The 47626-nt window shown below is 64.6% G+C and carries 47 protein-coding genes and 2 pseudogenes; 17 read left to right on the plus strand and 32 right to left on the minus strand.

Annotation, left to right across the window (positions count from 1 at the left end; all coding sequences use genetic code 11):
- Positions 1–396, plus strand: a 396-nt coding sequence (locus tag G9C89_RS23440; RefSeq protein ID WP_172152844.1) for an acetyl-CoA carboxylase biotin carboxyl carrier protein subunit, incomplete at its 5' end; no start/stop codon positions are given.
- 99 nt (positions 397–495) lie between these two features.
- Positions 496–1404, plus strand: coding sequence for a hydroxymethylglutaryl-CoA lyase (locus G9C89_RS23445; protein WP_172152845.1), 909 nt, complete (start codon positions 496–498; stop codon positions 1402–1404).
- Between the two features lie 167 nt (positions 1405–1571).
- Here the strand turns inward: G9C89_RS23445 and G9C89_RS23450 are convergent, their stop codons facing one another.
- From G9C89_RS23450 to G9C89_RS23460, 3 genes are all read right to left on the minus strand, one after another.
- Entirely contained in the window at positions 1572–2756 is a 1185-nt protein-coding gene (locus G9C89_RS23450; RefSeq protein WP_172152846.1) for an acetyl-CoA C-acetyltransferase, read from the minus strand.
- A 155-nt stretch (positions 2757–2911) separates the two neighbouring features.
- Positions 2912–3568, minus strand: a complete 657-nt coding sequence (locus tag G9C89_RS23455) for a CoA transferase subunit B (protein WP_172152847.1) — start codon at positions 3566–3568, stop codon at positions 2912–2914.
- A 26-nt stretch (positions 3569–3594) separates the two neighbouring features.
- Positions 3595–4293 (minus strand): CoA transferase subunit A, encoded by a 699-nt coding sequence (locus G9C89_RS23460; RefSeq protein ID WP_172152848.1) that lies wholly within the window; start codon positions 4291–4293, stop codon positions 3595–3597.
- Positions 4294–4418: 125 nt separating this feature from the next.
- On the opposite strand from G9C89_RS23460, the gene G9C89_RS23465 reads away from it, so the two are divergent.
- Positions 4419–5348: a LysR family transcriptional regulator gene (locus G9C89_RS23465; protein WP_172152850.1), complete on the plus strand. Its 930-nt coding sequence runs from the start codon at positions 4419–4421 to the stop codon at positions 5346–5348.
- A gap of 271 nt (positions 5349–5619) precedes the next feature.
- Here the strand turns inward: G9C89_RS23465 and G9C89_RS23470 are convergent.
- The 7 genes and pseudogenes from G9C89_RS23470 to G9C89_RS23500 all read right to left on the minus strand — a co-directional run.
- Positions 5620–5883: pseudogene (locus G9C89_RS23470) on the minus strand (transposase); the annotation flags it as partial.
- A gap of 69 nt (positions 5884–5952) precedes the next feature.
- Positions 5953–6705, minus strand: a complete 753-nt coding sequence (locus tag G9C89_RS23475) for a hypothetical protein (protein WP_172152852.1) — start codon at positions 6703–6705, stop codon at positions 5953–5955.
- A gap of 148 nt (positions 6706–6853) precedes the next feature.
- Positions 6854–7411, minus strand: coding sequence for an NADPH-dependent FMN reductase (locus G9C89_RS23480; RefSeq protein ID WP_172152854.1), 558 nt, complete (start codon positions 7409–7411; stop codon positions 6854–6856).
- Positions 7412–7431: 20 nt separating this feature from the next.
- Positions 7432–8613 carry an acetyl-CoA C-acetyltransferase gene (locus G9C89_RS23485; protein WP_172152856.1) on the minus strand — a complete coding sequence of 394 codons (1182 nt, stop codon included), beginning with the start codon at positions 8611–8613 and terminating at the stop codon, positions 7432–7434.
- A gap of 89 nt (positions 8614–8702) precedes the next feature.
- Complete coding sequence (locus G9C89_RS23490) at positions 8703–9128, minus strand: cupin domain-containing protein (RefSeq protein WP_256674374.1); 426 nt, start codon at positions 9126–9128, stop codon at positions 8703–8705.
- 202 nt (positions 9129–9330) lie between these two features.
- Entirely contained in the window at positions 9331–10446 is a 1116-nt protein-coding gene (locus G9C89_RS23495; protein ID WP_172152860.1) for an alcohol dehydrogenase catalytic domain-containing protein, read from the minus strand.
- Between the two features lie 91 nt (positions 10447–10537).
- Positions 10538–11119 carry an amino acid synthesis family protein gene (locus G9C89_RS23500; RefSeq protein ID WP_172152862.1) on the minus strand — a complete coding sequence of 194 codons (582 nt, stop codon included), beginning with the start codon at positions 11117–11119 and terminating at the stop codon, positions 10538–10540.
- A gap of 121 nt (positions 11120–11240) precedes the next feature.
- On the opposite strand from G9C89_RS23500, the gene G9C89_RS23505 reads away from it, so the two are divergent.
- From G9C89_RS23505 to G9C89_RS23520, 4 genes are all read left to right on the plus strand, one after another.
- On the plus strand, positions 11241–12092 hold the full coding sequence (locus tag G9C89_RS23505) for a fumarylacetoacetate hydrolase family protein (protein WP_172152864.1): 852 nt from the start codon (positions 11241–11243) through the stop codon (positions 12090–12092).
- Positions 12093–12133: 41 nt separating this feature from the next.
- Positions 12134–12691 carry a VOC family protein gene (locus tag G9C89_RS23510; protein WP_172152866.1) on the plus strand — a complete coding sequence of 186 codons (558 nt, stop codon included), beginning with the start codon at positions 12134–12136 and terminating at the stop codon, positions 12689–12691.
- Positions 12692–12751: 60 nt separating this feature from the next.
- Complete coding sequence (locus G9C89_RS23515; protein WP_172152868.1) at positions 12752–14182, plus strand: aldehyde dehydrogenase family protein; 1431 nt, start codon at positions 12752–12754, stop codon at positions 14180–14182.
- Between the two features lie 68 nt (positions 14183–14250).
- The gene (locus G9C89_RS23520; protein WP_172152870.1) at positions 14251–15819 is read left to right on the plus strand and encodes a bifunctional 3-(3-hydroxy-phenyl)propionate/3-hydroxycinnamic acid hydroxylase; all 1569 of its coding nucleotides are present in this window, start codon (positions 14251–14253) and stop codon (positions 15817–15819) included.
- Between the two features lie 241 nt (positions 15820–16060).
- Here the strand turns inward: G9C89_RS23520 and G9C89_RS23525 are convergent, their stop codons facing one another.
- From G9C89_RS23525 to G9C89_RS23575, 11 genes are all read right to left on the minus strand, one after another.
- A complete protein-coding gene (locus G9C89_RS23525; RefSeq protein ID WP_172152872.1) occupies positions 16061–16747 on the minus strand; it encodes a GntR family transcriptional regulator in 687 nt (228 codons plus the stop codon).
- 91 nt (positions 16748–16838) lie between these two features.
- Positions 16839–18764, minus strand: coding sequence for a methyl-accepting chemotaxis protein (locus tag G9C89_RS23530; protein ID WP_172152874.1), 1926 nt, complete (start codon positions 18762–18764; stop codon positions 16839–16841).
- A gap of 214 nt (positions 18765–18978) precedes the next feature.
- Positions 18979–19497: a DUF1097 domain-containing protein gene (locus G9C89_RS23535; RefSeq protein ID WP_172152876.1), complete on the minus strand. Its 519-nt coding sequence runs from the start codon at positions 19495–19497 to the stop codon at positions 18979–18981.
- Positions 19498–19505: 8 nt separating this feature from the next.
- The gene (locus G9C89_RS23540; RefSeq protein ID WP_315852846.1) at positions 19506–21917 is read right to left on the minus strand and encodes an efflux RND transporter permease subunit; all 2412 of its coding nucleotides are present in this window, start codon (positions 21915–21917) and stop codon (positions 19506–19508) included.
- Positions 21907–23043 (minus strand): WD40/YVTN/BNR-like repeat-containing protein, encoded by a 1137-nt coding sequence (locus G9C89_RS23545; RefSeq protein WP_172152878.1) that lies wholly within the window; start codon positions 23041–23043, stop codon positions 21907–21909. Before G9C89_RS23545 ends, G9C89_RS23540 begins: the two co-directional genes overlap by 11 nt.
- A 69-nt stretch (positions 23044–23112) precedes the next feature.
- Complete coding sequence (locus G9C89_RS23550; protein WP_172152880.1) at positions 23113–24465, minus strand: DUF1329 domain-containing protein; 1353 nt, start codon at positions 24463–24465, stop codon at positions 23113–23115.
- 26 nt (positions 24466–24491) lie between these two features.
- Positions 24492–26147, minus strand: coding sequence for a DUF1302 domain-containing protein (locus tag G9C89_RS23555; protein WP_256674375.1), 1656 nt, complete (start codon positions 26145–26147; stop codon positions 24492–24494).
- A gap of 122 nt (positions 26148–26269) precedes the next feature.
- Positions 26270–26680: a GlcG/HbpS family heme-binding protein gene (locus G9C89_RS23560; protein ID WP_315852847.1), complete on the minus strand. Its 411-nt coding sequence runs from the start codon at positions 26678–26680 to the stop codon at positions 26270–26272.
- Positions 26681–27135: 455 nt separating this feature from the next.
- The gene (locus tag G9C89_RS23565; protein WP_218575966.1) at positions 27136–27549 is read right to left on the minus strand and encodes a DoxX family protein; all 414 of its coding nucleotides are present in this window, start codon (positions 27547–27549) and stop codon (positions 27136–27138) included.
- Positions 27550–27613: 64 nt separating this feature from the next.
- Complete coding sequence (locus G9C89_RS23570; RefSeq protein WP_172152888.1) at positions 27614–28303, minus strand: 4-carboxy-4-hydroxy-2-oxoadipate aldolase/oxaloacetate decarboxylase; 690 nt, start codon at positions 28301–28303, stop codon at positions 27614–27616.
- 235 nt (positions 28304–28538) lie between these two features.
- Positions 28539–28841 (minus strand): DUF3861 domain-containing protein, encoded by a 303-nt coding sequence (locus tag G9C89_RS23575; RefSeq protein WP_172152890.1) that lies wholly within the window; start codon positions 28839–28841, stop codon positions 28539–28541.
- A 251-nt stretch (positions 28842–29092) separates the two neighbouring features.
- Between G9C89_RS23575 and G9C89_RS23580 the strand changes: the two genes are divergently transcribed.
- Positions 29093–30115 (plus strand): amidohydrolase family protein, encoded by a 1023-nt coding sequence (locus tag G9C89_RS23580; RefSeq protein WP_172152892.1) that lies wholly within the window; start codon positions 29093–29095, stop codon positions 30113–30115.
- Between the two features lie 98 nt (positions 30116–30213).
- Here G9C89_RS23580 and G9C89_RS23585 read toward each other — a convergent pair whose 3' ends face one another.
- The 3 genes from G9C89_RS23585 to G9C89_RS23595 all read right to left on the minus strand — a co-directional run bounded on the left by G9C89_RS23585 (position 30214) and on the right by G9C89_RS23595 (position 32228).
- Positions 30214–30828, minus strand: a complete 615-nt coding sequence (locus G9C89_RS23585) for a TetR/AcrR family transcriptional regulator (protein ID WP_172152894.1) — start codon at positions 30826–30828, stop codon at positions 30214–30216.
- Positions 30829–30917: 89 nt separating this feature from the next.
- A complete protein-coding gene (locus G9C89_RS23590; RefSeq protein WP_172152896.1) occupies positions 30918–31097 on the minus strand; it encodes a hypothetical protein in 180 nt (59 codons plus the stop codon).
- Between the two features lie 15 nt (positions 31098–31112).
- Positions 31113–32228, minus strand: a complete 1116-nt coding sequence (locus G9C89_RS23595; protein ID WP_172152898.1) for an alcohol dehydrogenase catalytic domain-containing protein — start codon at positions 32226–32228, stop codon at positions 31113–31115.
- Between the two features lie 195 nt (positions 32229–32423).
- On the opposite strand from G9C89_RS23595, the gene G9C89_RS23600 reads away from it, so the two are divergent.
- From G9C89_RS23600 to G9C89_RS23635, 8 genes and pseudogenes are all read left to right on the plus strand, one after another.
- The gene (locus G9C89_RS23600; protein WP_172152900.1) at positions 32424–33458 is read left to right on the plus strand and encodes an aromatic ring-hydroxylating dioxygenase subunit alpha; all 1035 of its coding nucleotides are present in this window, start codon (positions 32424–32426) and stop codon (positions 33456–33458) included.
- Complete coding sequence (locus G9C89_RS23605; protein WP_172152902.1) at positions 33455–34408, plus strand: PDR/VanB family oxidoreductase; 954 nt, start codon at positions 33455–33457, stop codon at positions 34406–34408. Before G9C89_RS23600 ends, G9C89_RS23605 begins: the two co-directional genes overlap by 4 nt.
- A 44-nt stretch (positions 34409–34452) precedes the next feature.
- Positions 34453–35403 (plus strand): ABC transporter substrate-binding protein, encoded by a 951-nt coding sequence (locus tag G9C89_RS23610; RefSeq protein ID WP_172152904.1) that lies wholly within the window; start codon positions 34453–34455, stop codon positions 35401–35403.
- Entirely contained in the window at positions 35403–35762 is a 360-nt protein-coding gene (locus G9C89_RS23615; protein WP_172152906.1) for a DoxX family protein, read from the plus strand. The genes G9C89_RS23610 and G9C89_RS23615 overlap by 1 nt, the downstream gene beginning before the upstream one ends.
- Before the next feature lie 107 nt (positions 35763–35869).
- Positions 35870–36982 (plus strand): S-(hydroxymethyl)glutathione dehydrogenase/class III alcohol dehydrogenase, encoded by a 1113-nt coding sequence (locus G9C89_RS23620; protein ID WP_172152908.1) that lies wholly within the window; start codon positions 35870–35872, stop codon positions 36980–36982.
- 71 nt (positions 36983–37053) lie between these two features.
- The gene (locus G9C89_RS23625; RefSeq protein WP_172152910.1) at positions 37054–37437 is read left to right on the plus strand and encodes a VOC family protein; all 384 of its coding nucleotides are present in this window, start codon (positions 37054–37056) and stop codon (positions 37435–37437) included.
- A gap of 199 nt (positions 37438–37636) precedes the next feature.
- Positions 37637–38872: an MFS transporter gene (locus G9C89_RS23630; RefSeq protein WP_315852848.1), complete on the plus strand. Its 1236-nt coding sequence runs from the start codon at positions 37637–37639 to the stop codon at positions 38870–38872.
- 73 nt (positions 38873–38945) lie between these two features.
- Positions 38946–39101: pseudogene (locus tag G9C89_RS23635) on the plus strand (IS5/IS1182 family transposase); the annotation flags it as partial.
- Positions 39102–39657: 556 nt separating this feature from the next.
- On the opposite strand, the gene G9C89_RS23640 reads toward G9C89_RS23635, so the two are convergent.
- The 8 genes from G9C89_RS23640 to G9C89_RS23675 all read right to left on the minus strand — a co-directional run bounded on the left by G9C89_RS23640 (position 39658) and on the right by G9C89_RS23675 (position 47358).
- Positions 39658–40089 carry a lipocalin-like domain-containing protein gene (locus G9C89_RS23640; protein WP_172152912.1) on the minus strand — a complete coding sequence of 144 codons (432 nt, stop codon included), beginning with the start codon at positions 40087–40089 and terminating at the stop codon, positions 39658–39660.
- Positions 40086–40943, minus strand: a complete 858-nt coding sequence (locus G9C89_RS23645; RefSeq protein WP_172152914.1) for an alpha/beta fold hydrolase — start codon at positions 40941–40943, stop codon at positions 40086–40088. The genes G9C89_RS23640 and G9C89_RS23645 overlap by 4 nt, the downstream gene beginning before the upstream one ends.
- Entirely contained in the window at positions 40940–41899 is a 960-nt protein-coding gene (locus G9C89_RS23650) for a VOC family protein (RefSeq protein WP_172152916.1), read from the minus strand. The genes G9C89_RS23645 and G9C89_RS23650 overlap by 4 nt, the downstream gene beginning before the upstream one ends.
- Positions 41900–41966: 67 nt before the next feature.
- The gene (locus G9C89_RS23655; protein ID WP_172152918.1) at positions 41967–42725 is read right to left on the minus strand and encodes an SDR family NAD(P)-dependent oxidoreductase; all 759 of its coding nucleotides are present in this window, start codon (positions 42723–42725) and stop codon (positions 41967–41969) included.
- Positions 42726–42770: 45 nt separating this feature from the next.
- Positions 42771–44219: an indoleacetamide hydrolase gene (iaaH, locus tag G9C89_RS23660; RefSeq protein ID WP_172152920.1), complete on the minus strand. Its 1449-nt coding sequence runs from the start codon at positions 44217–44219 to the stop codon at positions 42771–42773.
- Entirely contained in the window at positions 44216–44983 is a 768-nt protein-coding gene (locus G9C89_RS23665) for an aspartate/glutamate racemase family protein (protein WP_172152922.1), read from the minus strand. The genes iaaH and G9C89_RS23665 overlap by 4 nt, the downstream gene beginning before the upstream one ends.
- Entirely contained in the window at positions 44980–46323 is a 1344-nt protein-coding gene (locus tag G9C89_RS23670) for an acetylornithine deacetylase (RefSeq protein ID WP_172152924.1), read from the minus strand. The genes G9C89_RS23665 and G9C89_RS23670 overlap by 4 nt, the downstream gene beginning before the upstream one ends.
- Positions 46324–46332: 9 nt before the next feature.
- Complete coding sequence (locus G9C89_RS23675) at positions 46333–47358, minus strand: ring-hydroxylating dioxygenase ferredoxin reductase family protein (protein WP_172152926.1); 1026 nt, start codon at positions 47356–47358, stop codon at positions 46333–46335.
- Between G9C89_RS23675 and G9C89_RS25060 the strand changes: the two genes are divergently transcribed.
- Positions 47357–47626 (plus strand): hypothetical protein (locus G9C89_RS25060; protein WP_218575968.1); only part of this gene is annotated, 270 nt, incomplete at its 3' end. The genes G9C89_RS23675 and G9C89_RS25060 overlap by 2 nt on opposite strands.

Below are 47626 nucleotides of genomic sequence, written 5' to 3' on the forward strand. Positions count from 1 at the left end.
CAGGGCGACACGCTGTTGTGCAGCAGCCCGCTAGACGCCGAGGTTCAGCCAGACGCACTACAACAGCGCCTGCACGCCATCCGCCAGGGCGATACCCTCTACCTGGAATGGCAGGGCGAACTGCACGCCGTCAGCCAACTCGACCCGATCGCCGCCGTCGAAGCCAGCCACAGCCATCACGGCGGCCTGACCGCGCCGATGAACGGCAGCATCGTCCGCGTACTGGTCGAAGCCGGCCAACAGGTCGAGGCCGGAACCGCCCTGGTGGTGCTGGAAGCGATGAAGATGGAGCACAGCATCCGCGCGCCGCATGCCGGCACGGTCAAGGCGCTGTATTGCAGTGAAGGCGAGATGGTCGGCGAAGGCGCCGTGCTGGTCGAGCTGGAAGAGGCCTGACCGCGATGTTCGGTGCGATCATGACATTCTGTGCACCGCACTAAATCGTAGGGTGCGCTGTGCGCACTATTGCTCCCCCAAATGCCGAGGAGACGCCAAATGAATTTGCCTCAACACGTGCGCCTGGTCGAAGTCGGGCCGCGCGACGGCCTGCAGAACGAGAAACAGCCGATCAGCGTGGCCGACAAGGTGCGCCTGGTCGACGACCTGTCCGCCGCCGGTTTGCGCTATATCGAAGTCGGCAGCTTCGTCTCGCCCAAGTGGGTGCCACAGATGGCCGGCAGTGCCGAGGTCTTCGCCCAGATCCAGCAGCTGCCCGGCGTCAGCTACGCCGCCCTGACCCCCAACCTCAAGGGCTTCGAAGCGGCACTGCAGGCCGGATTCAAGGAGGTGGCGGTATTCGCCGCCGCCTCCGAGTCCTTCTCGCAGAAGAACATCAACTGCTCGATTGCCGAAAGCCTCGAGCGCTTCCTGCCATTGATGGAAGCCGCCAAGCAGCAGGGCCTTCGCGTACGCGGCTACGTGTCCTGCGTACTCGGCTGTCCTTACGAGGGCACCATCGCCGCCGCCCAAGTGGCGGATGTGGCCCGCGAGCTTTACAACATGGGCTGCTACGAGATCTCCCTCGGCGACACCATCGGCGCCGGCACCGCCGGTGAAACCCGGCGCTTGATCGAAGTAGTCGGCAGCAAGGTACCGCGCGACAAGCTGGCCGGGCATTTCCACGACACCTACGGCCAGGCCTTGGCCAATATCTACGCCAGCCTGCTGGAAGGCATCGAGGTGTTCGACAGCTCGGTCGCCGGCCTCGGCGGCTGCCCCTATGCCAAGGGCGCCACCGGCAATGTAGCGACCGAAGATGTGCTGTATCTGCTCAACGGCCTGGGCATCAGCACCGGTATCGATATGGATCTGCTGATCCAGGCCGGTGCGCGCATCTGCGCGGTGCTAGACAAGCCCAACGGCTCGCGGGTGGCCCGCGCCCGCTTGACCCAGGCACTTGCCTAACCACAGCCAGCCCCAGGCCGCAGTGACCTAACACCGCGGCTTTTTTGTGTCCCGTAACCAATTGTTCTTGCTGATGAGCAGAAAAATGCCGGCGCTTTGGCCGGCATTTTTCCCAGAGTGCTGCACACACACCCTGGATTGGTGCGCCTGGCGCGCCCTACACAGCGTTAGCGTTCAATCGCCAGGGCCACGCCCTGACCACCGCCGATGCACAGAGTGGCCAGGCCCTTCTTGGCATCACGCTTGATCATCTCGTGCAGCAGGGTCACCAGAATCCGGCAGCCGGAGCCGCCAATAGGGTGGCCGATGGCGATTGCGCCACCGTTGACGTTGACCTTGCGGGCATCCCACTGCAGTTCCTTGCCGACGGCCAGGGCCAGGGCCTGGGCGGCGAAGGCTTCGTTGGCCTCGATCAGGTCCAGTTGCTCGATGCGCCAGCCGGCCTTGGCTAGGCAGCGCTGGGTGGCGGAGACCGGGCCGATGCCCATGATCGCCGGATCGACGCCGGCATTGGCGTAAGCGGCGATGCGCGCCAGCACCGGCAGGCCGAGGGCCTGGGCTTTCTCCGCGCTCATCAACAGCACCGCGGCGGCGCCGTCGTTGAGGCTGGAGGCGTTGCCGGCGGTGACGCTGCCGTCTTTCTTGAACACTGGCTTGAGCTTGCCCAGCGACTCGACGCTGGTGTCGGCGCGCGGTTGTTCGTCGGTGGCAAAGATCAGGGGTTCGCCCTTGCGCTGCGGGATCAGGATCGGAGTGATTTCGTCGGCGAAGCGCCCGGCTTCGATGGCGGCGCAGGCTTTCTGCTGCGAGGCGGCGGCGAAGGCATCCTGCTCTTTGCGGCTGATGGCGTACTTGTCCACCAGGTTCTCGGCGGTGATGCCCATGTGGTAGTCGTTGAAGGCGTCCCACAGGCCGTCGCTGATTATCGTGTCGACCAGCTTGGCGTGGCCCATGCGCAGGCCGGTACGTGCACCTGGCATCACGTAGGGGGCCAGACTCATGTTCTCCATACCGCCGGCGATGATCACCTCGGCATCGCCGCAGCGGATCGCCTGGGCGCCCAGGTGCAGGGCTTTCAACCCGGAGCCGCAGACTTTGTTGAGGGTCAGCGCCGGTACCGCATGGGGCAGGCCGGCGAGGATCGCCGCCTGGCGTGCCGGGTTCTGCCCGCTGCCGGCGGTGAGCACCTGGCCGAGGATCACTTCGTCGACCTCGGCGCCGTTCAGGCCGGTTTGTTCCAGCAGGCGGCGAATCACCGCGGCGCCCAGTTCGGGGGCCGGAATGTTCGCCAGCGAACCCTGGAAACTGCCGACAGCGGTGCGGGTGGCGGCGACTATGACGACTTCTTGCATGGTTTTACTCCTGCGAGTTGCGGCGATGCCGTTCGGGGCAGCGCCAAACGATGGGTATCGCTGCGCTCGCGGAGCGCCGCCCGCCCCATCTACAAATAAAAAAACCGCCCCGCAGGCCGCCATGCGTGGTGGCAACCTGCGGGGCGGGGAGGTACTCAGAAAGTCATTTCGGTGACATCGTCCGGCACGATCAACGGGCCTGCGGTCTTGGCGACGATCTCCTCGATGCTCACGCCCGGCGCGCGCTCACGCAGGATAAAGCTGCCATTGTCGATCTCCAGGTAAGCCAGGTCGGTCAGCACCTTGCGGATGCAGCCGCAGCCGGTGAGCGGCAGGCTGCAGTGTCTCAGCAGCTTGGACTCGCCATCCTTGGAGGCGTGGGTCATGGTCACGATGATGTTGTCGGCACCGGCGACCAGGTCCATGGCGCCGCCCATGCCCTTGATCAACTTACCGGGGATCATCCAGGAGGCGATGTTGCCGTTGGCGTCCACCTCGAAGGCACCGAGCACGGTGAGATCGACGTGGCCACCGCGGATCATGGCGAAGGATTCGGCCGAGGAGAAAATCGACGCACCTTTACGCGCGGTCACCGTCTGCTTGCCGGCGTTGATCATGTCGGCGTCCAGCTCATCCTCGGTAGGGAAAGCGCCCATGCCGAGCAGGCCGTTTTCCGATTGCAGCATCACGTCGATGCCGTCCGGCACGTAGTTGGCCACCAGGGTCGGGATGCCGATGCCCAGGTTGACGTAGTAACCATCTTTCAATTCACGCGCCACACGCTGAGCCATCTGTTCGCGGGTAAGTGCCATGGGGAAATCCTCTTGTTGTTGTCTGATCAGGCGCGCTGGGTGCGTTTCTCGATGCGCTTCTCGAAACTGCCCTGGATGATGCGATCGACGTAGATACCCGGGGTGTGGATGTGTGCCGGATCGAGTTCGCCGGGTTCGACGATTTCCTCCACCTCGACCACGGTGATGCGCCCTGCGGTGGCCACCATAGGGTTGAAGTTCTGCGCGGTGTGGCGATAGATCACGTTGCCGAAGTGGTCGGCCTTCCAGCCTTTGACGATGGCGAAGTCGCCGGTGATGGCCGGTTCCAGGATGTAATGGCGGCCATTGATTTCGCGCGCTTCCTTGCCTTCGGCGACCGGGGTGCCGTAGCCGGTTGCGGTGAAGAAGGCCGGGATACCGGCGCCACCGGCACGCAGCTTCTCCGCCAGGGTGCCTTGCGGAGTGAGTTCGACCTCCAGTTCGCCATTGAGCAATTGCCGCTCGAACAGGGCGTTCTCGCCTACATAGGAGGCGATCATCTTGCGGATCTGGCGATCCTCCAGCAGCACGCCGAGACCGAAACCATCGACCCCGCAGTTGTTCGAGACCACGGTCAGGCCGCACACGCCGAGGCGGCGGATTTCGGCAATCAAGTTCTCCGGAATGCCGCACAGGCCAAAGCCGCCGGCCAGCACGGTCATGTTGTCGGTCAGGCCGGCCAGGGCCTCTGCGTAACTGCCTACCCGCTTGTCGAGTCCACTCATATCGCTGCGCCTCTTGTAATTGTCGGTTCGGCAGCCGTGCCGCCAGAAAGCAAGTGAGAGCTTCACCGCCACGGACTGATTTGTTAAGTTTGTTTTTATAAGCCATTAATCAGAAAAACAAACCAATGACCATCAAGCAATTGCGGGCCTTCCTTGCCGTGGCGCAGAGCCTGAGCTTCGTCCAGGCGTGCGCGCGTCTGCATCTGTCCCAACCGGCGCTGAGCCTGGCGATCAAGAACCTGGAGGAATCCCTCGGCGGCCCGTTGCTGGTGCGTACCACCCGCAGTGTCAACCTGACTCCGGAAGGCGAACTCCTGCTGCCGATCGCCCGACGCCTGCTGGCCGACTGGGACAACACTGAGGAATTGCTGCGTCAGCATTTCACCCTGCAGCTGGGCAAGGTTGCCATCGCCGCCATGCCCTCCTTCGCCGGCAACCTGCTGCCAGTTGCTCTCAAGGCGTTTCGTACGCGGCACCCGAAGGTCAATGTGGCGGTGCATGACGTAATCAACGAGCAAGTGCTGGAGATGCTGCGCAACCGCCGAGTCGAGCTGGGCATTGCCTTCGAGCCGGAGTCCCTCGATGGCCTGGACTTTATTCCCTTCTATGCCGACCGTTTTGTCGCGGTGGTGCCCGCTGACTGTCCTCTGGCCGAGTCGCTCGAAGTGAGCTGGGCAGAGCTGCTGAAAGAGAGTTTCATCACCTTGCAGCGCCCGTCGGCGGTGCGCCTGCTGCTGGAGGAAAGCATCGCTGCCCAGCATGGCAAACTGCAGGTGGCATTTGAGAGCCACCAACTGGTGACCGTCGGCCGCATGGTCGCCCAGGGCCTCGGCGTGAGCGCAGTGCCGAGCCTGTGCATCCAGCAGATGCAAGAGCTCGGCGCTCGTTGCATCGCTCTATCCGAGCCGCGGGTGGAACGCCGCGTCGGCCTGCTACGCCTGGCCGGGCACGAGCTGTCGACTGCGGCCCAGGCCCTGAGCGACGTGCTGCTGCACGTCACGGACTGGAACAGCCTGAATCTTCCGCAAGTCGGGCCATCGCCGGAGAAGAGCTGACGTCAGCTGGCAGGGCAACGCCCGCAGCTGCGTGCCACTATGCAGTGGCACATCATGCAACCATCCGTAGCCTGCGGCTGTCGATTATCCAGCGGCGCTGGGAGGGCAGTTGAATCAACCATGTTGCAGCCGATGCACTTTTGACCCACGTACCGGAATTTCATTGACCCTGTTTCGAACGCCGAACTCGTTGTTGCATTTCGCTTTTCAGACTGCGGTGCTGGGTCAGCATAGCGTCGGCACCCGGGTCAATAATGCGTCGGCGGCAACACTCCAGGCACAGACCGGCAAAGTGGCGCAAAATCGTAGTCTCGTAGAGCGACTCTTCCATCTCCGGATCGCTATAGCCAAACCAGTTCTGCATCAGGTGCATACGCAAGATCGCCATCAACGGGTATGGCGGCCGTCCACCTTCACCCTTCGGGTAATGAGGTTCAATTAACGCAATCAAGCCTTTCCACGGCACGACCTGATCCATTTCGATCAGAAAGCGTTCACGGCGGGTTTGCGTATGCCGATCCGAGTTAAGCGTCATGGCAGGCGCTGCGTCTGCATTGCACCCGGGAGGCTTCGAGGTTACCGGCGAAAAGCCCTTACCGGGCGCTCAGCGGTCTGCCCGCATGGCCTGCTGGTCCAGCCAGGTGACGATGCCGGTGATGTAGCGGCTGGCGGCGGCGGTCTTTTGCAGCGCGCCGGGTTGCAGCAGCTTGGGGCGGACGAAGCGATAAGCCAGGCGCTGGTGCTGCAACTGCTCCGCCTCGCTGGTCGGCAAGAGTTCCTCGAGTTGCTCGAAACCCTGTTCGATCGCCTGGTCCTGGGGACTCAACCCGGTCTGCTGGTGGGCCATGGAGTGCTGATTCAGCACCACTGCATCGCGCGCCAGGGCAAGCAGGAGGATTTCGTTGATACGCCGGCTCTGGCGGTTCAGCGCCCGCGCCATTGGCGAGACTGGTTGCCCCATGGCGGCGCCATCGATCTGCCGGGTCAGCTGCGCACGCTGGTCCAGCAGGCTGATCAGCAGTGGGGCATAACGGCTGGCCTGGTCGCGGGACAGGCCCAGCAGTTCATCCAGGCTGGCATCCATGCCCACCAGTGGAGCGGCGAGGGTCGCCGGCAGGGTGGATTTCACCGCCGCGTCCCTGAGCTTGCGTTGGGTTTCGCCCATTGCCTCCAGCAGACTTGAGTCCGGCAGAGTCGCGGCGCGCGGGTCGGTATCGAAATAGCTCAGTGCCTCGATCGCCAGCAGGCTTGTCTGGCTGTGCAGGCGTTGCTGATCCTGCGCGGAGAAAGCGGCCGAGGAACCAGTTGCGTGGGCCAACAGGGCAAGCGCCAGGAAACACTTCAGCATTGTTTGCATGATTCAGTCCTCCTTGTCTGATGAGAAAGGTCCAGGCCGGCCTTGCGGCCGGACAGCGACTCAGTGGACGTGCCCAGGGATTCCGCTGCTGCCGAGGCGGTCGCAGGGCGAACCAGCCAACCTCGTCACCAGGATTGTGGCTGGCCTGTTACGCAGACCGGTTTTCGACCAGTTGCAGCAGCCGTCTGACCCCGCCCATGAGGAACGCGATGGCCGCTTCGTCGACCAGGCGACCGTCTTTTATTTTGCCGGCGACGCTGCCGATCACGATCTGCGGGTAAACGACCTGGATGGCCTGAATGGCATTCAGCGTTTCATTCAGTTGCTGGTGTGCCCGCACGCCGCCGGTGAAGGCCGGGGATGCGGTGAAGGTCAGCACCGGTTTGCCGGTCAGCGAAGACTTGCCGTGAGGTCGGGAAATCCAGTCCAAGGCGTTTTTCAGTACCCCCGACATGCCATGGTTGTACTCCGGCGAGCCGATCAGCACGGCGTCGGCGTGGCGCACCGCCTCGCGCAGCGCCAGCACAGCGGCGGGCGGCATGTCTCCGTCGAGGTCTTCGTTATAGGGCGGCACCTCATGCAACTCGTGCAGCGTCAATGCCACATTTACCGGAAGCTGTTCGGCCACCGTACGCAGCACCGCGCTATGGGCCGAGTCCCTGCGCAAGCTACCGGATAACCCCAGGATATTTACCGCTACGGCCATGCTTTGATTCCTCTGCTCGTTCAGTCGCGCTGCAGGGCCAGGGCCACGCCCTGACCGCCGCCGATGCATAGCGTCGCCAATGCCTTGCGGGCGTTACGTCGCTGCATTTCATAGAGCAGGCTGACCAGTATCCGGCAGCCCGACGCACCCAACGGGTGGCCGAGGGCGATGGCGCCACCGTTGACGTTGACCCGGTCGGTGTCCCAGCCCAACTCCCGGCCAACCACCAGTGCCTGCACGGCGAAGGCTTCATTGGCTTCGACCAGATCCAACTGATCCAGGGTCCAGCCAGCCTTGCGAAGGCACAGATCGGTGGCGAACACCGGACCGATCCCCATCACCGACGGGTCCACACCGGCGCTGGCATAGGCCTTGATCCGCGCCATGATCGGCAGGCCCAGGGCCTCGGCCTTGCCTTCGCTCATCAGCATCACGGCGGCCGCACCGTCGTTCAGCGCCGAGGCATTGCCCGCGGTGACGCTACCGTCCGTCTTGAACGCCGGTTTGAGCCGCGCCAGGGCCTGCGCGCTGGTGCCGGGCGCGGGTTGCTCGTCGCTATCGATCCGCAGTGTTTCACCGCCCCGCTGCGGCACGAGCAGCGGGGTGATCTCGGCGGCGAAGCGGCCGGCATCGCGCGCCGAGCTGGCGCGCTGCTGGGAGCGCAGGGCATAGGCATCCTGCTGCTCGCGGGTAACGCCATATTGCTCGGCCAGGTTCTCCGCGGTGATGCCCATGTGGTAATCGTTGAACGCATCCCAGAGGCCGTCATGCAGCATGCTGTCGAGCAGGTTGTTGTGGCCCATGCGCAAGCCCTGCCGGGCCTGCGCCAGCACATACGGGGCCTGGCTCATGGATTCCTGGCCGCCGGCGATCATCACCTCGGCATCGCCGCAGCGAATCGCCTGTGCCGCCAGATGGATCGCCTCCAACCCCGAACCGCAGACCTTGTTGATGGTGAGGGCCGGCACCGTGTAGGGCAGCCCGGCCTTGATCGCGGTTTGCCGCGCCGGGTTCTGTCCCGCGCCGGCTGTCAGTACCTGGCCCATGATCACTTCATTGACCTCATGCGGGGCCAGCCCTGTGCTGTCGAGCAAGCGGCGGATCACCGCGGCGCCCAGATCGACGGCGCAGACGCCGGCCAATGCACCCTGGAAGCGACCAATGGCGGTGCGCGAGGCGCAAACTATTACTACGTCGTTCATTGCATATCTCACTGGGCGCAGCTCAGGCACGCGGGTGGCGCGCAGACGCGGCGGCGCGGAGGTCGAAAAGGGAATTCCGGGAGCGTGTACTAGCTGTTGCTGGCCCCGAGCATGAAGAAGATTGCCTTGGCCGGCTGCTCGGATTTGTTGCGCCAGGCATGCCGGGTGCCGTTCTGGATCACCACATCGCCGGCACGGACCAGGCGCTGCTCGCCGTTGTCGAGTTCCAGCCACAGCTCGCCTTCGAGCAACACGCCGTAGTCGATGGTCGGCGTCTTGTGCATGCCGGGGTGATCGGCCTCGAAACACTCGAACAGCCCAGGTAGTGCGGCCGCCATCTGCTCGAAGGCGCGCTGCGGGTCCAGCGGCGCGGCCATCACGCTGTCGGGCGGAAAACTCACCGCCAGCAGCGAGGTGCCACCGACGCCGGGGATCAACGAGCCCTGCAACCGGGTCAGGTCTTCAGGTGCTTCGGACAACCGCGGTTGGTCGGGCGTGGTCCAGAGTTGGGCCATGCCATGCCCAGGGATATCGGCAAAATCAGTGGCGCGGGGAGCCGCGCCATCGGAAATAAATATGGCCTGTCCCTGGCTATCGTGTCCCGTGACTATCCTGCGTACTTGCATCGGGCAATCTCCGGATGCTGGAATCGTTCCGTCGCCTGCGACGGTATGGATTGCGTGAGCGGCGGCGGGTGCACGCCGCTCACGCCTGGTTTTACGGGCAGATGACGAAGTTACCGAAGCCGCCGTGACGGTTCTCAATGCCGCTGATGGCCTGGTTGACCTCCTCGAGGGGGAAGACGCTGTGCTCGAAGAACGACAGGTCGAGTACGCCCGACTCGACCATGTCGGCCATTTCCTGGCCTTGGCCGGCGGTGAACCATGCTGAACCACTGACTTGAATGTCGTTATCCATTATCCAGTGAAGATCCAACGGCACTTCACCAGCGACAGCACCAATGTTGACCAGGCACCCACCACGATGCAGGCCACGCAAAGCGTCTATCAGGCTGGAAGCTGGTGCACCCGGGCCCAGCGCGTCGATGATCACATCCAGGCCTTCGCCATTGGTGACGCGATCGACCCATTCGTGCGTAGAACCGTTGCCCAGGGTATGGATCTCTATGCGACCGGGCGCGGCCAAGTCTTTAACTCGCTGGAACAGCGCTTCGTTACGCGCCGTACCGAGAATCTTCCGCGCCCCCATCGCCAGCGCCAGGGCGACGGCACCAAGGCCGAGCGTGCCGCTGATGCCATTGATCAGGATGGTGCTGCCGGGGCCGACTTTTGCCTTGAGCAGAGCGCGGTAGGCAGTACCCAGGTAGCCCAAGCGTGCGGCAGTCTCGAAGCTCAGGCAATCGGGCAGCTTGACCAGGCTGTATTGCGGGGCGGGCATGTATTCGCACAAGCCACCGTACGGGTAGTCCTCGAACATGCGCGGACTACGCGGAGTGAAGCCGAAATAGCCGTTGAACGTGTAGGCCGAACAGCCCGTGGTGTTGCCCGACCGGCAGGCGCGGCAGGAGCCGCAGTAACGCGCCGGGTTGACGTAAACCCGATCGCCCGGCTTGAAGTCATAGACCTGCTCGCCGACTGCCTCGACCACACCCGCCGGATCCAGGCCGAAGATAGCCGGCAACTTCGGCAGGGGCAGATTGGGGAACCAACTGACCCAGTTGGTGAGGATATTGTGCAGATTGGGCACGATGCCGCAGGCCTTCACCTTGACCAGTACCTCGGTCGGACGGATCGCAGGAACCGCAACCTGTTCGATCACCATCGGCTTACCGCCTTCGTACATCCGCGCAGCACGCATCATTTTTGTAGTCATCGCTGTCTCCAACACTCTTGTTTTTGTCATCTAGCGGCTTGTGTCATGTCGATCGTGGTTGACCGAGCTTTTTCGGTATCCGCCACGCGGGTTAACGCAAGCCATCCTCGCCCTTGATCTGCTCGGCAGCCAAGCCGCCCAGCCGAGCATGGATGCGGCCGCCGGTGGCCATCGCCAGGCCGAAGGCGATTTCGTTGCGGCGCGGCCCATCCCATACGCTCATCTCGGCTACACCGAAGTGGCTGCGCACATAGGCGGCCTGGATATGGCCCAGGGGAATCATCACCCGGGAACCACAACCGGCGATGGTCTTGGCGGCAGGGACGATGGCCTTCGGATTACCCAGCGCTTCACGCATGGCCCAACCGCCGGCTTCGTGCCAGACCGCACCATGCTCCAGTTCACCATCCTCGCCAACAATCGCCCCTTTACCATACGCCTGCACCTTATCGGCACCGCCGAGCGCGACGATCAAGCGGCTGGACAGCTCGGCGCCCAAGGCGCGCAGCTCCTCCATGAAGGGCAGCAAATCTTCGACGTATTTGTCCGCATAGGGGTTTTCCACGATTGCCGTCGCCACCGCGATCCTCAACGGGGTCGCCGCAACCGGGCCGCCTTCGTGCAGCACCTGCTCCACGTCGAGTTTGAATTTGCGGATTTTCACCAGTGACATGCTTGCTCTCCTGCTAGGCCCGCTCGCTAAGAGATTTTTTTCTGCGGGCTTCCCTAGTATGCATTTTATGAGTTACTGTGCAAGAACTTAGTTTTTGTGCACAAAAAGAAGGAGAGCAACAATGAAGCTGATTTCGTACCGCAAAGACGGCAAGCCGAGCTTCGGCGCAGTAGTCGCAGACCAGGTCGTCGACCTGGGCAAGCCCTTCCCTGCCGCCAGCAACCTGGCCGCACTGCTGGCCGACCCAAGTCTGCTGGAGCAGGCCAAGGTCTATGCCGCCAGCGCGTCAGCCGACTATGCCTTCGGCGACGTGCAGCTGGAGCCGGTGATTCCCTCTCCCGGCAAGATCATCTGCGTGGGCATCAACTATGTCGCCCACGCCGCAGAAGCGGGCCGTAAGGTCGGCGAGCATCCGGTGATCTTCCAACGCTTCGCCGAAACCCTGCTGGCCCACAATGCCCCGTTGCTGCGGCCTGTCGTCTCCAAGGAGTTCGATTTCGAGGCCGAGCTGGCTGTGGTGATCGGCAAGGGCGGCGCCCATATCGCGCCGGAAGACGCCATGGCCCACGTCGCCGGCTATACCTGCTTCAACGATGCCAGCGTGCGCGACTGGCAGTTCCACACTCACCAATACGGCATGGGCAAGACCTTCCGCAGCACCGGTGCCCTCGGCCCCTGGCTGGTGACCGCCGACGAGATCGCCGACTACCGCGAGCTGCGCGTGACCGGCGTGCTCAATGGCGAACAGATGCAGGAAGGCACCCTGTCGGAACTGGCGTTCGACATTCCCACCCTGATTTCCTACGTCTCCAAGGCGCTGACCTGGCACCCGGGCGACATCCTGGCCACCGGCACCCCGAGCGGTATCGGCTTCAAGCGCAACCCGCCAATATTTCTCAAGCCGGGCGATACTTTCGAGGTGGTCATCTCGCAGATAGGCACCCTGTCCAACCCGGTCATCGACGAAGCCTGATTGCTTCCTCCCGAACAACCATAAAGCGAGGATTCACCCGCATGGCGACTCTGCCCAGAATCAACTTCACCCACACCGGCACCTTCTGCGAAGACCTCGACATGATGGTCGACTTCTACTGCCAGAAACTTGGCTTCATCGTCAGCGACAAAGGGGTCGCGTCGAGCGGCCACCGCCTGTTCTTCCTGACCCAGAACCCCGAGGTTCACCATCAGGTGGTGCTGTTCGACGGCAAACCGCACGACCTGCCGTTCAACCCGATCAACCAGCTGTCGTTCCTGCTCGATTCCATCGACGACCTGAAAAGCTACTACCGCTTCGCCAAGGAAAACGGCATCGAAGGCATCGAGCAGGTCGACCACGGCAATGCCTGGTCGATGTATTTCAAGGACCCGGAAGGCAACCCGATCGAGATGTACGTCGACTCGCCCTTCTATACCAACCAACCGTGCCGCGAACCCCTCGACCTGGAGATGAGCGCCGAAGCCATCCTGGCCACGACCGAAGCCATGTGCCACCGCCGTCCGGGCTTCCAGACCCGCGCCGAGTGGATGCAGTCGATAGCCGAGCGGATCGCCGAGCAACGCGTTCGTTGGTAGTCCACCTCAGCGCGGCCCGCGCTTTGCGGGCCGCGCGAACATGCGGGTACGTATGACGATATGCATAAGAATCTAATTGCGGGGCAATGGCTGGACGGCATCGGCGTTCGGGAAAATCTCAGCCCTTCGGACACAACCGATCTGGTCGGCCTGTATGCCCAGGCATCCACCGGAGATACCCAGACAGCCATCACCGCCGCCGAATCGGCGCAACCGCAGTGGGCGGCGAAAAGCCCGCAGCAACGGGCCGACGCACTCGACTTCATCGGCAGCGAAATCCTTCTGCGGCGCCAGGAGCTGGGCACCCTGCTGGCCCGCGAGGAAGGCAAGACCGTGGCGGAAGGGATCGGAGAAGTGGTTCGCGCCGGGCAGATATTCAAGTTCTTCGCCGGCGAGGCGCTGCGCATTCAGGGCGAGCACCTGGATTCCATCCGGCCGGGGATCGAAGTCGATGTGCTGCGCCAACCGGTGGGCGTCATCGGCATCATCGCGCCATGGAATTTTCCCATCGCGATTCCGGCCTGGAAGATCGCCCCGGCGCTGGCCTATGGCAACGCCGTGGTGTTCAAACCGGCCGACCTGGTGCCCGGCTCGGCCTGGGCGCTGAGCGAGATCATCCACCGCGCCGGGCTGCCCGATGGCACCTTCAACCTGGTCATGGGCCGCGGCAGCGTGGTCGGCCAGACCCTGGTCGAATCGCCGCGGGTCAAGGCGCTGAGCTTCACCGGCTCGTCGGATACCGGTCGGCAGATCCTGCACACCGCCGGCGCCCGCTTCGCCAAGCTGCAACTGGAGATGGGCGGCAAGAATCCGCTGGTGGTGCTGAACGACGCGGACCTGGCGCAGGCCATTGAATGCGCGGTGCAAGGCGCCTACTTCTCGACCGGGCAACGCTGCACCGCCTCGTCGCGTTTCATCGTCGAGAAAGGCATCTACTGGCGCTTTTGCGAAGGCGTGCAGGCGCGCTTGCAGACCTTGCAGGTCGGCCATGCGCTGCATGCCGACACGCAGATCGGCCCGGTCGCCGAGCAGGGCCAATACGAGCAGAACCTCGCCTACGTCGACATCGGCCTGAGCGAGGGCGCCGTGCTGGCCCATGGCGGTCGCCCGTTGCAGCGCGATACCCAGGGCTACTTCATGAGCCCGGCGCTGTTCGTCGACGCCGAGGTGCAGATGCGCATCGCCCAGGAAGAAATCTTCGGGCCGATCGCCTGCGCCATTCCCGCCGACGACTACGAGCACGCCCTGCAACTGGCCAATGCCAGCCCCTATGGCCTGTCCGCGGGGGTCTGCACCACCTCGCTGAAGTACGCGTCGCACTTCAAGCGGCACATGCACAGCGGCATGGTGATGATCAACACGCCAACCGCCGGTGTGGACTATCACGTGCCCTTCGGCGGAGCCAAGGAGTCGAGCTACGGCTCGCGGGAACAGGGACGCTACGCCGCCGAGTTCTTCACCACGGTCAAGACCGTGTATACCCAGGCGTGAAGCGTCAACCGAACATCTACGCCCCCGCACCTGCAGCGGGGCGCTACAACAACAAGACGGAGATGGCTATGGATTACGATCTGATCATAGTGGGCATGGGCCCCGTGGGCGCCATGGCGGCCAACCTTGCCGGCCTGTGGGGGCTGCAGACCCTGGCGCTGGACAAGGCCGAGAGTGTCTACGAAAACCCGCGCGCCATGGGCTTCGACCATGAGGTGATGCGCGCCTTCGCCAACATCGGCCTGGCCGAGGCGATCCTGCCCTATGTGATGCCCTACCGGGCCTCGCACTACCTCACCAGCCAGTCGCAGCTGATCAAACGCATCGACGCGGCCAAACCACCCCATGCGCTGGGCTGGGCGCCTAACTATGTATTCTCGCAGCCGCCGGTCGAACGCGAACTGCGTGCCAATATCGCCTCGTTTGACCAGGTAACGGTCGAACTCGGCAGCGAAGTGCTGGCCATCGAGACCCAGGGCGAGCTGGCCCAGGTGCAAGTTCGCGACCGCCACGGCGAGTTGCGCACCGTCAGCGCCGGCTATGTGCTGGCCTGCGACGGCGGCAGCAGCCCTATTCGCTCGAGTTTGAACCTGCGCATGGAAGACCTGGTGTTCGACGAACCCTGGCTGGTGGTCGACGTGCTGCTCAAGGAAGGGGCCGGCGAATCGCTGCCGAGCACCAACGTGCAGTACTGCGAAGTCGAGCGGCCCAGCACCTACGTGGTCGGGCCGGGCCGCCACCGGCGCTGGGAGTTCATGATCAACCCCAGCGAAACCCCGGCCGACATCGCTCGCCCGGAATCGATCAAGCAGCTGATCTCGCGCTGGCTGGACGCCGACGACTACGACATCTGGCGCGCCTCGACCTACCGCTTCCACGCGCTGATTCTTGAGCAGTGGCGCAGCGAACGAATCTTCTTTCTCGGCGATGCCGCGCATATGACCCCGCCGTTCCTGGCGCAAGGGATGTGCCAGGGTATCCGCGATGCGCTGGGCTTGATCTGGAAGCTGGCGCTGGTGCGCCGAGGCCTCGCCGGCCCCAGGCTGCTCGACACCTATCAACAGGAGCGTGCGCCGCACGTACGCCAGACCACCGAGGCGGCCAAGGAGTTTGGCTTGATCATCTGCGAACGCGATCCGCTCAAGGCCGCCGAGCGCGACGCGCACCTGCTGCGGAACATGAACGGCACGCCTGGGAGCACCATTCGCCAGTCGCTGATCCCCGGCCTGAAGAACGGTCTGATCGACGATCGGGCGCCAGCAGGCGAGCTGTTTCCGCAGCCGAAGGTCATCAATCGCGAGGGTGTGACCGGCTTGCTGGACAGTTTCACCGGGCAAAGCCTGCGTCTGGTGATCGCGGCGGATGTCGACGCAGGGCCGCTGCTGAAACAGGTTCGCCAGCGCCTGGAGGGCAGCCAACTGCCCTTCAAGGTGGTGCGCCTGAGCGCCGAGTGGCCGACGCCCAGCGACGATGCGGATCACTACCACGAGCTGGATGGGATTCTGGCGCAGTGGATGAACGAGCGGGACTGCAAGGTGGTTATCGTGCGCCCCGATCATTACGTGTTCGGTGGCGCCCGCACCTGCGAAGGCGCGCTGGCCCTTTTAGAGCGTTGCCTGGAAGCGCTGAACGGTTGAGCGTTTACGTAACCTGCAGCCTTCCGTCTTCGGCTGCAGGTTACGTTTTTTTTATCCCCCAAGCTGCAGGCTCAGGCCTGCGGCGGCCGCCCTCACTCACAAGGTGATGGCGGAATTCCCAAGGCTGCTGACGGCGACGTCATGCCCTTAACCTCGACATCACCCAGCCCCTGCTCGCCGCTACCCGCGGCGCGGCAGGCGACTGGTCCGCAAGCCGCTCCAGGAAAGCCTGGGGTTTGCCCTATTGCAGCGTCGAATGCTGCCTGGAAAGCACCTCGCCCGTGTGCATCAAGGTGCCATTGATATGGCGCTTGAGCAGATCGACTGCCTTCACCGTATCGCGGGCCAGGGCCGCCTCCATCAGCTGCTTATGCTCGTCGCCCTTACGCCGCTCGCCGGTACGATGCAACGCAGAGAAGCGCCGATAGCGCTCGGCGCGATCGAACAACGAATCGATCATGCGCAGCAACAGTGTGGACGGACAGGCGGAAAACAGCGCGAAGTGGTACGCCTTGTGCCGCTGCGCCCAATCGTCGTCCAGCACCACGGCCACCTTGCCGAGCTTCTTTTCGATCAAGCCCAGGCGATGGAAGGCGCCGAGTACGTTGGCCTCCCAGGCATCGTCGCCATGCGCGATGGCATCGGCCAGCGCCTCGCTTTCCAGCAGGCAGCGCAGACGGGTGATCTCGCGGAAGTCGTCCATCGACAATTCCGTAACCCGAAAGCCCTTGTTCTCGTTGGCCTCGACTATCCCTTCCTGGGCCAGGCGGTTGAGTGCTTCGCGAATCGGCGAGCTGCTCAGACCATAAGACTTGGACAGCTCGGCCACCTTGAGTTTTTCCCCAGGCGCCAAGTCACAGCAGATGATCGACTTCTTCATCTGCTGCAACGCTACATCGATCAGTGAACCGCCTTGTGAGTTGAGCATGGATTTTTTCCGCCCCAATATTGCATTAACTTGTATTTTATGCGCAAAACAAGCTTTGTGCAATTTAGCCTTGATCTGCTGGTCAAGCCTCTCAAGTCAAGCTGAAATAGTTGAGGATCAGTTGTAACTCCTGGCCCAACCGCACCAGATCGTCACTGGCGGCTATCAGCTGCTGATTGCAGGCATGGTTCTGCTCCGTGCTGTCACGCACATTGACCATGCTGCGGCTCACCGCCTCGGCCACCTGGCACTGTTGTTCGGTAGCGGCGGCGATATGCTGGTTCATCGCGTACATGGTCGCCACATCCTCGGCCACCTGGCTCAAGGCCGCCCAGGCCTGGCTGGACAGCGCCTGGGCGTGTAGCGACTGCTCACGCGCCCGGCCGATCTTGCCGAGCGCGTCCTTGCTCTCGTGCTGCAGCGCTTCGATCATGCCGCCGATCTCGCTGGCGGATGCCTGGGTGCGGTTGGCGAGCTGGCGCACCTCGTCCGCCACCACGGAAAAGCCCCGGCCCTGCTCGCCGGCCCTGGCCGCCTCGATCGCGGCATTCAGGGCCAACAGGTTGGTCTGCTCGGCCAGGCCGCGGATCACCTCCAGCACCCGGCTGATGCGCAGGCTCTGTTCATCCAGGCTGCGCATGCCCAGGCTCGCCTCTTCCATCTGCCCGGAAAGCTGCTGGATCTGCTGCACCACCGCCAGCACATCGCGGCTTCCCGCCGCCGAACCCTCCTTGGCGGAGCGCGCTGCCTGCAACGTCTGCTCGGTGCTGCGCGCCACGTCCCCCAGGGTGGCATTCATCTGCAGCATCGCCGTCGCGGTCCTGTCGGTCTCCAGCGATTGGGCCTGCGCCCGCTCGGCTGCTGCGTCGGTGATGCGGGTCAGGTTGCCGGTAGCCTGGTTGAGCTGGCGGGTGCCGCCCTCGATCTTGCCGACGATGCCATGCAGGTTCCCAGTCATCTGCTGCATAGCCTGCATGACCTGACCCAGCTCGTCCTTACGGACGTGTTGCACATCCAGGGTCAGTTGCCCGTGGGCGACCCGGCTCACCACGCTGACGGTGTAGCGCAGCGGCGCGACTATCTGCCGGCGGATGACCACGGCGGCACCCGCACTCAGCAGTACGGCGACCAGGGTCATGCCGAGCAAGGCGTAGTAGGCCCATTGATTCCGGCGCTGCTGAGCGGCGACTATGCCCTGCTGCAAGGCATCGGATTCGCTGAGCATCTGCTCGGCAATCGTATCCATCGCCGACTCGGATTGCAGGTTCAGCACACTGCTGGCGCGAAACTCGTCGAACGCCTGGCGGTACTGCGCGAGCGCCTGCATCGCCGACTCCAGGGCCGCGCGCTGCTGCTCGGCGGCACCGGCGGCCAGCGCCTGGGCCGAGGAGTTCAGGTCACCGGTAAGCAGCCGCCACTGCTCATAGTGGGCCTGGCTCGGCTGCAGGCCGAACGCCCGCTCGCTGGTGCGCACCGCCATCAACTTGCGCATCAGGGCGATCGCGCTGTCGGCCAGGGCAACCGCTCTGTCGTTGGCCGTGCCCTCGGCCAACGCCGCCGCCAGTGCTTCGATGAGGTCCTGTTCGACCACTTCGAATTCGCTCCGCACCACCTCGGCCTGGGCGTCCATGCTCACGCGCGTCGCGCCGGCTCGACTGTGGGTGGCCGCCAGCTTCTCAAACTGCGCCAAGTAATCCCGGCTGGCCTGGGCCAGACGCGGCGAGCCGTCCAGCGACGGGTCGAGGGATGCCTGGACCGCCTGCATGGTGGTCAGCACCCGATCCTGGTCTGCCGCCTGCCCGCCGACCTGATAGGCCTTTTCGGCAACCCGGGCCTTGAGGATGTCCGCATGGGTCGCGGTGATCGCTGCCAGCCTGGCTTCGCCGCTCAATACCGACTGCAGGCTGAAGACTGCCGTAGCGGCCAGCAACAGGGTCAAGCCGCAGAGCAGGCTGAAGCCCAGCGCCAACAGGGTGCCGATGGAAAGCTGCCTGGGTTGCAAGCGTGTCGTTTTCATTGTCGTTCTCCATGATGGCTACACGACCCCGCCCCCAGGACCGCTGCGCGAGCCAGGAGCCCTACCCCTGCAGGTCTTGGTGGCACAGATGCGCCGGCTTGCTGCAGGCGGCCATTGCAGGCTAGCCGTGCAGGACATAAAAAAGCCGCCAACAAAGTGGCGGCATAGGTCGCCGGCTTGTGGCCTTTGACTAAGGAGCACGGTGTCGAATAGCTCAAGGCTGGCTGATCGAGACCTCTGCGGTTGGCCGTTTTGGCCTACTCAAGCGTTTCTGCACCAGGCTGGCTATCAGCGCGCCCAGCACACCCAGCGCCCCTGCCGTGGCCAGCTCGATAAAGGTGCCTAGCGTCGGTGGCAGGTGCGAGGCGAAGTAACAGACCAGCCCCAGGAAAAAGCCCGTCAAGTTGTTGATTACCGGCAGCAGTCCCAGGGACAGCAGCATAAAGGTCGCGATCAGCACCACCGGGGCGATAGTCCAGGCGCCCAGATAGGGCGTCAGCGCCGCACTGGCATAGGCAGCCGCCATACCGATGAGCAGGCCGATGAGCACGCAGGTCAGGTTGATCGCCCCGTCGCGTGCAGTGATGCCGCGGCTGAAGAAGGCAATCCAGCCGATGAAGGTGGCCCAGACCGGCACGTCGATCAGCAGGGCACTGATGGTGCCGACGAGGCTGGCCACTACGGATAAACCGAGAATTGCCTTGAAAGTATCCAGAGTCACGGAATGGCGCATGGCAGCTATCACCTCGTTGCCGGTTGCAGGGACGGAGCGGATGCAGGCAATAGCAGCCTGGCCAGTGCGGGGGTCAGAATCAGCGCGCCGAGCATGTTCCAGATGAACATGAAGGCCAGCAGGATGCCCATGTCGGCCTGGAACTTGATGGGCGACAGCGCCCAGGTCGCCACTGCTATGCCCAGGGTCACACCGGTCAGCACCACCACCTTGCCGGTGGACAGCAGCGCCTTGTAATAGGCGTTAGACAACGAGGTGCCCAGGCGCAGGTTGGCCAGGGTGATGCTGAGGATATACAGCGAGTAGTCGACGCCGATGCCCACACCCAGGGCGATCACCGGCAGGGTCGCGACCTTGAGGCCGATGTCCAGCCCGACCATCAGTGCCTCGCAGAGAATCGAGGTCAGCATCAGCGGCAGCACGGTGCAGATCACCGCGCGCCAGGAGCGGAAGGTGATGTAGCACAGGGTGATCACGGCCAGGTAGACCATCAGCAGCATCTGCAGGTTGGCGCGCTTGACCACGATATTGGTGGCGGCCTCGATCCCGGCGTTGCCGGCGGCGGACATGAACTGCAGGCTGTCGGTGTTGTTGGCCGCAGCGAAGCTGTCCACCGCCGCAACCACCCGGCTGAGGGTGTCGGCCTTATGGTCAGAAAGAAACACATTGATGGTCAGCAGGTCGCAGTTCTGGTTGAACAGCTCGCGTGGCGCACGGGTGATGATGGCGTTCAGCAGGCCCTGGTTCCGCGGGATCTCGTACCAGGTCAGGCTGCCCTCGTTCATCCCGGCGGCGGCCTGCTTGCTCAACGCCGCCAGCGAACTGGTGGAGACCACGCCGGGCAGTTGCTGCAACTGCGCTTCCAGGGCATCGACCTTGACCAGGGTCTCGTAGTTCGCGCAGTAGTACTGCGGGGTCTTGACCATCACCACGTACTTGTCGCTGCTCGAGGAATAGTTGCTGACCATGAAGGCGTTGTCGCGGTTGTAGCGTGAGTCTTCACGCAGCTCCGGTGCGCCGGGGTTGAGGTCGCCGACCTTGACGTTGAGGCTGATGGCGAACCCCGCGGCACCGAGGATGGCGGCGAGGATTACCGCGCTACGCGCCCATTTGCGCTCGGTGAAGCGGTCCAGCAGCGCCCACAGCGGGTGGCGGCGGTGCTGCAGGTCGCTCATGGCCAGGCGTTCGGCTTCCGCTTCGCGCCGGGCCGCACTTTTGCTGACCCCGGTGTAGGACAACAGAATCGGCAGCAGCACCAGGTTGGTCAGCACCAACACCATCACGCCCATGGTCGCGGTGATGGCCAGGTCCTGGATGACCGGGATGTTGATGATCATCAGCACCGCGAAACCTACCGCATCGGCCACCAGGGCCATCAGACCGGTGAGAAACAGGCGGCGGAAGGTGAAGCGCGCGGCCACCAGTTTGTCCGCGCCGCGGCCGATGTCCTGCATGATGCCGTTCATTTTCTGCGCGCCATGGCTCAGGCCGATGGCGAAGACCAGGAACGGCACCAGGATCGAATAGGGCCCCAACTGGTAACCGAGCAGCGGCAGCAGGCCGAGTAGCCAGATCACCGCGATCAACGAGCAGGCCAGCACCAGCAGGGTGCTGCGCACGCAGCGGGTGTACCAGAGCAGGACCAGGCCACAGATCACCAGGGTGAAGACAAAGAACAGCTGCATCAATTGCAGCCCGTCGATCAGGTCGCCGACCACCTTGGCGAAGCCGGTGATGTGGATCTGAATCCTGTCGCTCTGGTACTTCTGACGGATCTGTTCGAGCTGACTGGACAGTACCTGATAGTCGAGCTGCGTTCCGCCCTGGGCGCTGCTGTCCTGCAGCGGCAGAAGGATCACGCTGGAGCGCATATTGCTCGCTACCAGACGGCCGATCTCACCGGAGCGCTCGATATTCTGCCGGACCTGATCGATGCTGGCCGGCGAGCCGTCATAGTCGTCCGGGATCACCGGGCCGCCATCGAAACCCTCTTCGGTGACGCCGATCCAGCGGGTGGCCGGGGTCCACAGCGACTTCATATAGGGGCGGTCCACGCCGTTGAGCAGAAACAGCTCGTCGCTGATCTTCTTCACCGTATCCAGGTAGTCGGCGTCGTAGATCGTGCCTTCGCTGGCGCGCACCGCCAGGCGCAGGGTATTGCCGCCCTCGCCGAGCTGGCCGCGGTACTTGAAGTAGTTCTCGATAAACGGATGGCCGATCGGAATCATCTTCTCGAAGGCGGCATTCAGGTGCAGGCCGGTGGCCTGGATGCCGAGCAGCAGGCTGACGATCAGGCACAGGGCGACCACGAGGCCACGATGGTTGAACAACAGGCGTTCGACCAGGCCTCCGGAATTCTTGTCGAAAGGCAACAGGGTGCTTTCGGTCTCAGGCTGGTGATGCGTCACTTTACTGTTCACTGCCTGGGCTCCGTTGGGCGGATGAATCGGCTAGGCGGGCAAGGCCATGGTTACTGGCGAGAATCACCTGGCCGTCAGCGCTGCTGGTCAGCCCGGTCAGGTAGGCCGGCTTGGCCAGGATGGAAGCGACGAAACTGTGGCCGTGATCACGGCTGAGCAGCGTGCGGCCGGATTCGTCGACCAGCATCAGGCTGCCATCGGCCAGACGGGCGCCGGCGGTCAGGGTCACCGGCAGGCTGTTGGGCACCGTGCGCCAGCTGTCGCCGTGGTCTTCGGACAGGTAGGTCTTGCCGCGCAGGCCGAACGCCAGCAGGCCCTGGGCGTCGGTGGCAAGCAGGCCGAACAGGGTGCCGTTGGCTGGCGATTCCAAGGCGGCGAAGTGCAGGCCGTGGTCGACCGAGCGCAGCAGCAAGCCCTGTTCGCCGGCGATGAACAGCTCGCCGGCCAGTTCGTGGATATCGTAGAGATGCATGGCGGAGGGGTTGTCGAGCCGCTCGCGGATCGACTGCCAACTGGCGCCGCCATCGGCGGTGGCGAAGGCCAGCCCGTAGGCGCCGAGGATCACGCCCTGCTGCTCGTCGAAGAAATGCACGGCCAGGAAAGGCTTGTCCGGGCCTTCCTCGAACAGCAGTTGCGCCGCCTCGACTCGCTGCTGGCTCTGCTCGCTGGGCTGGGTGCTATGCGCGTGCTGCGCCGCCTCGAGCTCCAGGCGCGCGGCCTGTTCGCCATCCAGTTGTTTGCTCCAGCTCAGGCCGCCGTCAGACGAATGCAGGACCACGCCGGCGTGGCCAACCGCCCAGCCCTGGGTGGCGCTGGGGAAGACTACGCGGGTCAGGGTCACGCTCACCGGCGAAGGCACCTGCCGCCATGACTGCCCCTCATCCTCGGAAAGCAGGATGAAGCCGCGTTCGCCCACGGCGACCAGCCGCTGGCCAGCCAGCGCCACATCGAGCATGAGCGACTCGCTAGCCAATGCGCTGGGCAGCGACGGCTGTTGGAACAGTTGGGTATTCACTTCGGCACCGCTTGCCGCCTGGCCGACCAAGCAGGCGTTCAGGCCGAGCGCGAACAGAATCGCCCACCTGAAGGTGCGCCATTGCGAAAATCTATGTGCGCGTATTGGCATGACTGTCTACCTCGAAAATCGAAAGGAGAGAGGCGCGGGTGAGCGCGCCTTTCCTTCTGCGCCTGACGCTTAGCGGACCGAACCGGACGCCACCGCGTTACCGGTGAAGAAGTTTTCCGACTTGCGAGGGATGACCTTGTAGCTTTCGCCGTTAAGCCCCTGAACCACGCTGTAGGTGTTGGCCTGCAGGTTGTAGATGACCACCGGCTTGACCACCACGGCGGGAATCTTCGGCACCGCGAACGGCAGGGTTTGGATCACCCGCCAGAGCTTGCCTTCGGCGTCGTAGCCATCCACCAGGGAAATGGTCCAGCTGTCCTCGTCGATAAAGAAGCGACGCTTGGGCACCGCATGGCGTTTGCCCGGTGCGACCGTGGCCTCGACCTCCCAGACCCGGTGCAACTCCCAGCGCATCTTGTCGGCGTTGAGGACATTCTCGGTGTAGACGTCGTCGCGCTTCTCGGCGTGGAACTTGTTGAGGTTGTAAGGAATGTACATTTCCTTCTTGCCCACCAACTTCCACTGGTAGCGGTCGGGGTGGCCGATGAAGCCATGCACTTCGTCGAAGTAGTTGGCCCCGGAGGCAACGAAGTCCGGGGTGTCGTAGCCAACGGTCGGGGCGCGGCGCACGCGGCGCTGGCCGACCAGGTACTGCCAGGCTTCGCGCGGGTTCTGCGGATCGATGCCGTCATGGGTGACCAGGGATTCGCCGGCCTTGAACGGCGGCTCGCTGGTCAGAAAGCGCAGCTTGGCGTACTGCCCGGACCATTTGTCGAGGCTGCCATCCTGGTAGTAGTAAGGGTATTGCCAGTTCTCCACGCCGCGGCTGGCCAGGGTGCGTGAGCCGTCCGAGTTGCCGATCATGTTGATGTAACCCATCTCGATCGACTCGGCTTCGACGCGCAGCAGGAAGTTCCACAGCACTTCGTTGCCGTCCTGCGGAATCGGGAACGGAATACCACCGTAGCAGCCTTCGACGGACAGGCCACCCTCGGTCAGCTTGCAGTTGGTGGCATTGGCGAAGGTCTTGTCGTAAACACTCTGGGGAGCCGCGGCGCTGCGATGGGTCGGATAGATATCCAGGCGGAAGCTGTCGGGATATTTGTCCAGCAGCGCCAGGGTGCCTTCGCTCAACTTGTCGGCGTACTGCGCGGCGTTCTTGGCGGTGATCTGCAACAGCGGCTTCTCGCCGGGGAAGGGATCGGCCGGCACATCGCCGAACTTGGCGCCGGCCACCTCGCCGGTCAGTCCGCCGGTCCAGGCCGGGATGCTGCCGTCGCTATTGCCGGCCTGCTCAGCCCCCAGGGGGGTCAAGATGCCTTTCAGGGCATTGGCTTGGTCGGCGGAAACAGCGGCCTGGGCCTGGCTGATCGCCAGGCCGAGGGTGAGGGTCGCCGCGACGACTAATGCGTGCTTGTTCATTATTGTTTTCCTCAGCAAGGCTGGAACTAGAAAGTGCGCTGGACCGAGAAGGCGATGAAATCGCGATCCTTGAGCGTCTGCTTGTAGGTGTAGTGGTTCTCGGCATCGATGATCGGGGCGCCATCGCCGAAGAAATTGGTGTAGCTGAGCGAGGCGTACCAGAGTTTCTGGTAATCGGCCTTGAGGCCGATGGTGAAGTCGCCGCCGTGCTCGGGGCTGAACGCCAGCGGGGTTACTGACGAGCGACCGTAAGGGGTGTAGCCGACGGTAATTGGCACCTGCAGATCGACGCTGGGCATCACCTGGAAATACTGCGGTTCGAAGGTGAAACGCAGCGAGTAGGCGTCGCGCGTGGCGTTGGGATCGAGGTGGTCGGCGTTTTCCTTGACGCTCAGGCGCCGGTTGAACGCCAGTTCGCCCACCAGAGCCGCGGCATCCCACAGGCTGGAACCGCCATACAGGTTGATCATCGACACCTGGGCATGCAGTGAGTTGCCGATCGGGTAAGCAGGATTCGAGTGGTTGTCGGCGTCCATACCGGTCACCACCACCCCACCGGTCGCGGTCAACGGCGTATCGACACGCATCGATACTTCACCGGCGACGTTGGCCTCGCCGATGACGGTGCTGAAGCTGGCACCAAAGACCTTGATGTCCTCGGCGTAGACATTCACGTAGCTGTCGTCGGCACCCGGAATCAACGCAGCAGGGCGGAAGTAGAAGATCGGGGTCTTGTCATGGTATTTGGCGGCATAGAGACCGAACTCCCAGTCCTCAATGCTGAACTTGACCTGGGCACCGAACTGGCCGGAATCGCGGGCATCGATGTCGTCGCCGCGAACCAGCTGCCAAGGGCCCATGAACACGGATTCGGCACCATCGCCGACGAAATCGCCGTTGCTGAAATAGCTGCCGGCGCCCGGGAGACGGGTCTTGTTCCACTCGAACTGGTAGTAGGCGCCGACACTGACGGTGTCGCTCAGCTGCCAGTTGAGCGAGGCCTGCTCGGTCGGCATGAGGATTTCCTTGAACTGCGAGCCGGGCACCGATTGCAGTTTGATCAGGTCGACGGTCGACTGGGCGTTGGCGATGCCGTTGGCACCGAAGAACAGGCTTTCGCCATAGATCTGATTGAACTGCCCCAGCCGAGCCGACAGACGCGTCGAGCCGATATCGCGGGCGCCATAGACGAAGGCATCGAGCAGTTCGCCCTTGCGCCCGTGCAGCTTCTCGGTGTCCTTGGTGAACTGGTCGTGGCGCACGCTGAGCTGGTTGGCGGTGGCCGGTGAATCGTTGTCGTTGTCCTCGTTGTAGACCGTGTCGTACCAGGCCGCGCCACTGATACGGGCGCCGACCTCCTGGTACTTGATGTCCAGCTCGGAGAGCAGATCCAGACGATTGGAGATCAGGCCGCTGCTGAAATTGCGGTCACCGTCGTCGTTGTTGAGGCTCGGATACGAGGTGCCCGGACCCGCAGCGATATTGTCCTCGCGGCCTTTGACGCGAAAGGCGCTGCTGTACTTGAGGGTGTTGTCCCAACTCGCCGAGAGGTCCTCGACGCCCGTGTCGAGCTGAAATGCATAGGCATTGAGCGACGTGCACAGGGCCACAGTCGCGCCAATGGCGCTGAGCCGGTACGGAGGCGTTCCCGAGCGGACCCGGAGTTTTTGCTGCGTTTTCATGGAAACCTCTTCTGTTTTTTTGTTGTTGTGACAGCTGGTCTGCATCGTGCCGCGGCACGCAATAGCGGGGGTACGGGTAGCTGGATTCCTCTTGCTGCGTTCAGGTGGGGAGCGGTGCGGGGTCAGCGACCTTCACATCGATAGAGAAAAGCCAGGCCGGCCTCGGCGATTTGCTCGTCGAACTCGCCCTTCACACCGCTGACGGCGATGGCGCCTACGACCTGGCCTTCGAACAGGGCCGGCAGCCCACCGACCATTGGGATGACCCCGGCCAACGAGGCGGCGCCCGTGCGACCGGAGGCCAGCATGTCTTCGAAGAAACGCGTGGGCCGCCGCGTGATGGCCGCGCTGCGAGCCTTGTCGACGGCGATTTGCGTCGAGGATTTGGAGGCGCCGGCTAACCGGCGGAAAGCCAGCAAATACCCGCCGTCATCGACGATCGCGATGGAGACAGCCCAGCCGTTGCGCAGCGCTTCTTCCTCGGCGGCGGCCAACATGCCGTCCACTTCGCTCAACTCCAGTTCGGGCTTCATACGCATGACAGGTGTCCTCGGATGCAGGTGGCAAGGCGGTTCGTACGAGCCTTTATTTTGTGCATCATTTTTATATTTGTGCCTTTAAATATCTTTTATGCACAAAAAGTATTCCCGCTTCCCAACGAAGTCAAGCGAAAAAACTCCGTGGAGACGAGGGCCCATGAGGCCGACTGACCAAGCAGCCGGTTTGGCTCACCGCACGGCAGCGAGCCGAGGGAGCACCTGGGCGCTTCTGTAGCCAGGGAATGGGCAAGACTCGACCGCGCCGGTCGAGCAGCATCAGCCACAGGCAAATGCACTGGTCCGGCGTACCAATCGAAATCGAAGTCGGGTGAGTACCCGCGGCAGCATGGGGGCGGCTACGCGACCGCCTCCAGCCGCCGAGGTTGGGGTACGCCGGCAGTCATTCCAGGCTTCGCGCGCGGGAGGCGCATGGCGTCAGCCCGCGCCCCTTAGGGCGAACTGGCACGCCGCGCATCCAGGCTCAGCGGCCCCGCGCCGAGCGCAGCAACGACCAGCATGCCGCCGACGATGGAGAGGTTCTTCATGAACTTGATCTGCGCCATGTACACCTCAGCGTCCGGTAACGCCCAATAGTTATGGAACAGCACGTTGGTCAGCAGGGTGAACAGCGCCAAACTCAGCGCCGCCCAGCGCGCCTGCCAACCCACGGCAAGGGCCAGGGCGGCGAGAACTTCGAAAACGCCGGACAGCACGGCCAAGGGGGTCGCCGCCGGCAACCCGACGCTGGCGATATAGCCCGCGGTGCCGGCGATGTCCGCCAGCTTGTCGATCCCTGCCAGGAGAAACAGCAGCGCCAGCAGCATGCGACCGGCCAGCATCAGGGGTGATTTAAAGGCATCCATCAATGCATCTCCGAGAGGTTGGGAAAAGGTGAACAAATGCAGACCGAGCAAATCCCTCTGCGCTCTATCCTTCGGAACCGAACACGACATACTTCAAACCCTTCTGCGCCAAGCGCGGGCGCATGTCGTTCAGGTCGAGGCTGAGCTCGCCAGCCTCGTAGCGACGGCGCTTTTCGCCTTCGTCGGCCTCGCGCAACCGCGCGATGCCCAGCACGCGCTCGGCCTGGGCATGCGGCACGACACAGACCCCGTCGTCATCGGCGACTATCACGTCCCCGGGATGAATCAACACCCCGCCACAGACCACCGGAACCTGGACGTTGGCCAAGGTTTCCTTGACCGTCCCTTGCGCCGAGATCGCCTTCGACCAGACCGGGAAACCCATCTCGGTGAGGGTGGCGACATCGCGCACCCCGGCATCGATCACCAGCCCCCGCACGCCGCGCGCCTTGCATGCGGCGCCGAGCAGATCGCCGAAATAGCCGTCCTCGCAGGGCGAAGTCGGCACGACGATCAGGATGTCGCCAGGCCGGGCCTGCTCGACCGCCACGTGGATCATCCAGTTGTCCCCCGGCGCGACTTCGCAGGTCAGGGCGTTGCCGGCGATCTTCGCCGAGCGATAGATAGGCCGCAGGTGAGAAGCCAGCAGCCCTCTGCGGCCCTGCGCCTCATGCACGGTGGCCACACCCAATTCGCCGAGACCGAGCACTAGCCGCTCGTCCGTTCGACGCACGTTCGTCACTACGATTGCCATTGCATGCTTCCTGTTGTTGGGCCAGAGACGGGTGAATGGAGTCGTCCCGGCTTTATATTGGCCGTGGCCGACGCAAGCTGCGTCGGAGCTGCCGAGCCAGATGCCAGGCTCGGCATTCATTGCGTAGACCTGTCGCGGCATCTGCTACCGATAGTATTAACAGACCATAAAGTATTCAAGTACCACTTAGTATATTTTCACCCAAGACCATTCCCTGCCCCTGCGCGCTCGGCCGTCAGCCGCGCTTGCTCAACGCCTTCAGTGTCTGAATGAACTCGCGCAGCGGCTGGCGCAGACCGTCGAACAGCGGGTTGTCACGCTCGCTGAGCATGACCCCGCCGAGCAGCTTCAAGCCCACCGCAGTGGCGGCGGCCGAATCCGCATCGAGACCGCTCGCCTGGCGAACTCGCTCGGCGATCTGCACCAGGTCGTCATGGTTGTGATGGGTGAATACCAGCGCCGGCGCGGCTTCGCCGTCATCGCTCGCCGCCTCCAGCAGCGGCGCGAGAGTGACTCGGTAGCGGTGAACTCGACTCATTAGCGGCTTACTCCATAGTTTTATCGATCTATGTGGCCGCGCCGCCCGCCTTGCGCGCGGAACTCGCGCGGCCGTTGACAATCCCGAACCTCGAACTGATACTTAAAGGTATTCAGATACCTTCAGGTATGTCAATATCTCACCAGCACGCGATGCCCGCTGCGGGCAGGCCTTTCAGGGCGCAGGCCGCCCCGGGGCGCCTGCTAGCAAGAACACTGCGAATTGCCGAGCACCAGACGAAGAGAGCACCCATGATCATCGACTGCCACTGCCACTACACGACCGAACCGCAACAGCATCATGCCTTTCGCCAGGCGCAAGTCCGCTACGCCCAGGACCGGGCGGGGACGCCGCCCCTCTACCCGGGGATCGGCGACGACGAGATTCGCGCCTCGATCGAAGACAACCAGCTACGCCTGCTGCAACAGCGCGGCATCGACATGACAGTGTTTTCGCCCCGCGCCGCCGGCATGGGCCACCATGTCGGCGACGAGAGCATCAGCCTGGCCTGGACGCGCGCCAGCAACGACCTGATCGCGCGGATAGTCGCTCTGTTTCCCCAGCACTTCTTCGGTGTCTGCCAGTTGCCGCAGTCTCCGGGCGTGCCCATCGCCCACTCGATCCACGAGCTGGAGCGCTGCGTCAAGGAATTGGGCTTCGTCGGCTGCAACCTCAACCCCGACCCGTCGGGAGGCCACTGGACCGCGCCACCGCTGACCGATCGCGCCTGGTATCCCCTCTTCGAGAAGATGATCGAACTCGATGTGCCGGCGATGATCCACGTTTCCGGCTCATGCAACGCCTGCTTCCACACCACGGGCGCGCATTACATCAACGCCGACACCACGGCCTTCATGCAGTTGCTGCAGGGCGACCTGTTCAGCGACTTTCCCGAGTTGCGCCTGATCATTCCCCATGGCGGCGGCGCCGTGCCCTACCACTGGGGTCGCTACCGCGGGCTGGCCGACATGCTGAGCAAGCCACCCCTGACCGGCCACGTGATGAAGAATGTGTTCTTCGACACCTGCGTCTACCACCAGCCGGGCATCGATCTGCTGTTCGAGGTGATCGACATCGACAACATCCTGTTCGGCTCGGAGATGATCGGTGCGGTGCGCGGCCTCGACCCCGAGACCGGCCACCATTTCGACGACACCCGGCGCTATATCGATGCGCTCGCCATCTCGCCGCAGGACAAGCACCAGGTCTTCGAAGCAAATGCGCGGCGAGTGTATCCGCGCCTGGATGCGCAGCTCAGGGCCCGCGGGCTCTAACGCGACATAGCGCTAGGTCGGCACTGCGGCCGTGGTCGCAGCGTGCCGATCCCGCAGTGCCACTGGTGGGCAGTGGCGAAGGCAATCAGGGCATGTCGCTAGGCAGAGGGCTTAACGCTCTGTGGCAGTGCGCCATAGGCGCGCAGCAGCGCGGTCAGGGCCAGCCTGACTAGGTCGCCGGCGGTCGGCCCGGCCTTGAAACTGGCGGCGGCACCATAGGTCAGCTCGAAAACGAGGCCGCCCAGGGTTTCCGGATCCGCGGGCGCTGCGCCCTCTGGGAACATCTGCAAGAGGATCTCGCCGAGGCGCTGCCATTGGGTCCGGAACAGGGTGGCGTGGCGGTCGCCAAAGGTGGCGTCGCGGCGCGCGCGGCGGAACAGTTCGAGCGCAAGCAGGCCCCAACTGGGATCGGTCGAACGCATCAAAGCCCAGTCGCTGATGATCTCGATCATCGCCTGCGGATCCGTCTCCTCGCCGAGCAGTTCGGCGATTTCCTTCACGTCCTGCAGCGAATGAGTCTCCAGCAACTCGAGGATGATCTCTTCCTTGCTGTTGAAATTGGAGTAAAAAGCACCCTTGCTGAAACCCGCCTCTTCGGCGATACGGTCGACGGAGGCGCTCTCATAGCCTTCGCGCGCCACTACTGCGCGCGCCGACTCCAGCAGTTTCGCCCTAGTCACCGCACGGCTTTCTTCTCTGGATAGGCGAGCCACCCGCTTCCTCCTTGGATTGCACTTGGATACCCACGCCGCAGCGCGGGAATTCGCGCCAGGCGACTGGCACCCGGCGCATCTTAATCATTTCAACCCAGTACCGAAAGGACGCAGGCCGTCGCCCAGAAAAGCATGTGTTCCGGGCCGTGCTTCTGCCAGCGCCAGTTGCAGCCGCCGATCCCGAGAACGTCGTAGCGGCCACCGAGGAGACCGGTGACGACCGACTCCTCAGTACGCAGGTGCTGATTGCCACTGGGGATCGCTTGCACGCAATGATCCACGCCTCAGGGCACGATCACATAGTTGCTGAAGCCGCCGTGGCGGGCGCCGAGGCCGGAAATCGCCTGATTGATGTCCTCCAAGCGCGCGACTTCGTGTTCGAGGATGGACAGATCGATGGTCTTCGAGCGGATCATCTCGACCATATCGTAACCCTCGGCGGAGGTGAACCAGGCCGAGCCGATGAGCTTCATCGAGTTGTCCATCAGCCACTTCATATCGATCGGCAGTTTGCCCACCGTGCCACCCACGTTGACGATGGTGCCGCCGCGTGCCACCCCGTGCATGGCGTCATCGAACACCTCCAGGGAGACGGCCGCGCCCAGGGCATCCACCATGAAATGCGCGCCGCGACCGCCGGTGCGGTTGCGGGCCCACTCGGCGATCGAGCCGTCGTCGGTGGAGAACACCTCTATGCGCTGCGGTGCCAGGGCCTTCACCCGCTCGAGCAGCGCGCGGTTGCGCCCGGTACCGAGGATGCGGCTCGCGCCCATGGCCAGGGCGAACAGCGTGATGCCCAGCCCCAGGGTGCCCGAGATGCCATTGATGATCAGCGACTTGCCGGCCAGGGGGCCGCACTTGCGCAGCGCCGCGTAGCCGGTACCCAGATAGCCGAGCCGAGCCGCTTCCTCGAACGAGATGCTGTCGGCCAGTTTGACGATGGCGTGCTGCGGCGCCGCCATGTATTCGCAAAAGCCGCCGTGCGGATAGAGGTCGTAGATGGTTTGCGACTTGTCCTTGGAGAAGCCGAAGTAGCCGTTGAACACGAAGTAATCGCAGGCCACGCGGTTGTCCGACAGGCAGGCCGGGCACGAACCGCAGGCACGCACCGGGCTCACATAGACCCGGTCGCCCGACTTGAGGCCGACCACTTGCGCGCCGACTTCGACGATCACCCCGGTGGGATCCAGACCGAATACCGCCGGCAGCTCGGGCTGCGGCAAATGCGGGCACCAAGTCGGCCAGTTGGCCAGCACATTGCCCAGGTTGGGCACCATGCCGCAGGCCTTTACCTGCACCAGCACGTCGGTGGCCTGGGGTGCAGGGCGCGGAACGGTGTCGATGGTCATCGGGGTACCGACAGAGTGCATGCGGGCAGCGCGCATCGTTGGATGGCTCATGGGGTGTCTCCTTGCTTGTTGTTTTGGAGGTCGAGGACCGGGTAGTGGCAAGCGAAAAACAATTGACATTCTATCTGGTATGCGAATACTACAATGCATATGGATTCCGCGCAAGATGCGCTTCCCTGGTATGTGTTTTATGATAACTTGTGCATGATGTTTGTTTTTGTGCATAAAAATAAGGAGACAAACGCGATGACCTCCCCCGTCTATCTGTCCAATACGTGGTATGCAGCCGCCTTTAGCGCCGAGCTGAGCACCACGCCGCTGTTGCGCACCCTGCTCGGTGAGCCGGTGGCGCTGTACCGTGGCGCGTCAGGCCGCGCGGCGGCGTTGCACGACCGCTGCCCGCACCGCTTCGCGCCGCTGCACAAGGGCGAAGTGTTTGGCGATGACTTGCGCTGTCCCTACCACGGTCTGCGCTTCGACCCACAGGGCGCCTGCGTGCACAACCCCATAGGCGAGGGCAAGATCCCCAAGGCGGCCTGCGCGCGCAGCTATCCGCTGCTGGAGCGCGATGGCATCGTGTGGCTGTGGTGGGGTGACCAACCCGCCGACGAGTCCAAGCTGCGGCGCTGGCCGGAGTTCGACGACAGTGAACGCTACACCTGCGTAGAGGGCTACATCCTGGTCAAAGGCGAGTACCAGCTCATCGCCGACAACCTGCTCGACCTCAGCCATGCCGAGTTCCTGCACCCGTACCTGGCCACCGAGGGCTTCAACCGGCGCACCCAATATTCGATGGAGCAGCAGGGCAACACGGTGGTGGCGCGCAACTGGCGCCCGAGTGAGCCGATCAGCGGGCTGTTTGCCTTCGCCTACGGCGACGATGCGCCGACCCATGTAGATCACCTGTCCCTGGTCAAATGGGAAGCACCTTCGACCCTGCGCCTGGAGATCGGGGTCACCCGCCCCGGGCAACCGCCCGAGGCAGGGCCACGCTCCTATCAGGCCCACCTGATCACCCCGGAGACGGCGCACACCAGCCACTACTTCTGGAAGTGGGGGCGCGACTTCAAGCTTGCGGATCAGGAATTCTCCACCAAGCTGCAGGCCAGCCTGCAGGCGGCCTTCGAGACCGAAGACGGGCCGATGATCGAAGCCCAGTCGGTGCACATGGGCGGCCAACCGCAGGAGGCGCTCAAGCCCGTGCTACTGCCCACGGACTCGGCTTCGCTGCGCGCACGGCGGGTGTTGCAGCAGCTCATCGAGCAGCAGGTGGCGTCATGATCGATGTGCTGGTCAGCCAGCGGCGCAGCGAAGCCGAGGACATCTGCAGCTTCGAGCTGACGGCCGTGGACGGCTCAGCGCTGCCGCCCTTTGAGCCCGGAGCGCACATCGATGTGCATTTGCCCAACGGTCTGATCCGCCAGTATTCGCTGTGCCCGGGGGCGGATCAGCTGGGCCGCTACCTGATCGCGGTGCTGCTGGAGCCGGCCTCGCGCGGAGGTTCGGCGGCGGTGCACAGGCTGCAGGTCGGCGATCGACTGCGCATTGGTGCCCCGCGCAACCATTTCCCGCTGCAGGGCGACGCACAGCGTTCGCTGCTGCTGGCCGGCGGTATCGGTATTACCCCCTTGCTGGCGATGGCCGAGCATCTGGCCGCCCGCGGCGCGGACTTCGTCCTGCACTACGGGGCCCGCTCGGCCGGACGCATGGCGTTCGCCAACCGGCTGCGCCAGGAAGCGCTGGCGGCGCAGGTGCACTTGCACCTGGACGATGGCGCGCCCGAGCAGAAGCTGGTGCTGGATCAGGCCCTGGGGCCGGTCACGCCGGGCACCCATATCTATGTCTGCGGCCCCGGCGGCTTCATGGACTGGGTGCTGGACGGAGCGCGCCAGGCCGGCTGGCCGGAAGAGCAACTGCACCGTGAATACTTCGCCGCCCCCGTCCGCAGCCAGGACGCGGAAGACGGAGCGTTCCAGATCCAGATCGGCCACGGCGGCGCCATCCACACGGTGCCGACCGGGCGCAACGTGATCGAGGTGCTGAACGAGCACGGGATCGAGATCCCGGTGTCGTGCGAACAGGGCGTTTGCGGGACCTGCGTGACCCGCGTGCTCGAGGGCCAGCCCGACCACCGCGACAGCTACCTCACCGAGCGGGAGCGCTCGGCCAACGACTGCTTCACCCCGTGCTGTTCCAGAGCGCGCTCGCCACTGCTGGTGCTCGATCTCTGAGCCCTGCCCTCTCGTCTATCGAACCCGACTTCAGGAAGACTGCTATGACCCTGCAACCCACAGCCTCACTCAGCCCCCTCAAACTCGCGGGCGGCGCCCTCGGCTTCAACTGGCTGCCCGTATTCGTCGCGCGTGAACGCGGCATCTTCGAACGCCACGGCCTGGCGGTGGAACTCTGCCGCCTGGGCAGCGTGGACAAGGCGACGGCCGCCGTGCGCAGCGGCGAAGCCGATCTGGCCATCTCGCCCCCCGAAGGGGTGCTGGCCGATGCCGCCGCATGCGGCAGCCTGCGGCTGATCGCGGCCAACTGCAACTGCTTGCCGCTGACCCTGGTGGCGCGCGCGGGCATAGAGCGCATCGAGGATCTGAAGGGGACCGTGCTCGGAACCTCGTCGCTCACCGAAGGTACGGCCATCTACACCCGCGAAATGCTCGCCCAACATGGCTTGCAATACCCCCAGGACTACTCGTTCTCCCTGGCTGGCGTTCACCAGGCCCGCTGGAAGGCGTTGCAGGACGGTAGCATCGATGCCGCCGTGCAGCCGCCGCCATTCAACTTCCTGGCCATCGACGCAGGCTACAGCGACCTCGGCGAGGTCAGCGACTACCTGCCTGAGATCGCCTTCACCGCCCTGCTCGGCCGGCTGGAGTGGGTGCAGGCCCACGAGGTCGCGGTGTTGGCCCTGCTGCGCGCACTGGCCGAGGCCACCGCGCTGGTCTACGACGAGAGCAACGACGCGATGCTGGTGCCGATCATGATGGAGGTGACCCAGTCGGACGCGGCCTACGCGAAGCGGGCGCTCGACTACATGCGTGACAAGTCGGCGTTTGCCCGCTCGCTGGAGATCCCGTCCGCCGCCCTGGACAAGTCGCTGGAGCTGATGGTCAAGGCCGGGCTGCTCGACGCCGCCGCGCAGGACAGTGCCCGCCGGGGTTGGGATGGTAGCTGGGCGCAACGCGCAACGCAGGCCGTGCACGCCGCGGAGGCCCTGTAATGGAGGCGCTGAGTCTTGATCCCCTGGCCGTGCTGCGCGTGCTGTGCGGCGTCTGGTTCCTGCCCCACTGCATCGGCAAGATCCGCAACCTGGGGCCGGCCTCGCAGACTTTCGCCAAGGCCGGCTTGCACCCGGCACGGGCCTTCGTGGTGCTGACCATCGTCGTCGAAGTGATCGCCGGCCTGGGCCTGGTGTTCAACATCTACCCGCAGGTCGCTGCCGCTCTCGCCGCGGGCGTGCTCGCGGGGGCCAGTTATGCGGTGATCAAGATCAATGGCTTCAACTGGCGCTGGCAGAAGCAAGGCCCCGAGTTCATGGTTTTCTGGGCCGTCGCGGCCCTGCTGTCGGTGGCCGGCTAGCGGCTGGTGGGCCCCGGCAGCCGGCTCTCGCTCGGCGCCCCGGCAACGGGTGCCCATGCAGTTTTTTTGCCCTCACACAAGCTGTCCTTCATATCTGGGAGTTGCTCATGATCAAGTCACGCGCCGCCGTCGCGTTCGCGCCCAACCAACCGCTGCAGATCGTCGAGATAGACGTGGCGCCGCCCCGGGCCGGCGAGGTACGGGTGCGCATCGTCGCCACCGGTGTCTGCCATACCGACGCCTATACGCTCTCCGGACAGGACAGCGAGGGCGTGTTCCCCTGCGTCCTCGGGCATGAAGGCGGCGGCATTGTCGAAGCGGTCGGAGAAGGTGTCACCTCGCTGGCCGTCGGCGACCACGTCATTCCCCTGTACACGGCCGAATGCCGCACCTGCAAGTTCTGCACATCCGGCAAGACCAACCTGTGCCAGGCGGTTCGGGTCACCCAGAGCAAGGGCCTGATGCCGGACGGCACCACGCGCTTCTCCTACAACGGCCAGCCGATCTACCACTACATGGGCTGCTCGACCTTCTCCGAGTACACCGTGTTGCCGGAGATATCCCTGGCCAAGATCCCCAAGGAAGCGCCGCTGGACAAGGTCTGCCTGCTCGGTTGCGGGGTGACCACCGGCATCGGTGCGGTGCTCAACACCGCCAAAGTCAGCGAGGGCGCCACGGTGGCGATCTTCGGCCTGGGCGGCATCGGTTTGGCGGCGATCATCGGCGCCAAGATGGCCAAGGCCTCGCGGATCATCGCCATCGACATCAACCCGGCCAAGTTCGAGGTGGCCCGCGAACTGGGCGCCACCGAGTTCCTCAACCCGAAGGAGCACGCCCGCCCGATCCAGGACGTCATAGTCGAGCTGACCGACGGCGGTGTGGACTACAGCTTCGAGTGCATCGGCAACGTGCAGCTGATGCGCGCGGCCCTGGAGTGCTGCCACAAGGGCTGGGGCGAGTCGACCATCATCGGCGTCGCCCCCGCCGGTGCCGAGATCAGCACGCGGCCCTTTCAACTGGTCACCGGCCGCGTCTGGCGCGGCAGTGCCTTCGGCGGCGTCAAGGGCCGCACCGAACTGCCCGGCTATGTGGCAAAGGCGCAGCAGGGCGAAATCCCTCTCGACACCTTCATCACTCACCGCATGCCGCTGGAAGACATCAACCAGGCCTTCGAGCTGATGCATACCGGGCAAAGCATCCGCACCGTCATTCATTTCTGACTTTGCCTGCCGACCCGAATCGGCCTGCATTCACCGGGCGCGTGCCCGCCACTCACTAAACCGAGAAGAATATGTCTATCTATACCCACGTTAGCGTTGGCACCAATGACCTCTCCAAGGCCCGCGAGTTCTACGACAAGGTGTTGGCCGAACTGGATTACAAACGCATCGCCGACCTGAATGACAATGGCTCGATCTGGGGTTACGACGCCCCTGCGTTCTTCGTCCTCAAACCCGCCGACGGCGCACCGGCTACTGTCGGCAACGGCGTTACCGTCAGCTTCCAGGCGCCGAGCCGTGCCGCTGTCCATGCGTTCCACGAAGTCGCTCTGGGCTTGGGCGCCAAGGACGAGGGGCAGCCGGGACCGCGTGGTTGGGCAGCCAATGCCTATGCCGCCTATGCCCGCGACCTCGATGGCAATAAGTTGGCGGTTTATTGCTTCGAACCGGCCTAACTGATCCAGACGATTCGCTTGCGGTCATCTGCACGGAGAAGTTGCGCCTTTATCTGCCGATACGGGCGCGGCTCTTCTTCATGACTTGCAGCCTGCAACGCAGGTTGCGCCGCACCGGAAAAGCCGCAGGTGCTTGACCGGCGCTTAACAAATCCCCCGTTGCCGCAGGACCCCCCCTATTTCTGGCGTCGAACCTAGCGTGCACGATTCCATTTCCCACTCGGCCGGCTGGCCACCGGCGATCCGGGCGCTCAAGCACCGCAACTTTCGCCTATATTTCATCGGCCACGCCATTTCGACCCTGGGCTCCTGGGTGCAGCAGGTGGCCCTGGCCTGGCTGATCTATCGGCTGACCGGGTCCGCCTCGCTGCTCGGCGTCACCACCTTCGTCGCGCTGGTGCCGCAGTTGCTGCTGGGGCCGCTGGCCGGCGCCTGGATCGACCGCCACGACAAACGCCGATTGCTGATGCTGACCCAGGGCCTGCTCGGGCTGCAGGCCGCCGTGCTGGCTGTGCTTAGCGCAACCGAGCTCATCGACCCGGCGTCGATCATCGCCTGCTCGGCCCTGCTCGGCGTGCTCAATGCACTGGATACCCCGTTACGCCAATCGCTACTGAGCCGCTTCGTCGACAAGCGAGAGGATCTGTCCAACGCGCTCGCGCTGAACGCCATGCTGATCAACGCCTCGCGTTTCATCGGCCCGCCGCTGGCCGGCCTGCTGCTGGGGATGACCGGCGAGGCGACCTGTTTCGCCCTGAACGCCCTGTCCTACCTGGGCTTGCTGGCCGGCCTGCTGCTCATCCGCATCGAACCCTCGGCACGGGAGCAAGGATCGCTGCGCAGCGTATTCGGTGCCGGGCTAGACTATGTGAAGGACAACCGCCAGGTGCGCCTGATGCTGATCAGCGTGCTGGTGATCAACCTCACCGCCTCCAGCTACGCGGTATTGCTCCCGGTATTCGCCAAGGATGTGTTCGCCGGCCAGGCCAGCCTGTTGGGCTGGCTGTGGGGCGCCGCCGGCTGCGGCGCGCTGTTGGCCGCGGTATTTTTGTCCGTGCACAGGGGCCAGGAGGAGCTGAGCCGGCTCATCGTCTGCGCCGCGCTCATCAGCGCCGCGGCCCTGCTGACCTTCGCGCTCAGCACCTCGCTGCCGCTATCGTTGCTCGCCATGCTGGTGCTTGGTTTCGGTATTTCCACCAGCAATATCGGCACCAATATCCTGCTGCAGGGGCAAACCCCCGAAGGCCTGCGCGGACGCGTGGTCTCGCTCTATACCTCCACCCGTTTCGGCTTCGATGCCATCGGCGGTTTGCTCGCCGGGCTACTGGCCGCGCAAGTGGGCGGCCCGGCAGCCTTGGTTGGCGCGGGGGTGATCCTGCTGATTTATTGCCTCTGGCTGATTCGTCGCCAATCGGGCCTCACTGCTGCCGATTGACCATCTGCCAACCAAGCGACACAGCCTTGGCTTCAACGCCGCGGGTCAACTGCCCCTCTGGCTCATTCTTCCCGTGGCGCAGGTCAAAGCCGAACGCCTCCACGACAAGATCGCAACCTTGAAAGCTGAGCTGCAGGAGCTCAAGGAAATCGAGGTTCAGCTCAACCAAACACCGGATAAACAGATCTCCCTGACCGATCCCGATGCACGCTCAATGAAGACTCGGGGCGCCTAGCGCGGTCGAGCGTTACCTGCGCAACACCGTCCAGGCGCTCGACCGCCTGGCAGCCAACGCAAGCTAGACGGCTATTAGCCATCCGCGAACATCGAAAATGCCCGCGCGCCGGCGAGCAAACTCCGCGAACCGCAAGGTTCTGCAGTTTCATCCGCGCCGCAAGAGTGTGCGCTGCTAGTGCCCGAGGCCAACAGCCACCCCGACCGAGGCGATTATCAGTCACCCAAACACCGTCACCTACAGGGCACACAAGACCTTGAGCAGTCCACGAAACTGCATATGTGGATGCCAGTTCAACTCCCTAAACGACCGTTTATCGAGAATATTACGCGGGGGCATTTCTGGGGGCATATTAAAAAAACTTAATCACTAATTCCTTACATAACAACATGTTAAGAAACTAATTAAAACTCCCCCCGGTGCACCATATAAAACAAAGACCCCAGGCGCTTACACCTGGGGTCTTTGTTTTATATGGCATCCGTGCGCAGCACGACGCTCCGCCACTTCAGCCCACACTGTAGCGAGCGCGGATAGCGCCGTCGCCACGTCAGCTGGGCATGGCTCGCTGCCAAACCAGCCTGGCGGTACGCGCCTCCGAGGTGCCTTCTTCGAGGCGTGCAGTCAGGGCCACAACGTCGCCCTCCAGGATCGCTACTCGCTGCTGCGAACCGCCCACCCAGTTGGGAAACAGGCTGTGGCGCACGTGGTGCTGGATGACGTTGCCCTGTACCTCGTAGTCGCCCGCATAGGTCAGGTAGCTGCCATAGGCGCCGGCCTTCTCGGCATCGCTGGCCGACCATTGGCCGCCGCTGCTGAAAGGTGGGCGGCCTTTCTTGGCTATCACGCAGAACATGCCGTAGCTACTGTATTCGATGAAGCCTTCCAGTTCGGTACCCATCGGGTGGAGCACCCGGCCGTCGTCGTATACCTGCTCCCAGGACAAGATGTTCCAGCGTCCACGTATGCTGTCTTGGTTCATGCCGCTACCTCGTTCTCGTTATTGCCCAGAAAATCGCTGAGCAGGCGGGTGAAGGCCGCGGCCTGCTCGATTTGTACCCAATGGCCACACTCGCCGAACACATGTAGCTGTGCATGTGGAATCAGCCGCAGTAGGCGTTCGGAGACCTCCAGGGGAATCACCTGGTCATCGCGGCCGTGGATGATCAGGGTCGGCTGCGACAACTGGCGCAGCGCCGTCTCGTCCACCGCGAGCAGCTCGATACCCTGCTGACGTGGTGCCGGGAACAACCGGGCGAAGCGGGTCTGCACGTCGTCGCGGATGCTCGCCTCGTAGCGCATGCGCACCAGGTCGTCGGTGATGATGCTGTGGTCGAAGGCGAACACCTGCATCAGCTCGCGCATCGCCGCCAGCGACGGCTGGTAGCCCCAGACCTTGTCGAGGCCCTCGGTGAGCGGGAAGGACAGGCCCGCCGAGCCCATCAGCACCAGTCGGTGCACCCGCTCGGGATGGCGCAGGGCGAAGGCCAGGGAGATGGCGCCGCCAAAGGAGTTGCCGACCATCGAGACGGTCTCGATGTCCAGCGCGTCGAGCAGGCCAACCAGCTGCGCCACCCAGGCGTCCGGATCGAGCGGGCGCTCCATCGGACAGCGGGTATAGCCGAAGCCGAGCATGTCCGGGGCGATCACCCGGGTCTTTTCGGAGAGCGCCGGGATCACCCCGCGCCAGTTGGCCCAGGCGGTGACGCCGGGTCCCGATCCGTGGATCAGCAGGACGGCTTCACCCTCGCCGCGGTCGTGATAGTTGATCGTGCAGTCGCCGACCTGGAGGGTGTTGGCCACCTCCGGGGAGGCCGCAGAATTGCCTGTAGTCATTGCTTCACCTGTGCGGTTTGCGAGTTGGTCACCACCGGGGCGCGCAGGCCGCGGCGGGAGAGGTCCTTGAGAATCTGCCGGGCGTGCTCGCGCTTGTCGGCCGGCAGCCAGGTGCGGTCGTGGCCCCACAGGCTCATCCCGGAGAGTTCCTCGACCTGCCAGTCGGGGCCGATGGTGCGCGCCGCCCAGCCCAGCTCGAGCATCCAGCCGTCGGGGTTCTTCAGGTAGAACGAGGTCACGTGGTCGTTGATGTGGCGGCCGAGGGTGACGCCGATGGAGTCGGGATTCTCCAGCGCCATGTCGTGGGCACGGCCGAGGTCGTCGAAGTCGTTGTACTCGAGCATCAGGTGATAGAGCTTGCGCGGCCCGCCGGTGTAGGCGATGCCCAGGGTGTGGTGGCGCGGGTTGACGTGGAGGAACTCGACCCGGAACGGCGCGCTGGTGTAGTCGCTGACCTTGAACTGCAGCACCTCCTTGTAGAGGCGGCACATTGCCTCGAAATTGGGGGTGATGAAGGCGACGTGGCCGAGCCCCATGTCGCCGGTGCGGAAGCCGCCCAGCGGGCGGCCGGGCACGAAGGGCGTGGCGGCGTCCTGCAGGCCGTGGGCGACCTCGACGCGGCAGCCATCCGGATCGTTGAAGTGGAACAGGTCGGCGACGCCACGCAGGGCGATTTCCTCGCCGCTGCCCGGCAGCACTTCGTAGCCGGCGGCCTGCAGCGCCTGGCGTGCCTGCTCGAAGGCGGCCGCATCGCGGGCCTCCAGACCCATGACCATCGAGGACTCGCCGTCGACGGCCTGCAGCACGAAGCGCTGCACCTTCTCGTCCACACGCAGCCGAGCGCACTCGCCCGGCTGCACGCTCTCGACCTGCATGCCGATGTGCTCAGCGGCCATCCGCAGCCACTCCGGCAAATGCGGGGTCTGCACCACCACGTAGCTCAATGCCTTGATCATTCGTTGTTCTCCTCTACATGGCCGCCGCGCGCCGCGCGCCGCGCGCCGGGCGCACGGCAGCCGGCAACTATTCGGCGGACATCCCGCCATCCACCGAGATGCTGGTGCCGGTGACGTAGGAGGCCTGCTCCGAGAGCAGCCACAGCAGAGCGGCGCTGACCTCCTCGGGACGGCCGATGCGCCGCATCGGTACGCCGTCGTCGTACAGGTGGTCGTCGCCACCGGTCACCCGGTCGAAGCTCGGCGTCTTGATCGGCCCGGGGCAGACGGCGTTGATGCGGATGCCGCGGGTCGCATAGTCCAGCGCGGCGGCGCGGGTGGCGCCGACGATGCCGTGCTTGGCGGCCACGTAGTAGGCGGTGTGCGGCATGGCCTTGAGGCCGAAGATCGAGGCGTTGTTGACGATAGCCCCGCCGCCGCTCTGCAGCATGGCGGCAATCTCGTACTTCATCATGTACAGGACGCCCTTGAGGTTGATGTCGATGACCTCGGAGAAGTCCTCGTCCGGCGTCTCGTGCACGTCGTTGAAGGCGCGCTGCAGGCCGGCGTTGTTAAAGGCGCCGTCCAGGCGGCCAAAGGCATGCATGGCCAGTGCGACCAGCGCCTCGCAGTCGGAGGGATTCGACACGTCGGTGGCGCGGAACGCCGCCTGGCCGCCGGCCGCAACGATCTCCTCGATCACCGCCAGGCCGGCCTGCTCATTGCGGTTGCCGATCACCACGCGGGCGCCGGCACGGGCCAGCGCCAGACTGGCATCGCGACCCATGCCGCTGCCGCCACCGGTGACGATGACCACCCGACCTTCCAACTGGTAATCCATATTCATGCAGTAATCCTCATGGCGCGCGGGACAGCCCCGCGCTCAACAACCTCAAGCACGGGGGATACGCCCCAGTACCGCTTCCAGGGCGACGCCGATGGCCAGCAGGCGGCGGTCGCTGCCCTGCGGGCCGTCCAGCTCCAGGCCGACCGGCAGGCCGCTGGCGGCGCCAAGGCCGGCCGGCAGCTGGATGCCCGGCAGGCCGGCGCTGGCGGACGGTTCGGTGTTCTGGATCAGCCGCTCGAAGCAGGCTGGCTCGTTGACTTCGGGACCGGCCAGCGGCGCTACCACCGACGTGGTCGGGAAGACGAAGGCATCCAGCACGTGGCGCTCGAACAGCTCGGCATAGTGCGCCTGCAGTGCCGGACGCCCGTCGGCCATAGCCGCCGCGTACAGCGGCGCCGAGTCGACCAGACCGTCGGCGCTCGGCACCTTGTTCGGCAGCACCAGCTGCTCGTAGATCGCCCGCACATCCGGGCTGACGATGCCGCGGGCCAGTTCGTCGATGCCGATCCCCGGGCCCTGCTCGCGCAGCCAGGCCTCCATCGCCGCGCGGGCCTCGTGGATCACCACCAGCAGGCCGATCGGCCGGGTGAGTTCCTGCAGGCGCGCCTCGGCGACGTCCACCAGGGTCACCCCGGCCACGCGCAGCTTGTCCAGCGCCGCCTCGGCGACCGCGCGGGTGTCGGCGTCCAGGTTGCTCCAGAAGCCCGGCGCGATGCCCAGGCGCAGGCCGGCCAGGGTCACCGGCGGCAGCGCGCACTCGCCACTGATCAGGCCATCGAGCAGGGCGACGTCGGCCATGCACAGGGCCATCGGGCCGACGGTGTCGCGGCTGGGCGCGATGGGGATCACCCCGCGGTCCGAATAGCGGCCGTGGCTGGGGCGCAGCGAGGCGCAGCCGTTCAGCGCGCAGGGGATGCGCATCGAGCCGCCGGTATCGGTGCCCAGCGCCGCCAGGGCCATGCGCCCGCCTAGCGCCACCGCGCTGCCGGACGACGAGCCGCCGGCGATGCGCGAGGCGTCGTAGGGGTTGCGCACGCCGGTCAGCTCGCCGCTGTTGAACGCCGGGTTGTAGCCGGTGCCACCGAAGGCCAGCTCGTGCATGTGGGTCTTGCCCAGCACGATGGCGCCGGCCTCGCGCAGCTTGCGCAGGGTCGGGGCGTCCGCGGCCGGCACAAAGTCGGCCAGCGCCGGGGTGCCGGCGGTCGCCGGCAGGCCGGCGGCGTGAATGTTGTCCTTGACCACGATGGGGATGCCACTCAGCGGACCGAGCGGCTCCCCGGCGCGACGCGCGGCGTCGGCGGCATCGGCGGCGGCCATGGCGCCCGCGGCGTCGAGGGTGACGAAGGCGTTCAGCTCGCGTCCGGCCTCGGCGCGTTCAAGACAGGCCTGTACCAGCAGGCGGCTGCTCAGGCGGCCCGCGAGGAACGCGCTCATGGCCTCGGCGATGGTCAGGTCGGTGGCGCAGGCGGCCTGCGCGAACAGGGGCAGTTTCATGGGTGACTCCCGACGGAACAGGTTGAGTCGAAGGCGAAGGACGCGTCCTTGAGCGTCTCGGGGCTCGGGTAGGCGAACTTGCTGTGGGCGAGGCCCAGATCGAGAAACAGCTCGCAGAGCTTGTAGGCGACCACCCCGGGGTTGAGCACCGGCACCGGCAGGTGCTCGGCGAGGAAGGCATGCGACTGGTGCATGGTGGTGGAGCCGAGCACGATCACGTCGGCCCCGTCCTCGGCGATGGCCCGTTGCGCTTCTTCGAGCAATCTGCCGAACACCACCTCCTCCTTGCCCTGCAGCAGCGCCTCGCTGTCGGGACGCACGTCGATCGAGCGGATCGACGCCAGGCGCGACTCCAGGCCGTACTCCTTGAGGGTCTTGCGGTACAGCGGGAACCAGCGCGGCCACATGGTCAGGATGCTGAACTTGTGGCCGAGCATGCTGGCTAAGTGGAAGGCCCCCTGCCCCGGCGCCAGCACCGGGATGCTCAGCCGCGAACGCAGCGCGGCTAGCCCGGAGTCGCTGACGGTGTTGATGCACACCGCATCGAAGCCCTCCTCCTCTGCCTTGATCCCGGCCTCGATCACCGCCTGCTCCATGATCGCCATGTCGTAGTAACTGTCCGCCAGGCTCAGCACCCGGCCGGCACCGACGAAGCTGACCTCGATGTCCGGGCGGACCAGCCCCGGCGGCAGCTGCGACTCCACCAACGGGCGGGTCGCCTCGCTCATCGGCACCGGGAAGATCATCTTGATACGCTTGCTCATGACGTCTCTCCGGGCTGGAGGCCCAGCTCGTGGCGCGGGCGGGTCAGGGTGTCGATCAGCGCGTACATGATCTTCTTCGCGCACGGCAGCAGGTCGGGAATGTAGGTCGCGCCCATCCCGCCCAGACCCTCGGCCACCGGCAGCGGCGCGCCCTGCGCCGGCCACGGCCAGCCGATCCGTGCGGTGGGGATGCCCAGGCGGCGCAACGCGGCGCCGTCGGTCTGGCCGCCGAGCAGCTCGGCCTCGCCGTGATCGCGGTGTTCGATGTGCTCCCAGCCACGTCGGCAGGACTGGATGATCCAGTTCTGCGGGTCGGTACTGCCGCCGGCGACCGAGCCGTACATCTCCCAGTCGAGGACCAGCTCGGGGCGCCGTGCCTGCAGCTCGCGGACGAAGGCGGCGAACTGCGCCTTGACCCCAGCCGGGCTGGTGCGCGGGCTGATGCGCACGTCGAAGAAGATCTCGGTGACCGCCGAGGGAAAGGCCGGTCGTTCCGGGTCGCCGCCGCGTACCCCGGCGATCCAGCCATGCGGCTTGACCTGCCCGGAGGCGTTGCGCTCGGCGTAGGCGATGATCCACTGCTCGAGCTCCTGGATCACCGTCGCCGCCGGCACCACCGAGCTGCGGAAACCGGGGGTGCCGCGCGGTACGCCGGCATAGCCGAGGGTGCCGTGCACCCGCAGCTTGAACCAGCCCATGCCCGGCTCCTCGTGGTAGACCCAGTTCCACGGCTTCATGACGATGGCGAAATCCGGCGAACCGCCGCGGTTGAGCAGGTGCGTCACACCGTTGGACATCCCCGCGTGACCGCGGGCGGAGACGTCCACCGGCATGCCGCCGTCGGCCATGCCGACCAGCAGGTCGCCGATCAGCGGCACTTCGGCCTCGATCAGCGCGGTGGCCACCTCGGTCAGGGTGGCGACCATCGCCTTGGGGTTGGAGGCGCCGAGGCCGAACACCCAGTCGTCGACCAGCTGCGCCGAGCGCTGCATGTCTGCCTCGTCGGCCTCGCCGGTGAGGATCTTTTCCGCCTCGTCCAGCTCCAGGTGGGTGTCGATCGGCGCATACAGCAGCACACTGGCGCCACCACCGCTGCCGCGCACTTCGGCCAGGACGTTGCCGCTGGTGAAGCTCATCGGCTGGTAGCGGGCGCGCATGCCAATGCTGTCGAGGTGCTTGACCATGTGCTCGCTGGCGGCGCGGGCGGCGCCGGTCGGGCTATGGATGTCGGTGATGGCGTACAGCAGCTGCTGCAGACGTTCCGGGTCGATCCGGGCGCAGGCCTGTTCGTACCATTTCATCTGCTCGGCGGAGAAGGCGACGGGGGTGGTGGCGTGCATGGCGGCTCCTTAATGACTGGCCACAAACTGTTCGGCGAAGATGTTCGCGGGGTCGGCACCCAGCTCGATCAGCCGCGCGGTGGCGGCGTCGATCATCGGTTGCGGGCCGCACAGGTAGGCGACCGTGTCGGCGCTGACATCGCCCTCGCGCAGCGCGCTGACCGGGCTGCCGTGGTGCAGGCCGGCACGCGGCTCGCGGTCGACGCAGATGCGCGCCTCCAGGCTCGGCAGCCATTGCTGGCGCAGTTCGATGTCGTCGAGGCAGAACAGCGCATCCGGCACCGCACAACCGAAGCTGAGCAGCATCGGCGGCTTGCGCCCGCTGCCCTGGCGCAGGGCATCGATCATCGACAGGATCGGCGCCAGGCCGGTGCCACCGGCGACGAAGATATGCGGCGCACGGCGCTTTTCCTCGCGCAGGAAGAAGGCCCCGTAAGGACCGCTCAGGGTCAGCACCTCGTCGCTGGCGGCCTGCTCTTCCAGGTAGCTGGACATGGCCCCGCCCGGCAGCAGGCGGATCAGGAACTGCAGCTTGGGCAGGTCGACCGCGGTGCTCGACGGCGAGTAGCTGCGCAGCACACCGTAGTCGGGCACTTCGATCTGCATGAACTGGCCGGGGCGGAACTCCAGCCAGTCGCCGTCGGCCAGTTCCAGGGTCAGACGCATCACGTTGCTGGCGATGCGCTCGACCGAATCCACGAAGGCGTGCGCTTCACGGGCCTGGCTGGAGCCGACCTCGCTGCCGTAACCGAGCTCGAAGGTGCAGTCCGACTGCGCCTGGCACAGGCACAGCAGACGCTGGCCGGCGGCGTACTCACTGGCCAACAGGGTCGAGCTGGCGCCGGGACGGGTGTTGGCCTCGCCTTCGGCGAGCTGGGCGATGCAGCTCGAGCAGCTGCCGGAGCGGCACTGATAGAGCAGCGGTACGTCGGCAGCCAGCGCCGCATCGAGGATGCTGGTGTCGGCGGCGACGCTGAAGCTACGGCTGACGCCGTCGGCGAAGTTCAGGGTGACTTGGTGCTGCGTGTCTTTCATGAGTGATCGCTCCCAGGCGGCATCGGAGTCCGGCGGCGAGGCGCCGGATTCAGGGCATGTCTCGATCATAGAAAGCGCCGCGCTGGCCGGCGCTCCCATGGGCTACGGGCTTATCCCGACAGCGCAAAAAAATCGACCAGCGATGCCGCGGAATCGAGTAGGAGACGGCTTCACAGCCGCCGTCCTCTCACACCACCGTACGTACGGTTCCGTATACGGCGGTTCAGGTTATGCAGCTAAGCCGGTTTATCGTATCCAGTATCGAGAC

The sequence above is a fragment of the Pseudomonas tumuqii genome (assembly GCF_013184545.1).
Classification (GTDB): Bacteria; Pseudomonadota; Gammaproteobacteria; order Pseudomonadales; family Pseudomonadaceae; genus Aquipseudomonas; species Aquipseudomonas tumuqii.

What these genes read in the sequence shown, in the direction of transcription:
- G9C89_RS23445 (WP_172152845.1), top strand. Translation starts at nt 496, where the DNA reads ATGAATTTGCCTCAACACGTGCGCCTGGTCGAAGTCGGGCCGCGCGAC.
- G9C89_RS23450 (WP_172152846.1), bottom strand. Translation starts at nt 2,756, where the DNA reads ATGCAAGAAGTCGTCATAGTCGCCGCCACCCGCACCGCTGTCGGCAGT.
- G9C89_RS23455 (WP_172152847.1), bottom strand. Translation starts at nt 3,568, where the DNA reads ATGGCACTTACCCGCGAACAGATGGCTCAGCGTGTGGCGCGTGAATTG.
- G9C89_RS23460 (WP_172152848.1), bottom strand. Translation starts at nt 4,293, where the DNA reads ATGAGTGGACTCGACAAGCGGGTAGGCAGTTACGCAGAGGCCCTGGCC.
- G9C89_RS23465 (WP_172152850.1), top strand. Translation starts at nt 4,419, where the DNA reads ATGACCATCAAGCAATTGCGGGCCTTCCTTGCCGTGGCGCAGAGCCTG.
- G9C89_RS23475 (WP_172152852.1), bottom strand. Translation starts at nt 6,705, where the DNA reads ATGCAAACAATGCTGAAGTGTTTCCTGGCGCTTGCCCTGTTGGCCCAC.
- G9C89_RS23480 (WP_172152854.1), bottom strand. Translation starts at nt 7,411, where the DNA reads ATGGCCGTAGCGGTAAATATCCTGGGGTTATCCGGTAGCTTGCGCAGG.
- G9C89_RS23485 (WP_172152856.1), bottom strand. Translation starts at nt 8,613, where the DNA reads ATGAACGACGTAGTAATAGTTTGCGCCTCGCGCACCGCCATTGGTCGC.
- G9C89_RS23490 (WP_256674374.1), bottom strand. Translation starts at nt 9,128, where the DNA reads ATGGCCCAACTCTGGACCACGCCCGACCAACCGCGGTTGTCCGAAGCA.
- G9C89_RS23495 (WP_172152860.1), bottom strand. Translation starts at nt 10,446, where the DNA reads ATGACTACAAAAATGATGCGTGCTGCGCGGATGTACGAAGGCGGTAAG.
- G9C89_RS23500 (WP_172152862.1), bottom strand. Translation starts at nt 11,119, where the DNA reads ATGTCACTGGTGAAAATCCGCAAATTCAAACTCGACGTGGAGCAGGTG.
- G9C89_RS23505 (WP_172152864.1), top strand. Translation starts at nt 11,241, where the DNA reads ATGAAGCTGATTTCGTACCGCAAAGACGGCAAGCCGAGCTTCGGCGCA.
- G9C89_RS23510 (WP_172152866.1), top strand. Translation starts at nt 12,134, where the DNA reads ATGGCGACTCTGCCCAGAATCAACTTCACCCACACCGGCACCTTCTGC.
- G9C89_RS23515 (WP_172152868.1), top strand. Translation starts at nt 12,752, where the DNA reads ATGCATAAGAATCTAATTGCGGGGCAATGGCTGGACGGCATCGGCGTT.
- G9C89_RS23520 (WP_172152870.1), top strand. Translation starts at nt 14,251, where the DNA reads ATGGATTACGATCTGATCATAGTGGGCATGGGCCCCGTGGGCGCCATG.
- G9C89_RS23525 (WP_172152872.1), bottom strand. Translation starts at nt 16,747, where the DNA reads ATGCTCAACTCACAAGGCGGTTCACTGATCGATGTAGCGTTGCAGCAG.
- G9C89_RS23530 (WP_172152874.1), bottom strand. Translation starts at nt 18,764, where the DNA reads ATGAAAACGACACGCTTGCAACCCAGGCAGCTTTCCATCGGCACCCTG.
- G9C89_RS23535 (WP_172152876.1), bottom strand. Translation starts at nt 19,497, where the DNA reads ATGCGCCATTCCGTGACTCTGGATACTTTCAAGGCAATTCTCGGTTTA.
- G9C89_RS23545 (WP_172152878.1), bottom strand. Translation starts at nt 23,043, where the DNA reads ATGCCAATACGCGCACATAGATTTTCGCAATGGCGCACCTTCAGGTGG.
- G9C89_RS23550 (WP_172152880.1), bottom strand. Translation starts at nt 24,465, where the DNA reads ATGAACAAGCACGCATTAGTCGTCGCGGCGACCCTCACCCTCGGCCTG.
- G9C89_RS23555 (WP_256674375.1), bottom strand. Translation starts at nt 26,147, where the DNA reads ATGAAAACGCAGCAAAAACTCCGGGTCCGCTCGGGAACGCCTCCGTAC.
- G9C89_RS23560 (WP_315852847.1), bottom strand. Translation starts at nt 26,680, where the DNA reads ATGAAGCCCGAACTGGAGTTGAGCGAAGTGGACGGCATGTTGGCCGCC.
- G9C89_RS23565 (WP_218575966.1), bottom strand. Translation starts at nt 27,549, where the DNA reads ATGGATGCCTTTAAATCACCCCTGATGCTGGCCGGTCGCATGCTGCTG.
- G9C89_RS23570 (WP_172152888.1), bottom strand. Translation starts at nt 28,303, where the DNA reads ATGGCAATCGTAGTGACGAACGTGCGTCGAACGGACGAGCGGCTAGTG.
- G9C89_RS23575 (WP_172152890.1), bottom strand. Translation starts at nt 28,841, where the DNA reads ATGAGTCGAGTTCACCGCTACCGAGTCACTCTCGCGCCGCTGCTGGAG.
- G9C89_RS23580 (WP_172152892.1), top strand. Translation starts at nt 29,093, where the DNA reads ATGATCATCGACTGCCACTGCCACTACACGACCGAACCGCAACAGCAT.
- G9C89_RS23595 (WP_172152898.1), bottom strand. Translation starts at nt 32,228, where the DNA reads ATGAGCCATCCAACGATGCGCGCTGCCCGCATGCACTCTGTCGGTACC.
- G9C89_RS23600 (WP_172152900.1), top strand. Translation starts at nt 32,424, where the DNA reads ATGACCTCCCCCGTCTATCTGTCCAATACGTGGTATGCAGCCGCCTTT.
- G9C89_RS23605 (WP_172152902.1), top strand. Translation starts at nt 33,455, where the DNA reads ATGATCGATGTGCTGGTCAGCCAGCGGCGCAGCGAAGCCGAGGACATC.
- G9C89_RS23610 (WP_172152904.1), top strand. Translation starts at nt 34,453, where the DNA reads ATGACCCTGCAACCCACAGCCTCACTCAGCCCCCTCAAACTCGCGGGC.
- G9C89_RS23615 (WP_172152906.1), top strand. Translation starts at nt 35,403, where the DNA reads ATGGAGGCGCTGAGTCTTGATCCCCTGGCCGTGCTGCGCGTGCTGTGC.
- G9C89_RS23620 (WP_172152908.1), top strand. Translation starts at nt 35,870, where the DNA reads ATGATCAAGTCACGCGCCGCCGTCGCGTTCGCGCCCAACCAACCGCTG.
- G9C89_RS23625 (WP_172152910.1), top strand. Translation starts at nt 37,054, where the DNA reads ATGTCTATCTATACCCACGTTAGCGTTGGCACCAATGACCTCTCCAAG.
- G9C89_RS23640 (WP_172152912.1), bottom strand. Translation starts at nt 40,089, where the DNA reads ATGAACCAAGACAGCATACGTGGACGCTGGAACATCTTGTCCTGGGAG.
- G9C89_RS23645 (WP_172152914.1), bottom strand. Translation starts at nt 40,943, where the DNA reads ATGACTACAGGCAATTCTGCGGCCTCCCCGGAGGTGGCCAACACCCTC.
- G9C89_RS23650 (WP_172152916.1), bottom strand. Translation starts at nt 41,899, where the DNA reads ATGATCAAGGCATTGAGCTACGTGGTGGTGCAGACCCCGCATTTGCCG.
- G9C89_RS23655 (WP_172152918.1), bottom strand. Translation starts at nt 42,725, where the DNA reads ATGAATATGGATTACCAGTTGGAAGGTCGGGTGGTCATCGTCACCGGT.
- iaaH (WP_172152920.1), bottom strand. Translation starts at nt 44,219, where the DNA reads ATGAAACTGCCCCTGTTCGCGCAGGCCGCCTGCGCCACCGACCTGACC.
- G9C89_RS23665 (WP_172152922.1), bottom strand. Translation starts at nt 44,983, where the DNA reads ATGAGCAAGCGTATCAAGATGATCTTCCCGGTGCCGATGAGCGAGGCG.
- G9C89_RS23670 (WP_172152924.1), bottom strand. Translation starts at nt 46,323, where the DNA reads ATGCACGCCACCACCCCCGTCGCCTTCTCCGCCGAGCAGATGAAATGG.
- G9C89_RS23675 (WP_172152926.1), bottom strand. Translation starts at nt 47,358, where the DNA reads ATGAAAGACACGCAGCACCAAGTCACCCTGAACTTCGCCGACGGCGTC.